This is a genomic window from Alkalicoccus daliensis (genome assembly GCF_900103955.1).
GTDB lineage: Bacteria > Bacillota > Bacilli > Bacillales > Salisediminibacteriaceae > Alkalicoccus > Alkalicoccus daliensis.
In genome coordinates this window covers 1-52,539 of the sequence record NZ_FNIL01000018.1, presented here as the reverse complement: position 1 = coordinate 52,539, position 52,539 = coordinate 1, and the positions used below count along the sequence as shown (strand labels likewise).

The 52,539-nt window shown below is 46.1% G+C and carries 42 protein-coding genes and 4 riboswitches; of the genes, 4 read left to right on the top strand and 38 right to left on the bottom strand.

Annotated features, from left to right (window positions below; translation table 11 throughout):
* Nucleotides 1–811: IS110 family RNA-guided transposase (locus BLP92_RS17090; protein ID WP_090841841.1), on the top strand; the 811-nt coding region annotated here is incomplete at its 5' end.
* 509 nt (nt 812–1,320) lie between these two features.
* On the opposite strand, the gene BLP92_RS17085 is transcribed toward BLP92_RS17090, so the two are convergent.
* The 9 genes from BLP92_RS17085 to BLP92_RS17040 all read right to left on the bottom strand — a co-directional run bounded on the left by BLP92_RS17085 (nt 1,321) and on the right by BLP92_RS17040 (nt 14,423).
* On the bottom strand, nt 1,321–2,721 hold the full coding sequence (locus BLP92_RS17085; RefSeq protein WP_342028402.1) for a sodium/glutamate symporter: 1,401 nt from the start codon (nt 2,719–2,721) through the stop codon (nt 1,321–1,323).
* 406 nt (nt 2,722–3,127) lie between these two features.
* Complete coding sequence (locus BLP92_RS17080) at nt 3,128–3,910, bottom strand: energy-coupling factor transporter transmembrane component T family protein (RefSeq protein ID WP_090844415.1); 783 nt, start codon at nt 3,908–3,910, stop codon at nt 3,128–3,130.
* On the bottom strand, nt 3,894–5,465 hold the full coding sequence (locus tag BLP92_RS17075) for an ABC transporter ATP-binding protein (RefSeq protein ID WP_090844411.1): 1,572 nt from the start codon (nt 5,463–5,465) through the stop codon (nt 3,894–3,896). The genes BLP92_RS17080 and BLP92_RS17075 overlap by 17 nt, the downstream gene beginning before the upstream one ends.
* Nucleotides 5,446–6,054, bottom strand: a complete 609-nt coding sequence (locus BLP92_RS17070; protein ID WP_090844408.1) for an ECF transporter S component — start codon at nt 6,052–6,054, stop codon at nt 5,446–5,448. The genes BLP92_RS17075 and BLP92_RS17070 overlap by 20 nt, the downstream gene beginning before the upstream one ends.
* Nucleotides 6,055–6,066: 12 nt before the next feature.
* Nucleotides 6,067–6,669, bottom strand: a complete 603-nt coding sequence (locus BLP92_RS17065) for a YkoF family thiamine/hydroxymethylpyrimidine-binding protein (protein WP_090844405.1) — start codon at nt 6,667–6,669, stop codon at nt 6,067–6,069.
* 228 nt (nt 6,670–6,897) lie between these two features.
* Nucleotides 6,898–7,000: riboswitch (TPP riboswitch) on the bottom strand.
* 859 nt (nt 7,001–7,859) lie between these two features.
* Nucleotides 7,860–8,717 carry an N-formylglutamate amidohydrolase gene (locus tag BLP92_RS17055; RefSeq protein WP_090844399.1) on the bottom strand — a complete coding sequence of 286 codons (858 nt, stop codon included), beginning with the start codon at nt 8,715–8,717 and terminating at the stop codon, nt 7,860–7,862.
* 2 nt (nt 8,718–8,719) lie between these two features.
* Complete coding sequence (locus BLP92_RS17050; protein ID WP_090844397.1) at nt 8,720–10,864, bottom strand: M20/M25/M40 family metallo-hydrolase; 2,145 nt, start codon at nt 10,862–10,864, stop codon at nt 8,720–8,722.
* 21 nt (nt 10,865–10,885) lie between these two features.
* A complete protein-coding gene (locus BLP92_RS17045) occupies nt 10,886–12,490 on the bottom strand; it encodes a gamma-glutamyltransferase family protein (RefSeq protein WP_090844394.1) in 1,605 nt (534 codons plus the stop codon).
* A gap of 220 nt (nt 12,491–12,710) precedes the next feature.
* Nucleotides 12,711–14,423, bottom strand: a complete 1,713-nt coding sequence (locus BLP92_RS17040) for a sigma-54-dependent Fis family transcriptional regulator (RefSeq protein ID WP_090844391.1) — start codon at nt 14,421–14,423, stop codon at nt 12,711–12,713.
* 214 nt (nt 14,424–14,637) lie between these two features.
* Between BLP92_RS17040 and fdhA the strand changes: the two genes are divergently transcribed.
* Nucleotides 14,638–15,852, top strand: coding sequence for a formaldehyde dehydrogenase, glutathione-independent (gene fdhA, locus BLP92_RS17035; RefSeq protein ID WP_090844388.1), 1,215 nt, complete (start codon nt 14,638–14,640; stop codon nt 15,850–15,852).
* An 81-nt stretch (nt 15,853–15,933) separates the two neighbouring features.
* On the opposite strand, the gene BLP92_RS17030 is transcribed toward fdhA, so the two are convergent.
* The 22 genes from BLP92_RS17030 to BLP92_RS16925 all read right to left on the bottom strand — a co-directional run bounded on the left by BLP92_RS17030 (nt 15,934) and on the right by BLP92_RS16925 (nt 40,490).
* Nucleotides 15,934–16,344 carry a hypothetical protein gene (locus tag BLP92_RS17030; RefSeq protein WP_090844384.1) on the bottom strand — a complete coding sequence of 137 codons (411 nt, stop codon included), beginning with the start codon at nt 16,342–16,344 and terminating at the stop codon, nt 15,934–15,936.
* Nucleotides 16,345–16,925: 581 nt separating this feature from the next.
* Entirely contained in the window at nt 16,926–18,212 is a 1,287-nt protein-coding gene (gene purD, locus BLP92_RS17025; protein WP_090844381.1) for a phosphoribosylamine--glycine ligase, read from the bottom strand.
* A 19-nt stretch (nt 18,213–18,231) separates the two neighbouring features.
* Complete coding sequence (gene purH / locus BLP92_RS17020; protein WP_090844378.1) at nt 18,232–19,767, bottom strand: bifunctional phosphoribosylaminoimidazolecarboxamide formyltransferase/IMP cyclohydrolase; 1,536 nt, start codon at nt 19,765–19,767, stop codon at nt 18,232–18,234.
* Nucleotides 19,768–19,772: 5 nt separating this feature from the next.
* Entirely contained in the window at nt 19,773–20,351 is a 579-nt protein-coding gene (gene purN / locus BLP92_RS17015) for a phosphoribosylglycinamide formyltransferase (protein WP_090844375.1), read from the bottom strand.
* The gene (gene purM, locus BLP92_RS17010) at nt 20,348–21,382 is read right to left on the bottom strand and encodes a phosphoribosylformylglycinamidine cyclo-ligase (RefSeq protein ID WP_090844370.1); all 1,035 of its coding nucleotides are present in this window, start codon (nt 21,380–21,382) and stop codon (nt 20,348–20,350) included. Before purM ends, purN begins: the two co-directional genes overlap by 4 nt.
* A gap of 1 nt (nt 21,383) precedes the next feature.
* Nucleotides 21,384–22,808 (bottom strand): amidophosphoribosyltransferase, encoded by a 1,425-nt coding sequence (gene purF / locus BLP92_RS17005; RefSeq protein ID WP_090844369.1) that lies wholly within the window; start codon nt 22,806–22,808, stop codon nt 21,384–21,386.
* The gene (purL, locus tag BLP92_RS17000; protein ID WP_090844368.1) at nt 22,784–25,012 is read right to left on the bottom strand and encodes a phosphoribosylformylglycinamidine synthase subunit PurL; all 2,229 of its coding nucleotides are present in this window, start codon (nt 25,010–25,012) and stop codon (nt 22,784–22,786) included. The genes purF and purL overlap by 25 nt, the downstream gene beginning before the upstream one ends.
* Complete coding sequence (gene purQ / locus BLP92_RS16995; protein WP_090844367.1) at nt 24,996–25,679, bottom strand: phosphoribosylformylglycinamidine synthase subunit PurQ; 684 nt, start codon at nt 25,677–25,679, stop codon at nt 24,996–24,998. The genes purL and purQ overlap by 17 nt, the downstream gene beginning before the upstream one ends.
* The gene (purS, locus tag BLP92_RS16990; protein WP_342028401.1) at nt 25,676–25,936 is read right to left on the bottom strand and encodes a phosphoribosylformylglycinamidine synthase subunit PurS; all 261 of its coding nucleotides are present in this window, start codon (nt 25,934–25,936) and stop codon (nt 25,676–25,678) included. The genes purQ and purS overlap by 4 nt, the downstream gene beginning before the upstream one ends.
* Nucleotides 25,936–26,649 carry a phosphoribosylaminoimidazolesuccinocarboxamide synthase gene (gene purC / locus BLP92_RS16985; RefSeq protein WP_280138109.1) on the bottom strand — a complete coding sequence of 238 codons (714 nt, stop codon included), beginning with the start codon at nt 26,647–26,649 and terminating at the stop codon, nt 25,936–25,938. Before purC ends, purS begins: the two co-directional genes overlap by 1 nt.
* Nucleotides 26,650–26,657: 8 nt before the next feature.
* Nucleotides 26,658–27,956: an adenylosuccinate lyase gene (gene purB / locus BLP92_RS16980; RefSeq protein WP_090844363.1), complete on the bottom strand. Its 1,299-nt coding sequence runs from the start codon at nt 27,954–27,956 to the stop codon at nt 26,658–26,660.
* A complete protein-coding gene (gene purK / locus BLP92_RS16975) occupies nt 27,953–29,113 on the bottom strand; it encodes a 5-(carboxyamino)imidazole ribonucleotide synthase (protein ID WP_090844359.1) in 1,161 nt (386 codons plus the stop codon). Before purK ends, purB begins: the two co-directional genes overlap by 4 nt.
* The gene (gene purE, locus BLP92_RS16970) at nt 29,110–29,595 is read right to left on the bottom strand and encodes a 5-(carboxyamino)imidazole ribonucleotide mutase (RefSeq protein ID WP_090844356.1); all 486 of its coding nucleotides are present in this window, start codon (nt 29,593–29,595) and stop codon (nt 29,110–29,112) included. The genes purK and purE overlap by 4 nt, the downstream gene beginning before the upstream one ends.
* A gap of 226 nt (nt 29,596–29,821) precedes the next feature.
* Nucleotides 29,822–29,922, bottom strand: a riboswitch (purine riboswitch).
* Nucleotides 29,923–30,075: 153 nt separating this feature from the next.
* Nucleotides 30,076–30,258 (bottom strand): NETI motif-containing protein, encoded by a 183-nt coding sequence (locus tag BLP92_RS16965; protein ID WP_090844353.1) that lies wholly within the window; start codon nt 30,256–30,258, stop codon nt 30,076–30,078.
* Between the two features lie 148 nt (nt 30,259–30,406).
* On the bottom strand, nt 30,407–30,790 hold the full coding sequence (locus BLP92_RS16960) for a hypothetical protein (protein WP_090844351.1): 384 nt from the start codon (nt 30,788–30,790) through the stop codon (nt 30,407–30,409).
* Between the two features lie 409 nt (nt 30,791–31,199).
* The gene (locus tag BLP92_RS16955; protein ID WP_090844347.1) at nt 31,200–32,513 is read right to left on the bottom strand and encodes an NCS2 family permease; all 1,314 of its coding nucleotides are present in this window, start codon (nt 32,511–32,513) and stop codon (nt 31,200–31,202) included.
* A gap of 138 nt (nt 32,514–32,651) precedes the next feature.
* A riboswitch (purine riboswitch) is annotated at nt 32,652–32,753 on the bottom strand.
* 90 nt (nt 32,754–32,843) lie between these two features.
* The gene (gene guaA, locus BLP92_RS16950) at nt 32,844–34,382 is read right to left on the bottom strand and encodes a glutamine-hydrolyzing GMP synthase (protein WP_090844344.1); all 1,539 of its coding nucleotides are present in this window, start codon (nt 34,380–34,382) and stop codon (nt 32,844–32,846) included.
* Between the two features lie 492 nt (nt 34,383–34,874).
* Nucleotides 34,875–34,976, bottom strand: a riboswitch (purine riboswitch).
* A gap of 33 nt (nt 34,977–35,009) precedes the next feature.
* Nucleotides 35,010–37,274: a transglutaminaseTgpA domain-containing protein gene (locus tag BLP92_RS16945; protein ID WP_090844342.1), complete on the bottom strand. Its 2,265-nt coding sequence runs from the start codon at nt 37,272–37,274 to the stop codon at nt 35,010–35,012.
* 17 nt (nt 37,275–37,291) lie between these two features.
* Nucleotides 37,292–38,509, bottom strand: coding sequence for a DUF58 domain-containing protein (locus BLP92_RS16940; protein ID WP_090844339.1), 1,218 nt, complete (start codon nt 38,507–38,509; stop codon nt 37,292–37,294).
* Nucleotides 38,506–39,480 (bottom strand): AAA family ATPase, encoded by a 975-nt coding sequence (locus BLP92_RS16935; RefSeq protein WP_175444339.1) that lies wholly within the window; start codon nt 39,478–39,480, stop codon nt 38,506–38,508. Before BLP92_RS16935 ends, BLP92_RS16940 begins: the two co-directional genes overlap by 4 nt.
* A gap of 223 nt (nt 39,481–39,703) precedes the next feature.
* Nucleotides 39,704–39,994: a hypothetical protein gene (locus BLP92_RS16930; RefSeq protein ID WP_090844333.1), complete on the bottom strand. Its 291-nt coding sequence runs from the start codon at nt 39,992–39,994 to the stop codon at nt 39,704–39,706.
* A gap of 67 nt (nt 39,995–40,061) precedes the next feature.
* On the bottom strand, nt 40,062–40,490 hold the full coding sequence (locus tag BLP92_RS16925) for an AhpC/TSA family protein (protein ID WP_090844331.1): 429 nt from the start codon (nt 40,488–40,490) through the stop codon (nt 40,062–40,064).
* Nucleotides 40,491–40,912: 422 nt separating this feature from the next.
* Between BLP92_RS16925 and BLP92_RS16915 the strand changes: the two genes are divergently transcribed.
* Nucleotides 40,913–42,169 carry a YeeE/YedE family protein gene (locus BLP92_RS16915; RefSeq protein ID WP_090844324.1) on the top strand — a complete coding sequence of 419 codons (1,257 nt, stop codon included), beginning with the start codon at nt 40,913–40,915 and terminating at the stop codon, nt 42,167–42,169.
* A 326-nt stretch (nt 42,170–42,495) separates the two neighbouring features.
* Here BLP92_RS16915 and BLP92_RS16910 read toward each other — a convergent pair whose 3' ends face one another.
* From BLP92_RS16910 to BLP92_RS16885, 6 genes are all read right to left on the bottom strand, one after another.
* Nucleotides 42,496–43,329: an anti-sigma factor gene (locus tag BLP92_RS16910; RefSeq protein WP_090844421.1), complete on the bottom strand. Its 834-nt coding sequence runs from the start codon at nt 43,327–43,329 to the stop codon at nt 42,496–42,498.
* Entirely contained in the window at nt 43,326–43,889 is a 564-nt protein-coding gene (locus BLP92_RS16905) for an RNA polymerase sigma factor (RefSeq protein ID WP_244516921.1), read from the bottom strand. The genes BLP92_RS16910 and BLP92_RS16905 overlap by 4 nt, the downstream gene beginning before the upstream one ends.
* 68 nt (nt 43,890–43,957) lie before the next feature.
* Nucleotides 43,958–45,433 (bottom strand): amidase family protein, encoded by a 1,476-nt coding sequence (locus BLP92_RS16900; protein WP_090844321.1) that lies wholly within the window; start codon nt 45,431–45,433, stop codon nt 43,958–43,960.
* 221 nt (nt 45,434–45,654) lie between these two features.
* On the bottom strand, nt 45,655–47,370 hold the full coding sequence (gene cydC / locus BLP92_RS16895; RefSeq protein ID WP_090844318.1) for a thiol reductant ABC exporter subunit CydC: 1,716 nt from the start codon (nt 47,368–47,370) through the stop codon (nt 45,655–45,657).
* Complete coding sequence (gene cydD, locus BLP92_RS16890; RefSeq protein ID WP_090844315.1) at nt 47,367–49,091, bottom strand: thiol reductant ABC exporter subunit CydD; 1,725 nt, start codon at nt 49,089–49,091, stop codon at nt 47,367–47,369. The genes cydC and cydD overlap by 4 nt, the downstream gene beginning before the upstream one ends.
* A gap of 195 nt (nt 49,092–49,286) precedes the next feature.
* On the bottom strand, nt 49,287–49,898 hold the full coding sequence (locus BLP92_RS16885) for a YpjP family protein (protein WP_090844312.1): 612 nt from the start codon (nt 49,896–49,898) through the stop codon (nt 49,287–49,289).
* 681 nt (nt 49,899–50,579) lie between these two features.
* On the opposite strand from BLP92_RS16885, the gene BLP92_RS16880 reads away from it, so the two are divergent.
* Complete coding sequence (locus tag BLP92_RS16880) at nt 50,580–51,746, top strand: TraB/GumN family protein (protein WP_090844309.1); 1,167 nt, start codon at nt 50,580–50,582, stop codon at nt 51,744–51,746.
* A 473-nt stretch (nt 51,747–52,219) separates the two neighbouring features.
* Here BLP92_RS16880 and BLP92_RS16870 read toward each other — a convergent pair.
* Nucleotides 52,220–52,539, bottom strand: a 320-nt coding sequence (locus BLP92_RS16870; RefSeq protein ID WP_139148965.1) for an IS3 family transposase, incomplete at its 5' end; no start/stop codon positions are given.

Sequence of the window (52,539 nt, the reverse complement as noted above, 5' to 3'; positions counted from 1 at the left end):
CGCACAACTGTATCGTGCCGGAGAGTTAACCTCGATTTACGTGCCGACGGAAGCAGATGAAGCACTGCGCGATCTGGTGCGCTGCCGAGAAGATGCAAAAGAAGATGAACTTCGGACCCGTCAAAGGTTGAGCAAGTTTCTCCTGCGCCACGAGCTTCGACCGCCGCAAGGCGTGAAGCGCCAAACGAAAAAATACAGAGAGTGGTTAGATACACTGAAGTTCTCTCAGGATACCCTGCGGGTTGTTTTCCGGGAATATTACCATCAGCTCAAAGAAATGGAACTACGCGTGCAACGGCTGGAAGACGAAATCTATACTCAGTCGATTCAAGGGGTTCACGCCCCCATGATTCAGGCACTTCAATGCCTCAAAGGGGTGGCACTCATTACAGCCATCGGAATTGTCGCAGAAATTGGATCCTTTCATCGGTTCCGCACCCCCGGACAATTGATGGCATACGCCGGTCTCGTCCCCTCCGAATACTCGAGCGGAGAACGACGGAATCAGGGAGGCATTACGAAAACCGGGAATCGGCATATACGTCATTTGTTGGTGGAGGCAGGGTGGAGTTACCGCTATTCCCCTGCGGTCAAAGGAGATTTGAAAAAACGACAAGTTGGCAGTTCTCCCGCAGTGCAGTTAATCTCCTGGAAAGCGCAAAATCGGCTTCATAAAAAATTTTACCGTTTGCTCGCCAGAGGAAAAGAAAGTCACAAAGCCGTTACTGCCGTCGCCCGGGAACTCCTTGGTTTCATCTGGGCGATCTCTCGAGAAATCGACCCGTTGCCACCCGCCAGCGAACAAATGTAATCCTTTTCTTCCCGGAAATACACCCGATAGATGAGCCCAGGGCTCGAAGGCAAAGAGGAAAGACCGGTAAGGAACATCCACGTGCTTCCTCTGTGCTAGTCCGGTTTCACCGGATGAACGCACGTCCTGAGTTAGTGGTAACGTCCTTAATCCGGAAAGAGACCATGTGAGAACCCACGGATATCAGAGTGCGAACCGTCGCCACTATTTTTGCCTTCGTGCCGTGTGCTTACCTTTACGGGCACGCCGAAAGAAAAGAGGAGGAATTCAAGCGATCCGAAAGAACACGAGAACTTGAAAAAGAAGCCGAAAGGCTTTGGTTCTTTAGGTCGGTCAAAATGTAATACCAATGGCAAAGGGAGTTCTTCTCTTGACAGTTTCGTTCATATCAGGAAGCTGGAGATCTCCTCCACGGCAAGCCTGCCGAGTTGCAGCGAAGTCTTCTATTATTATCAACACTGAACATTAACAGAGCTAATAAACTAAAACATCATCCTGCCTGCTGCTATTTATTTTTTTCCAAAGTAAAATAACCCGAGAAGCAGCCAGCCTGTCATAATAACTGCTGCAGTAATTAAAGAAGGAACCGGTCCGAAGGCAATGATAATTGGTACAGAAGCTGCAGTAACGAGCCCGCCGCCAACGAAAATATCAAGCAACAGCTGCTTGTAGCTGAACCCTGCCTTTGCAGGCGACTCATTTTCCGGATCCGCCAGTTTGATGAGCAGGAGACCCGCAGCGCTCATGCCCATCGCCTGCCCGAGATCCCCGATTCCTCTTTCAAACCAGTAATCTGGCATAATTCTCGGCGCAATAAAAATAAACGCAACGATGTTCCACAAAATTGCTCCGGCAGCCATAATGAGGAATGGCAGCAGATGGTTTCCGATAACCGTCAGAGACAATGTAGCGATCGCAGCCGTTATCAGCATATCGAGCGCCAGCCCCTGAATGCGGTTGATCATTCCCCGGTCGATCACATCATGTTTCACAAAGTTTGTTAAAAACAGCTGGACGATGACGGCTCCTATCATTGCCAGCGGAAATAACGGAAGGTGTGTCAGGATTTCTATCTCGTCAATCCAGAACATTTCTTCAATAATAATTAATCCTTCCAGCATTAAGTAACCTAACGTGACTGCCACACCGATATAACCCAAATGGACGGTGAGTGTTTCAATAAATTCAGAGTGTGTTGTCTGGTTTCCTGCAGGTTCTTCCTGCTGGTCCTCTTTTGCAATTAATCCTTTTTTCTCATCTTCGGAAACATCGGAAGGATCCTTAATTATTTCTGTTTTTCCTTTTCTTGCGGCCCAGTTCAGCAGCCCCATGCCTAGGAAAACACCTGTCAGGACGCCGATGGTGGCGAGGCCGATAGCAAGGTCTCTTCCTTCTTCAAAACCTACTGCTTCAAACGTACCTGAAAGACCTGCCGCTGTTCCGTGTCCTCCAACAAAACTGATTTCCAGAAGAGCACCTGCAGCGGGATTCATTCCGAATACTGGCGTTAATACAAGTAAGGCAAGACTGATACCTACGACATACATTCCCCAGGAAATAAAATGCGCAAAGGTAATCTGCGGTCCTGCTATTTCCCACATTTTCTTAATGGAAGGAAAGGTCATTCCCAGAAATAAAGAAGCAAAAATTACGTTGATCAACAGTCCGGGAAGCTCGCTCCATATGTCAATCATTACCTGCGGAAAGGCCCCGCCTTCATCGAAAAAATGAATACCGAACTGTCCTAAAATTTCCGGTCCCAGTATTAATCCTATTAATCCAGCAATCATTGAACTCGGGATAAAGAAATTTTGAAAGAATGGCGTGAATACTCTCATCCACTTTCCGATTAAAAGCAATATTCCTAAGATTATTAAACTAAATCCAACTACCTCCGGAGTCACATCCATCTTATCCCCTCCACTGCAAAAATTCGGTATGTTAATTCTTTTATACACGTAAAAACTATGTAATTCTCAAGAATAAAAGAGTGACGTTTTCCTGTATGTTTATTTTTGGCAGACATTATATTTCTCATAGCCTTAACCAGTTGCCTGTAAACTTTAAAAAGGAAATAATTACAATTTCCGAACAAAGATTGCCCTATAAGAGCAGTTTTTAAAGGGTTACCCCTCGTCTTCTATTCCTGGTTTTGTGAAAGTTCAGCGTTTCTATAAGGAAGCTGCGCCTGCAGTTCTTTTTCTTTGCCTGCCGGGTTGCAGCGGAAGTCTTCATTATAACAACACACAATAACTGAACCGAATTTCAAAAAGCGATCTGAAATGTTCAGATCGCTTTAACGTTGAAATTATTTTATTACCCCACCCGGATCCCGAAAATATTCAAATATCCCAGAAAATAAGAAGAGACAAATGTAAGCACCAGTGCTCCATTGATTACACTGAAAAACATCCAGTCTTTTTTATTAATTTTCATGTAATGATAGTGTGTTCGATTATGCGACCCAGTAAATCCTTTTGACTCCATTGCATTTGCTACACGCTCTGCTTTTCGAATCGCATTTGCCATGAGCGGAATTGCATAGCGCCGCATCTGTTCCAGCCTGTCTTTTATTCCTCTTGCCCGTCCTACTCCGCGGATTCTGTGTGCCTGCTTTAATATGTGAAATTCGTGGCGGAATGCAGGCAGAAACCGGTAGCCGGCTAAAATTCCATAGGTAAGTTTCGGCGGCATTTTAAGCTGCTGCATTAAACTCAGCATAAATTTGGTAGAATCCGTTGTGAGAATAAACAGCAGAGAAAGTGTAATGAAGCAGAGCGAACGAAGAGCAAGGCTGATTCCTGTCATCACAGCGCCTGTCGTGACATCAAACCGCCATATGGAAAATAAATGCTCCCCTCCTGCAAAGGATTCACTTGTATAAAGCATAGTCATCCAGGCGAAACCGAGCGCTACGATAATAAATGGTGTAAAGAATAGCAGCCATTTTTTCAGCGGAATGCCACTGAATAAAAAAGTAAACAGCATCATAAAAATCAGGAAAACGAGTGGTGTATAAATATCGAAACTGAAGCTCAGCAGAACACCCGGAATCAATACGGTAATTCCTTTTAACGAGGGATTAATTGACGATACCATAGGCTCGCTCCTTCCGCATGCTGTAAGGAAGCCGCAGCCGTGCCTTCTGCAGCAGGGATTTCCTGGACCACAGTTCTTCCGGAGAACCGTCAAATGCAGTCTTCCCTTCCAGAAGAAGAAGTACTCTTTCACAGTATTCATCTACCAGTTCCATATCATGTGTCACAAAGATAATCGTTGTCCCCTGCTCCCGCAGCTCCGTAATCAGCCGCATGAGTTCTTTTGTAGTTTTCGCATCCTGCCCGAATGTCGGTTCATCAAAAAAGAGAATGTCCGGTGTGTCATCAAGCATCGTGGCTACGCTTAATCTTCGCTTCTGCCCGCCGCTGATAGCAAACGGGTTTGCATCAGCGAACTGTTCCAGCTGGAAAGCCGTAAGAAGCTCCTGCACCTTTGCGTCAATCTCCTTTTCTCCATTCAGCTTCATCCCAAAGGCCACTTCGTCATATAAAGTATCTGTGATAAACTGATGTTCCGGATTTTGAAATACATACCCGCTGATTCTGCGCAGTTCTCTTTCTGTCCAATCCTGCAGCGGTATTCCATCCAGTTTAACGTTCCCACTCTCTGGTGTGAGCAGCCGGGCAAGCAGCTGCAGCAGCGTGGATTTTCCAGCTCCATTTTCTCCGACGATCGCAATAAACTCTCCCCGGTGAAAAGTAACATTAATATTTTGGAGAATACTTTTATTTTTTCTGGAGAAGGAAACATTTTGAAGCGTAATTAGTTTTTCGCCATGCATCTGTGGAGGATTTTTATGGACGTTTCTATCTTCCTGATAAGACAGCGGAATGTGGATTCCTTCTTTTATCAGGAGCGGCCTCCCTGCGCCATAAATGTTGTCTGGGGAATCATCCGCGAGCAGCGTTCCTTCTTTCCCAATTACGAGAACTCTCTCAACGATATCCATCCAGTCGTCCGGCTGATGCTCTATTACGAGCACCGCGCAGTTCCGTTTCTGCCGGACCTGCTGAATCAATCTTGTAAATTCAAAACTCGACATCGGATCGAGATTTGCGGTTGCTTCATCCAGTATCAGCAGATCAGGTTCCATCAGCAGAACAGAAGCGAGCGCAATCTTCTGCTTCTGCCCTCCCGACAGCTCGTGAATGAGCGCATGCTTCTGGTCAAGCATGCCTGTTTCTTTCAGCACACTGTGAATGGCTTCCTGCATCCTTTCCCGGGGGGCCTGTTGATTCTCTAATACGAATGCCAGCTCGTCTTCTACTTTCATCATGCAGAACTGGCTTTCGGGATCTTGAAACACAACTCCTACAGATTGACTCAGCTTCCCCTGGGGAAAGTCTGCAATATTTTGAGAACGGCAGCTGATATTTCCTTTCGTTTCTCCCTCCACAGTATCCGGGTACAAACCATTTAAACAAAGTGCCAGCGTACTTTTGCCGGATCCGCTCGCTCCTGCGACCAGACAGCATTCTCCTGAAAAAAGAGAGAAATTCAGCTGGTTTAAAATCGGACTTTCTTCTTCAAAAGCAAAAGAAAAATCAGAGACTTCCATCAGCAGCTGTTTAGAATTAAGAGGCTTTGCGTTCACGTGGCTTCTGACGCTCCTTTCCTAAAGCATATCCCCGCAGGACACCAGTTTTCGCAAGCTGGTCGCCAATCCATTTCCCGAGAACTCCTGCAAGCAGCGCACCGCTGACAATACGAACAAGGAGTGTAGCGATAATTAATCCCGGCGCAAGTGCAGCGAGACCGGAATTAAACCAGCCCCAGGCGTAGCTGAATACCGCAGCAGACATACCTGCTGCAACCAGTACGGGGAGCGTGTAGTTTTTCCATTTTGTAGCCGCAAATACCGCCTCTGCTCCGAGACCCTGGATCGCTGCAGAGATAATCAGCATTGGACCCGCCGGGCTTCCTACCAGCACCTGCACAGTACCTGCGATCAGCTCCGACCAGAAGGCAGCACCCCTCTTTCGTATGATGTAGGCTGCAATGATAGAAACGATAAACCAGATACCGAAGATAAACTCATAGGCAAACGGCGCAAGTCCAAAGGGAATCAGAAAGTTCCGCAGGGTCTGTCCAAAAAGGAAAAAGCCAAGATAAATAAAAGCAAATACAACACCTAAAATGGACATCAGCACAATTTCTTTTAACTTCCATTCTTTAAATAGCATTCTTGTTTCCTCCTAGTTATCTTTTGTGGACGGACTGTTGGCTGAAATTGTCGCCGTCATTGTGACATGCGCGCGTTCTTTTGTTTTGGAAGCATCCACGAACATTTCTTCCAGACTTGCAAAAATTTCATTTGCAGTGCCGTCAAGGCGGGAAGCATAATGTACGCCTTTAGTAAAAGTGCCGTGCTTCTCTGCTGTTTTCACCTGATCTGCAATCACCTGCATATAATCAGGATTATCCATCGGATAAAGTGCAAAATGGGTGGCTGCTTCTACGGACTCCTGCCGGGAGGCTTCTTCATTCAGCCGGATATCATCTTCTGACATATACGTGTCTCCCTCACTGTCACCGGGGCATCCCACAGAAAAAGTGCCGTTAAATACAACATGGGTCCCTGTTTTAGCCGCCTGAATAAATACAGCTTTTGCTACGTCAAATACGTGTTCACTTCTTCCCCGTACACAGGTGGTGATGTCATCTGTCTGCACCCACACCTTGGAAGTATCCACTTCCTTCAGCGCACCTTTAATAATTTCCACAAAATTGTCTGCCATCGGATATACCGCGAAGCGTACCCCGACGATATTGCTCGTTCCACAACTAAGACCATTCATGCATGATTCCTCCTGTTAAAAAATTTTTCAATTCGATCGTGAAGCCTGCTATGCTTTATCGGTTTTCAAAAAGCCTTTGTTACGCAAAAAAGCAGCCGATTCCCTGAAAAGGGATGGCTGCTTTATAACTGAGTACTTGAATACAGGTAGAGGAACAATGGAATATACCACTGCTTCCCGCTCATAAAAATTGCATCTTCCAAAATAAGAAGATGCAGGATTCATAAAAATGAACTACCTGCACTTCCCCACGCTAGTATTATCTAGTTCGGGTTCAAAGGGTTAACGGATCGCATCCGTCTCTCAGCTTGCAGCACCCCTAGTGCATTGTTACGTATCGAATTGTTATCTTCATTTTAAACATAGTCTGTCCGGAAAGTAAAGAGGAGAAGTGGATGATGCTGGAAAATTAGTTTTAATTCCCAGTGAAGCTTGCGTTTTGTGCGCATCACTCTGCACTTATTGAGTTTTGTGAGCAAGATCGGTGTGCCTCAAATAAGAGTTACAAGGGTTTAAATGAAGAAGGTCACATGCTTTTCGGGTTTGTTTTTGGTTTATGATTCATTATAAGGAAATTTCATTATAGTATAGCCGGCTCGGATGTCAGCATAGCGCACTTTCATGTTAGTATAGCGGGTTCGGAGTAAAGTATAAGCGATTCGGAGTAAAATAGCGGGGCTGACAGTATAATAAGCGGGCACGGACATCAATGAGCTGCTTCATTTTAGCTTCTCCAGCGGGAGAGCGGGTTGAAATGATGAAGGTCACATGCTTTTCGGGTTTGTTTTTGGTTGATGATTCATTATAAGGAAATTTCATTATAGTATAGCCGGTTCGGATGTCAGCATAGGGCACTTTCATGTTAGTATAGCGGGTTCGGAGTAAAGCATAAGCGATTTGGAGTAAAATAGCGGGGCTGACAGTATAATAAGCGGGCACGAACATCAATGAGCTGCTTCATTTTAGCTTCTCCAGCGGGAGAGCGGGTTGAAATGATGAAGGTCACATGCTTTTCGGGTTTGTTTTGATATCCGGAAATCCCAGCTGGCGCAGAGCACCTGATCAGTGAACGATAAACCCTGCTTGCTGCCGATTTCCAACCATAAAAAAAGCAGTCAGGTATGTTGACACCTGGCTGCTTTTCTCTACTAAATATTATAATTGCAGGATGCTGTTTGAATAAATGATCATCATGAAATAGTTTTCGCTTCTTCTGAAAGAATTTCTTCCTCAGAAAAAACAATTTCTTCCTGGGCCGCCAGGGAAAACACCTCGTAGAGTTTATCCCGGATATCCTTCATCCGCGCAAGTTCCTGCGGCGTGGGATCTATTGCAATTGCTTCCGGTACGTAAAGGCGGCGGTTAATCTCCAGCTGTACCCAGGGGATGTCTGTTCTCAAACCGTGGGAGCGGGTAATATAGCCTCCCTGAAACGGCTGATTGACAGCGACGAGCGGTACTTTTTCATCTGCTTCCTCTGCAAAGACATTTTCCAGAAGCACCTTCAGCTTCTGCATAAATTCCGGCGGAGCAGTAATCGTTTCTCCTCCCTGTTCACCATTGGGAAGTCCTCTGTTGCTGATACAAAATAACGGCCGTGTTTCCCATTCATCGCTTCCTTTTACTGGGCCGACATCCAGCATAGTGTGGCAGTCAACCGCAAACTTAACGGCAGGATTGTTGGATTTCTCCATCAGCTGTTCATGATAAGGTTCATAATAGGTGCGGATAATATCATTTGCTTCGAGCTCCGTTAACTCTTCCGACCAGACCGGCAGCCCTTCGACGGTGCGCGTTTTTACGACGCCGTCCGGGTTATCCGGCGGTCTGTCCATCGGGTCACGGTTCAAATCAACGACAAGCCTGGAAATATCCATTACCTGGTATTCCACAGCAAGACCTTGAAAATTAAATAAATGCTTCGTCCATGTATCGCCATCGAGCACGACGTCCAAATCCGTGATCAAGCATCTGGGTCGAAGTTTTGCCGGAATTTCTGTTCCTCCGTGCGGAACAGAAATTAATACCGGCAGCTTTGTTTGTTTCATACTCATTCCCCCTGTAATTGTAATGCAAGCAGCACTGATCTCTGCACAAGTTCACTTCGATGCAGCGCTTCATTCGGTGTAAACAGCTTTTTGCTGGCCGGGGCAAATCCGCAGATAACCGGCTTTTCCGCTGGAATAACGCCGGCTGCTGTCGCAAGCAGGCTTGATTCTTTGCCGAAAGGCAGCTGATATTCTTTCGCCCATCGTTCCAGACTTTGAAGCGTCGGATGGTCTTTTTTGCGGAGCAGAGGCGGGCGCTCTGTCAGCAGTTCAATATACGTCTTCATGCCCGGCTTGGAAGCTTTAAACAATGACCGCAGCTGCTCTTCAGTTTTTTCTGCTACTTTTTCATCAATATACGTCATCGCAATTGTGGCACTCACACGGTGCGGCGTCAGTACGCTGTATCTTTCCGAACGCAGATCCTGCACTGCTACTGCGATTTTTTTCTGGCGGCTGTTCAGTTCGTTCAGCTTGCCTGTTTTTTCAAGAAACCAGCTGAGCACATCGACCGGCTCTGCACGTTTTCCAATCCGCTCCGGGTCTCCTTCGACGATCAGATGAAACTGCTTCGAACCCCGCCGCTGATCGACAATTTTTCCTTCCACAAATCCGGGCTGCATCACGATCACTTCTTTCGCTTCAGCTGCAGCTTTCTCGAGCATTCCTGCACTGTATCTCATGCCTCTGCCTTCATCTGCATAAAAGAAAATCCCGACCTTCGCTTTCGATAGCTGCTTTTCCTCCTTCAACGCCTGCAGGGCAGCAAGCGTAATTGTAATTCCCCCGCGGCTGGATGCGACGCCTTCTCCGTATATCCATTCCTGTTCTTTTCGGAACGGGAGAGGAAATCCGGTTCGCGCTCCCGGCACATCTATTGGTATGACGAGAAGCGTTCCGTCCTTCATCCCGGCTTTTGATTCCCACGTCCAGGCAGATCTGCCGTTTGTAAAAGATTCCACCGGCTGCATTGACAGCTTTGTCAGTCTTTCAGCAAGCTTTTTGCGCAGGCTGCTCAGCCCGACTGCATCTTCTGTGCGGCTGGATAAGTTCGTCCAGCTCTTTAAATCAGCTTCCAGCTTACCCCGGTTCGTCGTCAGCCGCTGAAACAGTTTGTTTGCAGCAGTATTCTGCTGGTGAGATTCTTTATCGAAGAAATCTGCTCCGAAATAGCGTTCGCAGGTAACGTCAATAATTTTATTCATAAGGGCCGGATAATCATATCCCACCTTTTCTGCTGCAAAAACGAAGGAGCCGTCTTTACCGAGACTTGCCATGGAGTTTACTTCGAGAATATAAGGGTTCCCTTCCTCATCAATACGAAAATCTACACGAGCGCTGTCGTAGCAGTTCAGTGCTTCGAACGTTTTTACTGCCAATTCCTTTACCCGTGCTGTTTCTTCTTCTGTAAGAGGTGCCGGGCAGACTTTTTCTACCGTTCTGCCGCTTTCATTTTTCTTATCTTCATAAGTGAAAATCTGCGGTCCCTTGCCGAATACAAGCTCCACCGGCGGAAGTGCTTCTGTCGGCCCGTTTCCAAGAAGCCCTACGTTTACTTCCCGTCCACTGATATATTCCTCTACAAGCGTCGGAGCATTATACGTATCGTAGATAACCTGGATTCCTTCCCGGAGCTCTTCGTCGTTATTTACAATTCTTAATCCAAACGAGACAGCTTCGTCCTTTGGTTTTACGATCAGCGGATATTTTAAATCTTCCTGCAGCGGGCTGTCCGGCTTATCAAGCACTGCAAATTTGGGTGTAGGCAGCCCCTGCTGCAGCAGAATAATCTTTGTAACCACTTTATCGAGTGCAAGGGCATGAGTTTCCGGGCCGGAGCCGACGTAAGGGATGCCGAGCATTTCCAGCATTCCCGGCACGTGCATGTATCTGCCGCGCCCCTGGATGCCATAGCTTAAATTAAAAACCAGGCCCGGCCGTTCTCCGGAGATAACAGAAGGCATAAAGTCTTCAAGGTTCTGGATTAAATTTTTATCCCCTTCAAATGTCTTTACTTCGTGCCCGCCTTTTTTCAAGCCGTCTTTAATGCGTTTAATTGTTTCCAGACCGTACTTTTCCCGATTTTGTGTTCCAAAAAGATTAATGACAGCTTGACTTTCCCGGTTATAAACTACTGCTATTTTCACTCTTCCACACCCTTCCAATGATTATTCTGGTCCCTGCGCTGTTCCGTCTCTTCTGGGATCGGCGACTCCCTGAAACTGTTCGAGCCACCTTACCGGCATCTGCACTCCCTGCACACAGCCGAGATAGAAACTGTAAGGATCTCTCTTCGTAATTTTAAAGCTTGCTAATCGGAGTGCCTGGTTCACTTCCATTGAAAAGCGCTCTTTTTCAATCATCAGCTCTCCGGCATCCGATGCGTGAAACCTTGGTGCTGCAATTGCTGCTTCCAGGCTTTCTCCCTGATCTACCAGGCGTGTAATAACCTGTGCGAGCGTCGTGGATATTCTTGCACTGCCCGGGCTTCCAAGCAGATACTGCGGCCTGCCTTTTTTCAGCAGCAGTACCGGCGCCACGCTGCTCCAGGGTCTTCCGCCCGGGAGAAGATAGTATGGATGGGTAACATCTTTATATTCAAATGCTGACATATAATTGTTATAAAAAAATCCGAGTCCTGCAGCCATTTTTTTACTGCCGAATACGAGCTCGATAGACTGCGTCACTCCTACGGCGTTGCCATCCTTATCGACAACGGAAAGGTGTGTTGTTTCTCCGGAAGTCGGAGGAGGTACAAACGTATCTTTCAGCGCCAGATGGTAGATTTCTTTTATTCGTTTTATAATTTCATCCGCATAATTTTTATCTACAAGTTCCTGCGTGAGAGATTGAAAATAATGGTCCGGATGGACAGGCATCCGCTGCCGGTAGTTCAGTGCAAAACGGAAGGCGAGTGCGAGAATTACAGCCCCGAGCGGCTGATCCGGGTCCAGTTCTTCTGCTTCAAATCCTTCCAGTGTATTTAAAATCTGCACAAGCACGCGGCCGGCTCCAGGTGGAGGATAGGTCACAATATCATATTCCCGGTAGCTGCTTTCCAGCACACCCCGCTCCACCGGCATCGGAATTTGGTGCAGATCCACTTCCGTAATCAAGCCGTTGCGCTTTTTCATATCTTCTATAATTCTTTGACCGATGCCGCCTGTGTAAAAATCGCGCCAGCCTTTCTCTGCCATCTCTTCCAAGGTGTCTGCAAGCTCCGACTGTTGCAGCAGAGCCCCTTCCGCCAGCGGTTTTCTGCCGGAAAAATAATTTTTAAATATGAGCGGGTCTTTTCTCAGCTGTTCTGCTTCTTTTACAATCATGCGATGCAGGAGCCTGGAAACGGTGATTCCTTCTCTTGCGGTCTGAATGGCAGGTGCCAGCACTTCAGCTAAGGAAAGCTTTCCATAGGTTTCCTGCATATATCCGATTGCTGCCGGGGTGGAAGGCACCGTACTGGAGCGAAGTCCAAGTTTGATCGGTTTGACTGGATTTTTCTCTGGGGACAGTACGTACGGTGCACGGGAAGAGCCATCCAGCGTAAAACTTCTTCCTTCCTCCTGCAGGTGAATCAGCGCCATCGATTGTCCGCCGATGCCGGAAGCCTGCGGTTCAGAGACGCCCAGGCAGAAAGCTGCTGCAGCTGCTGCATCCACCGCGTTTCCTCCTTTATTTAACATTTCCACCCCTGCACGAGTTGCGTAGGAGGATGCAGTAGATACCATGCCTCCATTCGAAGAGGCGGTAGAAACCGGTCTTGCATCTGCCATAGGGACCACTCCTGACTGCTTTCCTGAAAAATGCTTATATAAATCCCGAAATTACCGGAAATAAAGCACCTTTAATTTCAATATTTTTACATTTTTATTTTAAAAAAGAATTCACTTTCAAGTAAGAATGATAGTTGTGTTCATTATATGCATTTATCTCTTATTATTCAATGTTTTCACACCGGGATCCATTGTTATTTGCGCCCGTCGAACATCCCCTTTAAATTCTTATATTGTATTTTTTCATCTTCGCATATATAGTATTTCTGCCGAGGCCCAGACGTTCTGCAGCCTGGGAGACATTTCCCTGCAGCTGATGGAGGGCATTTCGGATTGCTTCTTCTTCCAGTGCTTCTATCGTCCGGATGTTGAAACCTGTTTTTTCTGCGGCTCCTTGTTCAAACTGCACTGCCTCCCCAGGGATCCTTTGTGTTTCCGATATAAAATAAGCCTGCATTAATACACTTTGCAGTTCTCTGACATTGCCCGGCCAGGCATACGTCAGAAGCTTTGCTTTTGCTTCTGGTGAAAGCTCAGCACTTCCTTCCACCAGTTTTTCCAGCATAACATCTGCAAGCTCCAGCAGATCGGCCCTTTCTCTCAGCGGAGGCATCGTAATTGAAATACCTTTAAGCCTGAAATATAAATCCTCCCGGAATCTGCCCTGATTTACTTCCTGTCTTAAATCTTTATTTGTCGCAGAGATAATTCTTACATCTAAGGGGATTACTTTTACTCCACCGATTCTTACCACCATTTTTTCCTGCAGCACCCGGAGGAGCGCTCCCTGGGCTTTTAAAGATAAATCAGCTACCTCATCTAGAAATACCGTGCCGCCTTCAGCCGCCTCAAATTTCCCGGCTTTTCCCTGTTGATGTGCCCCGGTAAATGACCCTTTTTCATAGCCGAACAGCTCACTTTCCATAAGGTTTTCCGGCAGGGCGTTGCAGTTGAGGGCGATAAAAGGCTGCTCCCTTCTTTCACTTGCAGCATGCACTGCCTGTGCAAGAAGCTCTTTTCCAGTGCCGCTTTCTCCGCCGATCATTAGTGGATATTCAAATGCTGCTGCCCTTGCCCCCAGCTTTTTTATCTGCTTCAGCTTTAAGCAGGACCCTTTTAAGTCATTAAAAGTATATAATTGCTGCCTTGAAGTCTTTTGTTTTAACAGAAGGAGTGTACGTGTTCCGGTCTGCACAGGATAAAAATACCGGTCTCCTCCCCAGTCGGCTCTCCAGTTTTTTCCTATCATTTCTTTTCCGAACATTTTTTTGGCATGGGCATTTGCCCGGATAATCTGGTTTTCCTGCGCAAGTGTAATCAGCGGCTGGGCAGTGAGATCCGCAAGAATTTCCAACTCTTTTTCCAGCAGAGTTTCCTCTTCTTCGGCTTTATCGAGCTTCATATTGCTTTGTACACTTGCTGCAATAGTGCTTGTTAAACTCAGGAGGAGCGGATGATAATTTTCCCGTTTCGTACTGATGTTCACCGCACCGCAAAAAGTGCCATCCGGTGCATATACAGGACTCGCAGCACAGGCAAGAAAATGATGTTTCTGATAATAATGATGTTCTCCGTGAATGACGACAGGCTGTTTTTCCTGCAGTACAATTCCCATCGCATTCGTGCCCATATTTTTCTCGGACCAGTTTGTTCCTACATCCAGACATTCATCTGCTTCCCTGCTTCCTATTCCTCCAGCTCGGCTTAATACGTAGCCATCTGCGTCTATCACTACAGCAACAAAATGATCTTTATTTATCAGGGTATGCAAGTGGGAAAAAATCGGCTGGACATGACGCACCAGGTCTTTATTTTTTTCCAGCAGCTTCTTCAGCTGCTGCTTTGTAAGAGGCTGAAATCTAATCGGGCCGGTTGGCTCCAGCCCGGATTCCTGACAACGTTTACGGGATTCTTCAATTAAGCTTTGTTCCACGTTTTAACCCCCTTTTCAAGGTGTACAGCAATCTTACTAAATTATCAGAATTATTTGTACTATTTTAAGACACAATCGTTCGAATTAGAGACATTTTTATTATAGCACAATTATGTAAGCGCTTTAATTATGATGATTTTATTTTTGGCACCATTTTTGCATTAATAATTAGTTGTACGGATTTTTTCAGATTAAATAAAGGAGGATGTTATGTATGGGTGGAAACAGAGGAGTTGCTTACATTGAGCCAGGGAAAGTAGAAGTGCAGGATACGGCATTTCCGGATCTTGTGTTAAAGGATGGTCCCGGGGTCAATCCCCTGAATGTAGGACGTCGCTGTGATCACGGTGTTATTTTAAAGGTAGTGACAACGAACATCTGCGGAAGCGACCAGCACATGGTACGGGGAAGAACTACCGCGCCTGCCGGACTGATCCTGGGGCATGAAATCACCGGTGAGGTTATCGAGTGCGGCCGCGATGTGGAATTTATGAAAAAGGGAGATCTCGTTTCCGTACCTTTTAATATTGCCTGCGGACGCTGCCGCGCTTGTAAAGAGCAGGATACCCATATATGCCTGAATGTAAATCCTGATCGTCCCGGATCAGCATACGGTTATGTGGATATGGGAGGCTGGGTAGGCGGACAGTCCGAGTATGTCATGGTTCCTTATGCAGATTTTCAATTATTGAAGTTTCCGGATAAAGATAAAGCAATGGAAAAGATCCGCGACCTGACGATGCTTTCCGATATTTTTCCTACCGGCTTCCACGGTGCCTACAGTGCAGGTGTCAGTCCTGGTAAATCTGTTTACATTGCAGGGGCAGGTCCTGTAGGTCTTGCTGCAGCACACTCTGCCCAGCTGCTCGGTGCTTCTGTGGTCATTGTCGGCGACCTGATCCAGGAACGTCTTGACCAGGCAAAAAGCTTTGGATGCGAAACCATCAACCTGCGCGATCATGATGACATCGGGGAACAGATTGAACAGATTCTCGGCACACCGGAAGTAGACTGTGCGGTCGATGCTGTAGGCTTTGAAGCTTCCGCACATGGCTCTGGCGGCGGGGAAGCACCGGCAACGGTATTAAATTCCATCATGCAGCTGACCCGGGCAGGTGGAAAGCTGGGTATTCCTGGCTTATACGTAACAGGCGATCCAGGCGGAATTGACGAAGATGCACGGGAAGGAACGCTGAAGATCAGGCTTGGGCTCGGCTGGGCAAAAGCACATACTTTTGTTACCGGACAGACGCCCGTCATGAAGTACCACCGGGAATTGATGAATTCAATTCTAAGCGGACGCGCCCAGATTGCAAAAGCAGTAAACGCCACAGTTATTTCGCTGGATCAGGCACCGCAGGGCTACCAGGAATTTGACGGCGGCGCTTCGAAAAAGTTCGTCATTGATCCACACGGAATGCTGAAATAATGAAATGATATAAAAAAGATGAGCGAGTCCGCCCGCAGCGGATCTGCTCATCTTTTCTATGTTTCCTTGGCTATACAGGCTTTACGTGAGGTTCAACGACGTCAGTAAAATTACCATTCCTACTACGGCAGAAATAAAGTACGTCAGCATCGCTAACGATACAAGTGCCCGCAGCGGCTCGCCTGATTTTGTCCATTCAAATAAGATTTGAATAAGCACCATTGCTGCGATTCCAACGCCGATAATCAACGTTTCCCATTCTACTGAAAGAAACGGATTCCCGCCTGTCCAATCTATGAGACGGTTACTGAAATAAATTAACAGTGCAGCAAATAAAATTCCTCTTGCTGCGCTGAAGTAGGCGCCTCCTTCACGCTCAAACTTTCCTGCAGATTTTAATGTTACGCCAAAAAGCTTGTTCAAACCTCTTCTTAATAGAAAGCCGGTTACGAGTAATAGTGCGGTCACTGCAATAATGATTAGTACATCCATTGGACTGCCCCCTTTTTCGTCTAATCTCTCTTACAGTAGCTATATCCACTTTGCGGGAAAAATATGCATTTTTCGGTTCCAGGACGGGCAGAAATTTTGCCGGTACATTATTGATGAAATTTAGTTTTTCAATTAAAGGTGCAGTTTTCTGTTATTTACAGCGATTATCTATGCAGTATCGGCGATTATCTGATTTTAGTGGATGGTTTTCTGTCACTAACTCCTTTTTCTGGTGCTAACATTAACTTATCTGATTTTAAGACAGCGATATCCCGCGGAATCCGTCGTTACGAGGACCGAATCTGTTTTTAGTAAACTGCCCTGTTTTCTTTCTTTTCTCTGCTTACGTCCGAATGCTGCTGTTTACTCTCAAATGAAACCACTTTACTTCTACGAAATGGCATTTTACTTACACGTAAGCGGCACTAACTCTCAAATGAATCACGCTTACGAATTTTAGAACGCTCTTTTTTCACGTTATTCATCGTTTCAACCCACGCAACTCTTATTAAGCTAAAAATTCTCTTATCCGAAATAGAACATAAAAAAACGCTCCTCCCTCTACAGGAGAAGCGCTTATATTATTTGTGTTCCGTTTTTTTCAATACTCTGTGGCCGATGTCACTGCGGTAAAACAGCCCGTCCCAGCTTTTCTGGTTCAGCACTTGATACGTCATATCAAAAGCTTCTTCCAGTGTTGGTGCCTGAGTAGACAACAGAAAGACACGGCCTCCGTTTGTTTTCCAGCCGACCTGCTCGCTGTTCACTTTGGATCCAGCGTGAAAGAACTGCTGGGTTTCCTCTGACCTTGTCATTGGAAGAGTGAAAGGCACCCCTTTTTCATAACTGCCGGGATAACCTTCTGACGCGAGCACTACGCCTGCGCAGGCATTCTCACTCCAGTCGAGCGTCACTTCTTTTCCATCAAGCACGTCAAGCAGTACGCCGACAAGATCACTTTTCAGCCTTGGCAGAATGACCTGTGCTTCCGGATCGCCGAATCTTGTATTGAATTCAATAACTTTCGGTCCCTCTTCTGTGATCATGAGGCCTGCATACAAGATGCCGGTAAATGGATTGCCCTCTTTGACCATCGCTTCTGCCATCGGACGGAGAATTTCCTCTTCTGCTTTTTTCTCCCACTCTCCATCGAGGTGCGGCACTGGTGAATAGGCACCCATTCCCCCGGTATTCGGACCTTTATCGCCATCGAAAGCACGCTTATGATCCTGTGCTGTAACCATCGGCACGACCGTAGTTCCATGTACAAATGCCATAAAAGAAAGCTCTTCTCCTACCAGGCATTCTTCTATCACTACGGAGCTTCCTGCTTCCCCGAAAGCTTTTTCTTCCATCATCTGCTCAACTGCTTCCAGCGCTTCCGCTTCTGTTTCTGCTACGGTTACGCCTTTGCCGGCAGCCAGGCCGTCGGCTTTAATAACGATCGGAGCTCCCTGCTGCTTTACATAGGCAATTGCTTTTTCTTTATCTGTAAAGCTTTCAAAAGCTGCCGTAGGAATCTGATATTTCTTCATAATGTCTTTAGCAAACTGCTTGCTTCCTTCCAGCTGCGCTGCCGCTTTGGAAGGGCCGAATACGCGGATCCCCGCTTCGTTCAGCTTATCAGATAACCCTGCAACAAGGGGAGCTTCCGGTCCGATGATTGCCAGCTCCACCTCTTCTTCTTTCGCCAGCTGGACAAGACCTTCATGGTCATCCATCGCTACATCTTCCACGCGGCACTCCAGAATCTGTGCAATTGCATCGTTTCCGGGTGCTACAATAATTTCATCCACCATATCGGAGTCGGCAAGTTTCCAGGCAAGTGCATGCTCGCGTCCGCCGCCGCCTACTAATAATATATTCACAAATGGTCCCTCCTCTAAATTAATGCTTAAAGTGTCTCACACCAGTAAAGACCATCGCAATTCCATGCTCGTTTGCCATATCGATAGATTCCTGATCCCGTTTCGATCCTCCAGGCTGAATGATCGCCCGGATGCCTGCTTTTGCAGCTGCTTCCACCGTATCACTCATTGGGAAAAATGCATCTGAAGCCATGACAGAGCCTTCCGCTGCTTCCCCTGCCTGTTCAATTGCAATTTTTGCAGCGCCGATCCGGTTCATCTGGCCTGCACCGATGCCAATCGTACGGTCTTCCTTCGCCAGGACGATCGCATTTGATTTCACATGCTTTACTACTTTCCAGGCCATTTGAATCTGTTCAAGCTCACGGTCTGATGGTTTGCGGTCTGTTGGAATCGTCACTTCAACATCCTCATAGCTGAGTGTATCAGTTTCCTGGATCAATGCGCCACCGGAAACTGTTGTTACCCGGCTTTCCCCGGCATAATGTGCTTCCAGATCAATCGTCATTAACCGGAGATTTTTCTTTTCTTTTAAAATTTTCAGCGCTTCTTCTGTAAAGGAAGGTGCGAGAATAATTTCCAGGAAAATTTCTTTCATCATTGCAGCAGCTTCCGCATCTACTTCGCGGTTACAGGCGACAATACCGCCGAAGATAGACATTGGATCTGCTTCATAAGCTTTCTGATAGGCCTGGGCAATGTCTCCCCCGATGCCGACACCGCACGGATTCATATGCTTAATTGCAGCGACGGCAGGTTCGTTAAAATCCCGGATAACCGCAATTGCTGCGTCTGCGTCATTGATATTATTGTAGGAGAGCTCTTTTCCGTGCAGCTGCTTTGCTTTTGCAATCGTTGCCGGGCTGCTGATGGGACGCTCATAGAAAGAAGCCATCTGGTGCGGATTCTCACCGTAGCGAAGCGTCTGTTTCAGGTTATACGTTTTCGTCAGCTTTTCAGGTGCATCTTCCCCGACATGCTTTGTCATATATTCTGCAATCAGCGCATCATAAGCTGCAGTATGGCGGAAAGCTTTTGCTGCAAGCTTTTGTTTCTTGCGGTCAGTAACTTCCCCGAACTCCTGCAGCTCTTCGATAACACCATCATAGTCGGCAGTGTCAACGACAATTGTTACGTCCTGATGATTTTTTGCCGCGGAACGGATCATGGAAGGTCCCCCGATATCAATGTTTTCCACTGCATCCTGGAAGGTGGAATCCGGATTTTCAATGGTTTGCTGGAAAGGATAAAGATTTACGATCACGAAGTCTATCAAGCTGATTTTTTCAGAGGATAAAGCACTCATATGCTCTTCATTATTGCGTACTGCCAGCAGTCCTCCATGAATTGCCGGATGAAGTGTTTTCACACGCCCGTCCATCATTTCCGGAAATCCGGTCACTTCTTCAATTCCAATTACCTGCAGGCCTTCTTCTTCCAGCTGACGCTTTGTACCGCCGGTAGATATTATTTCCACACCCTGCGCGATCAGACTTTTTACGAAAGGGACGATCCCTGCTTTATCAGATACACTTACTAATGCTCTTTTGGCCATTGATGTCACACTCCTTGAGTTGTTGTAATCCACTGCTTAATGGCAGCCGGGTATAACTGGTGCTCTACGTTCCGGATTTTCTTTTCAATCTCTTCCTGTGTGTCTGCTTCATCTATCCGCACCGGCTCCTGCGCGAGGATTGGTCCGGTATCCATGCCGGCATCCACCAGATGGACGGTCACTCCTGTTACTTTTACTTTCGCATCAAATGCCTGTCCAATTGCATCCAGCCCTGGAAATGCCGGCAGCAAAGAAGGATGAATATTCATCATTCTTCCTTCGAATTCCTGCAGGAGCGTTGGGCCGATAAGACGCATATACCCGGCAAGTACAATCAGGTCCACCTGCTTTTCCTTCAGTTTTTCTACAAGTTCCTGTTCAAAAGCCTGTTTGGATTCATAGGATTTCGGCGAAAAAGAAAAGAGCGGAATTTGTGCTTTCTCCGCTCTCTTTTCTACATATGCTCCCGGTTTGTCACAGACAGCGAGAACGATCTGCGCGTCCAGCTCCTTTTTTCCGCAGGCGTCCGCTACCGCCTGAAAGTTGCTGCCGTTTCCTGAAGCAAAGACTGCGATGTTTGTCATACAGTAAGCTCCCCCTTGAACTGCAGGTTTCCTGTATTCGTTACTTCTCCAAGTAAAAATGGTGTTTCCCCGTTTTCTTTAAGTACGGACATTACTTTTTCCTGATTTTCCAGGCTTACGGAAAGCACCATGCCGACACCGGTATTAAACGTTTCCAGCATATCTTCCTGTGTTAAGTCTCCTGCCTGCTGCAGCCAGGAGAAAACCGGAAGTTGCGGCAGCTTTGTGAGATCTATTTCTGCACCTGCCCCTTCAGAAAGCATTCTTGGTACATTTTCCACGAGCCCGCCGCCGGTAATATGTGCCGCTGCCCGTACGAGCGAGGTTCCGAGCAGTCCTTTTAGTGCCTGCACATAAATTCTTGTCGGTGTAAGCAGTGCTTCTGCCACTGTCTGCGCTGCATTAAATGGTGCTTTATCTTCCCAGGTCAGGCCCTTGTCAGAAGCAATTTTACGAACGAGTGAAAACCCGTTGCTGTGAATGCCGCTGGACGGAAGGCCGATCAGTACATCGCCTGCTTCTGCCTGCTGCCAGATGGCTGTTTTCTCTGCCGCTCCCACTACAAAACCGGCTACATCGTATTCCTCTTCTTCATAGAGCCCGGGCATCTCGGCAGTTTCTCCGCCGATCAGGGCGCAGTCTGCTTCGCGGCAGCCCGCTGCCACTCCTGCGACAATTTGTTCTACGAGGGCAGGGTCATTTTTTCCAAGGGCAAGGTAGTCAAGAAAGAATAGAGGAGACGCTCCCTGTGCGACAATATCGTTCACACACATAGCGACTGCGTCTATCCCGATCGTATCGTGGATTCCTGTCTGCTGCGCAATAAGAAGTTTTGTTCCTACCCCGTCCGTACCGGAAACAAGCACCGGCTCTTTCAGGTTCAGCTGACTCATATCAAACAACCCGCCAAATCCGCCGAGACCGCCGATTACTTCCGGCCGCATCGTGGACTGCACGTGCTTTTTCATTCGTTTTACGCCTTCATAGCCGGCTTCTATATTTACGCCGGCTTTTTCGTAAGCTCCAGCCACGTTATTTGCCCCCCAGCACTTTGTCGTACGGATGATCTGCTTCCGGGAAGATATCTGTCGGGTATTCTCCTGTAAAGCAGGCCAGACACTGTCCACAGTTTGTCATTTCTTTGGAACGGCCGATTCCTTCTTTTAAGCCGTCTACGCTCAGGTAGGAAAGAGAGTCTGCGCCCATCTCTTCCCGAATTTCTTCGGTCGTTTTCTTAGAGGCAATCAGCTCTCCTGTCGTAGACGTATCAATACCGTAATAGCAGGGATTAATAATTGGCGGCGAGCTGATTCTTACGTGTACTTCAAGCGCGCCTGCTTCTTTCAGCAGTTTTACAATTCTACGTGCGGTAGTTCCCCGGACGATGGAATCATCAATCATGACCACACGTTTTCCTTCCACCACGCCGCGGACTGCAGAAAGCTTCATTTTCACTCCCTGTTCCCTGAGTGCCTGGGAAGGCTGGATAAACGTTCGTCCGACGTAACGGTTTTTAATTAATCCGAGCTCGTAAGGAATATTGCTTGCCTCTGCGTAACCAATCGCCGCTGAAATACTGGAGTCAGGCACGCCTGTAACGACGTCCGCTTCCACCGGTGCTTCAAGTGCAAGCTGGCGGCCGAGATTTTTTCGCGCCATATGAATATTCACTCCGCCCATATCACTGTCGGGACGGGAGAAATATACGTATTCCATGGAACAGATTGTTGGCTGTGTCGAGTAGGCAAAGCGGTCGATATGCATGCCTTCATCGTTAATCGTAATCAGTTCCCCCGGCTGTACGTCCCTTACAAATTCTGCACCTACAATATCAAATGCACATGTTTCTGAAGAAACTACATAGGCATCACCAATTTTTCCAATCGAAAGCGGACGAAGACCATTCGGATCCTGCGCCACGATCAGCGCGTCTTCTACAAGAATTGCCAGTGCATAGGCACCTTTAATCATGGTCAGCGCATTTTTTATGGAATCCTGCAGATTCGGATAGCCGCTTCGTTTAATTAAATGAGCAATTACCTCTGTATCAGAAGTCGTCTGGAAAATACTTCCCTGATGCTCCAGCTGATGCTTTAAAGCTGAAGCATTTACAATGTTTCCATTGTGTGCAAGGGAGAGACTTGTCGTCTGGGAATTAAACAGGAGCGGCTGGCAGTTTACAAAGTCACTGTCTCCGGCTGTTGTGTAACGTACGTGACCGATAGAACCTGTTCCTGTTAACCGATCCAGGCGGTCCTCATCAAATACATCGTTGACGAGCCCCATCCCTTTGTGGATTTTTAACTTTTCCCGGTCGGATACTACAATTCCTGCACCCTCCTGTCCCCGGTGCTGCAGGCTGTGCAGTCCATAATACGTGATGTGGGAAGCATCTACATGTCCCCATACTCCAAAAACGCCGCACTCTTCATTTAACCCTTTGATTTCACCGCGCATGCGATCGCTCCTCTCCAAAGCTCTTCTAATGATGCAACAGATTCTGTGATCAAGTTCGCTCCGGATTTTTCGTTAATACGGAGGGTCGGCTGTTCTGTAACTTTTCCAATCAGCACTGCTTCCGTTATAATTTCTTCAAACATTTCCTGTTTCTCTGCAGGGACAGTAATAATATAATTCGCATTTCCTTCACTGAAGCTTGCAGCAAGCGTATCCTCGGAAGGAAGCGTAACTTCTGCTCCAAGCCCTGTACCGAATAATTTTTCCGTAAGAGACGCTGCAAATCCGCCTTCACTTACATCGTGCACGGAAGCTGTCGTTTCTTTATGAATGGCGTCAAGAATTTCTGTGTGACGTTTCTTTTCAAGTTTCAGGTCTACGACAGGGGCTTTTCCGAAAATTCTGCCCTCCTGCAGCTTCTGCAGCTCTGTTCCGGCAAAGGCAGGTGTTACTTCCCCAAGGAAATACACAAGGTCACCTGCCTGTTTTACAGCCTGCGTGGTAATATGGTTCGTGTCATGAATCAATCCCACCATACCGATAACAGGTGTCGGATAAATTGCGCCTTTGGAAGTTTCATTGTAAAGTGACACATTCCCGCCTACAACAGGTGTTCCAAGCTCGCGGCATGCTTCACTTAAACCGTCCGTGGACCGCTCCAGCTGCCAGAAGATTTCCGGTTTATCCGGACTGCCGTAGTTCAGGCAGTCGGTAAGACCGAGCGGCTCTGCTCCTGAGGCAACGATGTTCCGTGCTGCTTCGGCTACTGCCAGTTTTCCGCCTTCATAAGGATCCAGGTAAATAAACCGGGAGTTGCAGTCCGTTGTCATTGCCAGTGCTTTTTTCGTACCGCGGATGCGGACTACCGCAGCGTCTGAACCAGGTGCCACTACCGTACTTGTGCGCACCATATGATCATACTGCTCATAGACCCACTCTTTACTTGCAATTGTCGGCTGCTGCAGCAAAGTTTTTAACGTTTCGCTGTAGTTTTCCACTTTCGGACGGTATTCCTGCGCCTGAAATTCTTTGAAATAAGCAGGCTCTTTTGATGGTTTGTGATATACCGGTGCTTCTTCGGCCAGGGCATCCACAGGTACATCTGCAACTGTCTCTCCATTATGAAGCAATGTGAGCCGGTGGTCGTCGGTTACTTCCCCTACGATTGCGGCTTTCAGGCCCCAATGTTCAAAAATGTCGATGAATTCCTGCTCGCTTCCTTTTTCCACTACGAGAAGCATACGCTCCTGGGATTCGGAAAGCATCATTTCATAAGGAGTCATTCCTTTTTCCCGCTGCGGCACGTGGTCCAGGTTCATCGTAATTCCTGAACCGGCTTTGCTTGCCATTTCTGCAGAGGAAGAAGTTAATCCCGCTGCTCCCATATCCTGGATGCCGACAAGTTTCGGATGCTTTATTGCAACCAGGCAAGCTTCTATGAGCAGCTTTTCCATAAATGGATCTCCCACCTGCACTGCAGGACGTTTTGCCTCGGAATCCTCGCTCAATTCTTCCGACGCAAACGTCGCTCCGTGGATACCGTCACGGCCGGTGCTTGCTCCCACGTATAATACCGGGTTGCCAATTCCTTTTGCCTGTCCTTTTTGAATATCTTTATGGTCAATTAAGCCGACACACATGGCATTCACAAGTGGATTGCCCTCATAGCAGTCATCAAACTGAATTTCTCCGCCGACGGTCGGGATGCCGATACAGTTTCCATAGCCTGCAATTCCAGCCACAACCCCTTCAAAAATATACTTTACGCGCGGGTTTCTCAGTTCCCCAAAACGTAAAGAGTTCATTAATGCAATCGGGCGTGCACCCATGGAAAATACGTCGCGGATAATGCCCCCGACTCCTGTTGCAGCTCCTTCATACGGCTCCACGGCAGAAGGGTGGTTATGACTTTCAATTTTAAATACCACTGCCTGCTCATCATCAATATCAATGATGCCGGCACCTTCTCCCGGACCCTGCAGCACACGCTCTCCTTCTACAGGGAACTTCTTTAACAGGACTTTGGAATTTTTATAGCTGCAGTGCTCCGACCACATTACGGAAAACAAACCAAGTTCTGTATAGTTCGGCAGTCTGCCAAGTTCTTTAAGCACAAGGTCAAATTCCTCGTCAGTCATACCCATTTCTGTATACAGCTTCTGTTCCTGAATCATCTCTGGCGACGGCTCACGTAGTAATTGCATGCTTATCTTTCCACTCCTTCACGATCGATTCAAACAATTTTTTTCCATCCTCTGATCCCAGCAGTGTTTCCATCGCACGTTCGGGGTGCGGCATCATGCCGAGCACATTTCCAGCTTCATTGGTAATCCCTGCGATATCAGCAACAGAGCCATTTTGATTCTGCTTATACGTAAAAGCAATCTGATTGTTTTCTTTTAATGCTGCGAGTGTTTTCTCATCACAATAGTAGTTGCCTTCACCGTGCGCCACGGGAATAATTACTTCCTGTCCCGGTGCATAGCTTCGTGTAAACATTGTTTCTGTATTTTCCACCTGCAGTGCGGCATTTTTGCATATAAAATGAAGGTTTTCGTTTCTGCGCATCGCTCCGGGAAGAAGTCCGCTTTCCAAAAGCACCTGAAATCCGTTGCATACCCCAAGCACCGGCTTTCCTTCTGCCGCAGCTTTCTTTACAGCTTCCATGATTGGGGAGAAGTGTGCAATCGCTCCGGCACGGAGATAGTCTCCATAGGAAAAACCTCCCGGCAGCAGTACGCCGTCATACTCGTCGAGATTGGTGTCATTGTGCCAGACATAGGAAACCTCTTCACCGATTCCATCCTGAATGGCATGGAACATATCCAGGTCACAGTTGGACCCGGGAAACATGATCACTGCAAACTTCATAAGGAGATAACCTCCTCGATTTCAAAGGTATAATCTTCAATTACCGGGTTTGCCAGAAGCTTTTCACACATTTCTGTTACCTGCGCTTCTACTTCTTCCTTTTCTGCTGTTAAACGCACCTGCATCATCTTGCTGATAGATACTGACTCTACTCCTTCATAGCCAAGCTTATGAAGCGATTCTGTAACTGCAGCTCCCTGCGGATCCAGTACACCATTTTTCCAAGTTACATAAATTGTGACTTCAAATGTCATCATCATCGTCCTCCTAGACGTTGTAGTATAGTCTCGTATCCATCCTGCAGGCTTCCCTGCTGGAAACGGAATAAATCTTTATCAAAGGAATCGCCAGTTTCTTTATCCCATAAACGGCAGGTATCCGGAGAAATCTCATCTGCAAGCAGAATCTCGCCGTTTTTCCGTCCGAACTCCAGCTTAAAATCAACGATATCAATGCCGGCATCTTCAAACACCTGCTGCAGCTCCTGATTGACCTGCAGTGCCATTTCTGTCATCCTGCTCAGCTCTTCCGGTGATGCGAGCTCCAGTGCAGCGATGTGGGCGTTATTCAGCAGCGGATCTCCCAGTTCATCGTCTTTATAATAAAATTCAACGATCGGATGCTTCATTTTTGTGCCGCGTGCAAATCCGGTACGCTTTACCAGGCTGCCGGCTGCAATATTTCGCACTACTACTTCCAAAGGTACAATTTCCACATGACGTACGAGCTGCTCTGTGGAAGAAAGTCTTTTTACGAAATGGCTTTCCACCCCGGCTTCCCGCAGGCGCGTAAAAATAAGGGAGCTGATCTCATTATTTAAACGGCCTTTTCCTTCCAGTACTTCTTTTTTCTCGCCGTTAAAAGCAGTTGCATCATCCTTGTAGGCAATTCTTAGTATATCCGGATCTTCTGTCGTAAAAATCCGCTTTGCTTTCCCTTCGTATAAGCAGGTTGATTCCATGCAGCGCACCCCTTTTTCTATTCGTTTAAACCAAGACGGTCAAAAATCATATCTACATGCTTCAGATGGTGACGGTAGTCAAAGCAGTCATCGAGTTCTGCGGAGGAAAGCTTATCTGTAATTGCGTTGTCCGCTTCTACTAATTCGCGGAACTGTTTCGCTTCCTCCCAAGCCTGCATAGCTTTCGGCTGAACTAAATCATACGCTTCTTCCCGCGCCATTCCTTTATCAATTAAAGAAAGCAGCACACGCTGGGAATAAATTAATCCGTAGGTCCGGCTCATGTTGCGTTTCATGTTCTCCGGAAAAACGGTCAGGTTCTTTACGATATTTCCAAAACGGTTCAGCATATAATTTAGTGCAATCGTCGCGTCCGGAAGCATAATTCTTTCCGCAGAGGAGTGGGAAATATCCCGCTCGTGCCAAAGAGCCACATTTTCATAAGCAGTGACTACATGTCCGCGTAAAATTCTTGCCAGCCCGGTCATATTTTCTGAGCCAATTGGATTTCGTTTATGCGGCATTGCGGAAGAGCCTTTCTGTCCTTTTGCGAAAAATTCCTCTACTTCCCGGGTTTCACTTTTCTGAAGACCGCGGATTTCCACTGCCATTTTTTCAATCGAAGAACCAATCAAAGAGAGCGTTGCAATGTAGTGCGCGTGCCGGTCACGCTGCAAAGTCTGCGTGGAAATAGGAGAAGCTTCCAGCCCAAGACCACGACATACATATGTTTCCACAGAAGGATCAATATTTGCGTATGTACCTACTGCGCCGGAAAGCTTTCCGACACGCACTGTTTCTTTCGCCTGAAGAAACCGTTCCAGATTCCGCTTCATTTCTTCATGCCACAGCGCAAGCTTCAATCCGAAGGTCGTGGGCTCAGCGTGCACGCCGTGCGTACGCCCCATCATTACAGTATGCTTATGCTCCTGTGCTTTTGTCTTTAATATGTCGATAAAGCGGCGGATATCTGCTTCAATAATATTGTTTGCCTGCAGCAGCATATAGGATAATGCCGTGTCTACTACGTCGGTGGAAGTTAAGCCATAGTGTACCCATTTCCGTTCCGGACCAAGGGTTTCCGACACTGCCCGGGTAAACGCGACAACATCATGCCGGGTTTCTTCTTCTATTTCCAGAATTCGTTTTACATCAAATGAAGCATTTTCCCGGATTTTCACTGTATCCTCTTTTGGGATATCACCCAGTTCCGCCCAAGCTTCACATGCAAGAATTTCTACTTCCAGCCACGCCTGATAACGGTTTTCATCTTTCCAGATGCTGCCCATTTCCGGGCGTGTATAACGTTCGATCATAATGATTGGCCTCCTGTAAGCTCTGTTTGTTTCCATATTGGTGATGCATCAATTGTTTTCAGCAGTTCTTCTATGTCATCTGTTAAAAAAGTTACATGGCCCATCTTGCGGCCCTGCTTCGCTTCCTCTTTTCCATATAAGTGTACATGTGCCGGCGGCAGCGAACTGTGCTGCGCTAAATAAGGTTCAACATGTTGTCCAAGCAGATTTACCATTACCGTCGGTTTTAACAATTTTGTAGAACCGAGCGGCCACCCGCAGATTGCTCTGATATGCTGCTCAAACTGTGATGTTTCGCAGGCATTGATCGTATAATGACCTGAATTGTGCGGACGCGGCGCAATTTCGTTTACATAGATATCATTGCCGAGTACGAACATTTCCACTGCCAGCGTGCCGACCAGTTCGATTGATTCTGCCAGCCTGCGGGCAAGCACTTCTGCTTTTTCTTCCGCTTCCTGCGAAATTCTTGCCGGTACAATTGTCTGGTGGAGCACGCCATTGCGGTGAACATTTTCCCCGATTGGAAAAACACTCATTTCCCCATTTGTACTGCGTGTCATAATCACGGATACTTCGAGATCAAAGTCCATTTTCTTTTCCAGCACAAGCGGTGCTGCTTCTTTCAAGAGCTGCCAGCTTTTATGAATGTCGTCTTGTTCTTTCAGCATATACTGGCCTTTTCCATCATAGCCGCCGCGTGTTGTTTTCAATACTGCAGGCAGGCCGATTTCCTCTGCTGCCTCTTTCAGCTGCGCAAAAGTGTAAACAGCCTGATAAGGTGCGACCGGAATGTCATAACTGGAGATCATTTCTTTTTCTTTCAGCCTGTCCTGACTTATCTGCAGAAGCTCACTGCCCTGGGGGAGATACATCGTCTTTTCCAGGTAAGCTGCCGTTTCCGCAGTAATGTTTTCAAATTCATAGGTGAGAACGTCACAGACATCGGCCAGTTTTTTCGCGCCGAGCTGATCATCATATGATGCGACTACTTCATGGTCCGCAATCATTCCGCACGGAGAATCTTCTTTCGGTTCCATTACGGCAATCCGGTACCCCATCTCCCGGGCAGAAACAGCCATCATCCTGCCGAGCTGGCCTCCGCCAAGAATCCCTATTACTGCCGGCGGAACGATAAATTTCCCCTGACCGCTCATAGTAAATCCCCCTGTTCTATAACTTCCTCCTGTTTTTTCCTGCGTCTTTCTTCCAGCCTTTCCTGAATTGCTTTATCATGCACAGAAAGCTGCTGGGCCGCTAGAAGGGCTGCATTTGCAGCTCCTGCTCTGCCGATCGCAACAGTCGCTACCGGTACGCCCGCAGGCATCTGCACGATCGAAAGAAGTGAGTCCATGCCGTTCAGCGCTTTTGACTGAACAGGAACGCCGATGACGGGAAGCGTTGTTTTCGCGGCTACCATTCCCGGCAGATGTGCTGCTCCTCCTGCGCCGGCAATGATTACTTCAACCCCTCTTCCCCGCGCCTCCTCAGCGTATTGAAACATTAAATCCGGAGTGCGGTGGGCAGATACTACTTTCGCTTCAAATGGAACTTCCAGCTCCTCCAGCGTTTCTGTCGTATGGCGCATTGTTTCCCAGTCTGAGGTAGATCCCATAATGACTCCAACTCTTGCTGACATGTTGTGCCTCCTTCAATTCATTAAAATACATTTTTTCTATTAAGTAATTTCCTTCAGTACAGACATTCACAGGTGCTTATTCCTTATTTACGCCACAAAAAATGCCTTACCGTCCGCCTGCTACGTTTGAGGGAACGATAAGACACACGACTTTGTCAGAATATCGCACATGCTCCTGCATGCACAGCGAGGCAGAAGATACAGCTTGCATCTTCGTCTCTCTTCTATTATGTATCTCGTCCCTCATAGTCTGCTGATTTGCGGTCGCAGGTAGATACTCTCAGGCCGTATTCCTGATATTATATGAGGTTTCGTATTAATCTATTGTTATCATATCAATTTTCGGGGAAGACCGTCAACTATTTTCGAACATTTAATAATGCATAAGATTCTATTGTTCGTCTTTTGGTAGTAACCCCCGGAATTTTCTCGCTTTTTTGGATAAAAGCACTGAAAATTTCCTTTTTTAGGATAGTACTGTTACTCTACCGGCTTCCCTTCAAAAACAATGCGCTGATAAGCTACTTCGACGCCTTTTTTTGTTTCTTTGAGCACCGGTTCTTCCATTCTCCGTACCGGGATATAGCCTTCCTGTTTCATGCGCGCCAGACAGGCATCAATTGTTTCTTTTTCATCCACATAAAATTTCTTCTTTCTGCCCATTCTTTTCCCTGCCTTTCCATTCTGCTGCGCTTTTATTTTATCATATTTCAGCTGGATGCTCAGAGAGTCATTGTGATGATTTTTCTCTCGGCAGTGTCAGGAAAATTTCAAATTTTGCTTCTTTCTCACCGTTCCTCTTTTCTATTGCCTAATTGCGAAATAAAAGTTTTGCTAAAAAGAAGTAATCGTATTGAACTACTTTTTGGAGAGGCTTACTCAAGGGCTTGTTCTCGACTAATTTTGTCGGTGTGTCCGGCGTGTACTGCGGGATGTAAGCGAAATCAGTTGGAGAATGTCCAAACATTTTTTCTGGACATTCTCTCAAAAGCACAAGGGGAGCCAGCCAGGGTTTTGCATCGATCCCGCGGGCTTTTCCGCGATGGATGTGGCTGCGCGGATCCATGCTCCTCTTATTTTGTTGTATCCGGCAGGCGTTGTGAAATAGCTGAAGAGGAGACCCACGCCAACCTTCCGCCGGTAAGCGCAGGAGAAACCCCTGCCATAAAGATAAATAATAATACGCTGAAAGCAATCATTTCCCTTCAGTTTTCTTTCTTTATTTTTGTCAACTACATATTTAGGTGAAGAACCTAATGATTTCAATTCGCTTGAGATTGTTATTGCAGCTTAGGTTTGATAAGAGCTTCTGTAACATCAAATTTTTACAGGGCTGCTAATGACAGATTCTTGTCTGCTGACGATGAATTCTTTGGAATTTCCCCTTTTTAAAATCAGATAACATTCATTTAATAGCAGAAAAAAGCACTATTGATAGAAAGCTTGCTGCTAAAATCAGATAACCGTCTATGCTGTACAGATAAATGCCACTATTAACAGAAAACAGCGCTTCAGCTGTGGTAAGGCTGTAACATCCTATGAAAATTCCCCTCATTAAACGAGGATCCAGAGTGCGTATCTGCGCTCTGGATCCTCTTCACAACCTATTCTCCTAAATATACAAAGTACAAAATAAAGACTACAAACAGCACGTACATAATCGGATGGACTTCTTTCGCTCTTCCCTTACACACCATCGTAATTGGATACATGATGAACCCAAGTGCGATACCAGTGGCGATACTGTAAGTAAGCGGCATAGCAATCATTGTAAAGAAAGCCGGAACGGCAATTTCGAACTTTTTCCAGTCAATATTTGCGATGGAGCCGGCCATAAGCACGCCGACAATGATAAGCGCAGGTGCAGTTACTGAATCAGTAATGACTGCAAGCAGCGGTGAGAACAGGAGAGCAATTAAGAATAATGCCCCTGTTACTAAAGAAGCAAATCCTGTCCTGGCACCTGCTGCAATACCGGAAGTCGACTCTATATAAGCAGTAGTAGTAGATGTACCAAGAATTGCCCCGATAGAAGTAGCAGAAGAATCAGCAAGCAGCGCACGCTGTGCACGCGGCAGCTTGTTTTCTTTTGTGAAACCTGCCTGGTTTGCTACCGCATAAAGTGTGCCGGCAGTATCAAAAAAGTCTACAAATAAGAATGTTAAAATAACGATAATCAGCTGCCAAGTAAAAATTTCACCAAGCGCCATTTCTCCAAAAGGAGCAAAAGCTGCTCCGAAAGTAGGCGCAAGACTTGGAACGGAACCGACGATTGCCTGCGGAGCAGCAATCACACCGGTCAAAACTCCGATTAATGCTGTCAGCACCAGTCCGTAAAAAATTCCTCCTCTTAATCCGAGGCTCATAAACACTACAGTGATCACAATACCGACAATTGCAAGCAGCGTCGCAGGATCACCCATGTTTCCAAGTTCGACCATCGTAGCTTCGGACATGGCAACGATACCTGCATTCTGCAGCCCGATAAACGCGATAAATAATCCAATACCTGCTCCCGCTGCAAATTTAAGCTCCTGCGGAATTGCATTAATAATTACTTCGCGAATTCCGATAAGCGTAATGATAATAAAGATAATACCTGAAATGAAAACACCCAACAGCGCAGTCTCCCATGGAATGCCAAGGCCGATCACTACAGAATAAGTGAAGAAAGCGTTCAATCCCATACCCGGCGCGAGCGCAATCGGATAGCGTGCAAGAAGCCCCATAATAATTGTACCGATAGCTGCAGCTAACGCTGTGGCAGTGTAAACAGCACCTTCGTCCATACCTGCACCGGAGAGAATAGACGGGTTCACAAATAATATGTATGCCATTGCCAGGAAGGTAGTTAACCCACCCATTATCTCTCTGTTATAATTTGTTTCCAGTTCATCGAATTGGAAGTAACGATTCATGCCTGATTTCCCCCACTGAATATATTTTGCCGATGTATGCTTCGCAATAAAAAGAGCCGCCCCTCTACCTGGGACGGCCCTGAATCATCTGACAATATAATGAAGGAATAATATACAGACTGTTCCACAGCACCTGCATAAAATAATTTCATTATTCGTAGTCAGACCATTTAAGGCAGTCTGGTAGAAACTCTTGGGCCATATTCCCAACATTATACGAACATTCGACATTATTTTTAACAAAGCTTAGTTTAGCAGGTGATATTCGGGATGTCAATGCTAAATCCGAATGATTAGTGCTTACTTTTTAAAATACTTTCGTGAATAACCTTACTCCCACTCAATCGTGGAAGGCGGCTTTGAAGTGATATCATACACTACGCGGTTAACATGCTTTACTTCGTTTACAATCCGGGTGGAAATGATTTCGAGTACATCATATGGGATACGTGCCCAGTCTGAAGTCATCCCGTCAATTGAAGTTACCGCACGCACCCCTACAGTGTAATCATAGGTACGCTCGTCACCCATTACACCGACACTTCTCATATCAGGAAGTGCAGTGAAGTACTGCCAGATTTCCCGGTCGAGGCCGGCTTTTTTAATTTCGTCACGCAGGATCTGATCGGATTCTCTGACAATCTCCAGCTTTTCTTCTGTAATCTCTCCCAGTACACGAATTCCAAGACCTGGTCCTGGGAAAGGCTGCCGCCAGACAATTTCATCCGGAAGGCCAAGTTCAGAACCAACCACTCTGACTTCATCTTTAAATAGCGTGTTCAGCGGCTCGATTAAATCAAACTTCATATCTTCCGGAAGGCCTCCGACGTTGTGATGGGATTTGATCGTCTGTGCCGTGGCAGTACCACTTTCAATAATATCTGTGTAAAGCGTACCCTGCGCCAGGAAATCGATGCCATCCAGCTTTGTTGCTTCTTCTTCAAATACATAAATAAATTCGTTGCCGATGATTTTGCGCTTCTGTTCCGGGTCACTGATGCCTGAAAGTTTTCCAAGAAAACGATCCTGTGCATCAATTTTCACAAGATTCATATCGAATCCTTCTCCGAACGTTTTCATTACACTGTCCGCTTCTCCCTTTCGAAGCAGGCCATGGTCGATAAACATACAAATCAGCTGGTCACCGATCGCTTTATGTACAAGTGCAGCCACAACAGAAGAATCTACTCCTCCACTTAACGCACATAATACTTTGCGGTCTCCGACACTTTCGCGGATCTTATCGACTTCCATATCAATAAAGCTTTCCATTGTCCAGTTTCCGTCACACTTGCAGATTTCATACATGAAATTGCGGAGCATGTCATTACCAAATTCAGTGTTTCTTACTTCCGGGTGAAACTGCACACCGTAAATTCCTTTGGAAGCATTACTCATCGCTGCTACCGGAGTTGATACATTTGTAGCGTCCACTTCAAAACCTTCCGGCGGCGCCTGTACCAGGTCCCCATGGCTCATCCAGACAGTCTGCTGCTGCGGAAGCTCTTTAAACAGCGGTGATTCGTTCTGCAGATCTATCGTAGCTTTTCCATACTCCCGGTGATTCGCAGCTTCAACTTTCCCTTTAAAATGATGTGTCATCAGCTGCATGCCGTAGCAAATACCCAGTACCGGGATTCCCAGATCAAATATTTCAGGATCACACTGTGGTGCTCCATCTGCATAGACACTTCCCGGTCCGCCGGAAAAAATAATTCCTTTCGGCTGCATCTCTTTCACTTCTGCCGCAGTAATTTCATTTGTAACCAGTTCACTAAATACCCCGAGGTCTCTGATCCGCCGTGCAATCAGCTGATTGTACTGACCTCCAAAATCCAACACAATAATTTTTTCGTTTATTTCCAGCATTATTTCCTGGCTCCTTTCCATCCTCACCCGTTACATAATTATTATTTACATTGTTCATTTACAAAAGGCTCTGTTAAAGTCTGATATTGATATAAAAAAAGTACGCCTGCGGCTCCTTTTTCTGCGCTTGCCGCGGAGAAATCCTTCAGCTATCCCTCCCTTTCGTCCGGGATGATCTTCACGCTTTCTTTTTCCGCAGGCGTCTTGAAAATCGCCTTGTCTTCGTTTTATTGATTGAAATCTTGTAATAGAAACACTCTCTTTCTTTTGTTTCACAAAGGAAAGAACGAAGCGGAAACCGGCGGACGCCTGTGGAAGAACGAGCTGGGAAGATCCCGCAGCGAATCGAGGAAGCTGAGAAGCTCGTCCACGGCAGGTCAGTTGCAGTGAAGTTTTCTATTACCAACATTGAGCATTAACAGAGCTTTACAAAAAAAAAGCCGGCTCCTGTCTTCGCATAAAAAAATACGAAGGCAGAATTCCAGCTTGCATCACTAAGAAAACTGCCTTCATAGTCAGACCATTTAAGGTGGTCCGGTAGAGACTCTTGAGCCCTATTCTCAAGGATATATGAGGCGCCGATCTTCAATTAACACTTCATCATTCTACCAAGACGGATTTTACAGGTCAAGCGTTCAAAGTCTTTACAATTTCTTCCCATTCTTTCTTTCCTTCTTTCCATGTTCCCTCTGCACTCCGTCCGCCATAGCAGATTCTTTCATACGTCATTGTCAGCTTCATCATCGCCTGGGAGCCGACAGCCAGGTCCACTCTCCGGGCATATTCCCGCAGCGTTTCTCCCTCCGCTCTCGGCAGCCCTTCGTTCTGAAGAATCCACAGCAGCCTGCTGTAGGCCCGGTGGAAAGTATCATCACGGCCGAACCAGCGGTAACGGTAAAGAAAGAATTTATTTTGAATAATATTTTGGTAATGATGCAGAATCATCACAAAAATCGTAAGTGGAATACTGATTAACACATTTTTTAAAGTGAAAAATCCTCCACTGTTATTATCATTCGCACCGGCCACAGGACCGCTGTCTTCTGCACCCTCATCAAGCAGATCATCCACTTCGGAATTCTCATGGTCCGGGAATTCCGGGTCGGGGGTATCCGCACTTTCGATATCATCCATGTCGAGCTCCGGTGATGCCATTTCAAATTCTGCATAGTTCGTGAATCCCTGCGTCGGTTCAAATGGGATCCAGCCGACTTCCGGAAAGTATACTTCCACCCAGGAGTGCGCATTGCTGTTTGCTACTTCATAGATAGAATTCCCGTTATCAAGTTCTTCCACTTCCTCCCCTGAGGTAAAGCCTTTTACCCAGCGGACCGGGATATCGACTGCCCGGAGCATGACTGCCATAGATGTAGAGAAATTATCACAGTAGCCTGTCTGGGTTTCAAACAGGAACTGATCTACATAATCTTCGCCCTCTTCAGGAATCGGTACGTCTGTTGTACTGTACTCAAAGTCATTTTGGGAAAAATACCGCTCGACAGCCACGACTTTATCGTAGCGGTTATCGTGCTCCTTTGTAATCTCTTCTGCAAGCTCCACCACTCTTTCCGGCAGTTCTTCCGGAAGCTGTAAGTACTGCTCCGTAATTCTTTCCGGATCTGCCGCTTCGGTATTTCTTAAAGATTCTATCGGAAATGCAGTATCTTCAAATGTAAGCTCATAGCTCTCAAAAAATACATCTTCTTCCTGTGCTTCTGCACGGAATCTGCCAGCTGCTTCATCTGCGTAAAACTGCATCTCTTCCTGTGCTGCAGCTTCTCCTCCAGCTGTTCCTTCTGCAGCCTCTATTCCCTGGAGCTGACCTGGATAAAAAAGCAGTTCAAAGTTCGCATCTTCCGCCATTTCAATGGAAACCTGTCCTTCTTCCAAACCGGCTTCTTCTTCAAACATTCTGTAATTTTCCAATTCCCCGGCAGCAGAATCAAAAGAAGTGAAATCTCCTTCTGAAACCCATCCCTGCCCGGTATACTGATCTTTTGATTCTCCCCGCCAGTAGGTTTCACGATCGATTTCTGCCTGAAAAACAACACCGTCGTCCTGAATAAACCCGCCGCCGAGTCTTTCGTCGTTTTCGCCGTAACCAATGCGGCGGATCGTACCGCTGCTGTTACTCCCGAAGCTTTCTCCCCCTACCATCGTCATCATCGCCGGAACAGGATCCGACCACTGAGGCTCCGGTTTCGGTGCAATAAATCCGGCAAGAACGGCAATGGAAACGACTGTAATTAAAGTGTACATCCATGCCGGAGAAATAAATGCTCCCTTTCTTCTTCCAATCGCTCTCTCTTCATCCTGCACCTTCAGCATATGCAGCAGTGTCAGCATAAAAAATCCAATCACGACAATGCGGACAATCGCCTGGGAAGCATCTACAAGCGTGAACGTATCAAGCACTGTAATATAAACGATTGTACATAAAAGAAAGAAAAACACTTTTCGTGTATAAAGTACCCAAAAGTAAAGCAGATAACAAATGATCGCCAGCAGCATAAATAAGAGAAATGTCCGGAATAAATCCGTTAATCCTGCAAAGTTACCGCTGAATATCAACGCTGTATTCACGGCTAATTCAGTCAGAAATGTCTGGAACGTAGCTATTCCGCCTTCCCAGGATAAAAAACTGCCTTCAAAAAATATAATATGCAGGCAGAATATACTCCCGATAAAAATAGCCGGACCTGTGATATAGGCAGGTATCCGCAAATATATAAGTGCTGCGCTGAAAAACGTAAACCAGACGAAAATTTCAATCTGGCCGGTTGAAGTGATGACAGGAATAGGACGCAGCCATTCCCATATTAATAAAAACGTCAATGCATATATAAAAAAGTGAGTGATGGAATTCACTGATTTTGATTGAAAACGATTCACTTAATCACCCTTATTCTTTAATTTTCTTTGGACCAGTGACCTTCCGACAAAACATAAGCATCTGCACCTGCTTCTCTCAGTTCTTTCAATCGTCTGAATTCCCAGGGATCTATTCCTTTTCCCTTGTCCATCAGTGCAAAGAAAATACGAACCCTTCTCCCAAGAAGCACCTTTAACCTTTTTAAGCTTTCGTCCGTTAATTCTACCGATATGATTACCAGCGTAACTCCCTGGGAAACATCATTCTCTGCCTGTTTTAAAGAAGCTGCGAACGATCCGGAGCGGGCAGGCCTCAATTGTGCTAAGTAAGCGATAATTTCTTTCTGCTGCTCAGCTGCAAGTCCTACAGGGAACTTTTTTTTCTCTGTCCCAAAAGACCAAAAACCAAGCTGCAGCTGTTCTTTATAGGCATACATTACAAGAGAAGTTACTAGTTCTATTCCTTTCTCATAGGCATCCGATACCGCAAAAGAAGAATCTGTTACTTTATTATTCAGGATAACGAGGAAATTCTGCCCCATATACTCTTCAAATTCCTTCGTCATTAATTTACTGGCCCGGGCTGTTGCTTTCCAGTCCAGACTTGTTAATTTATCTCCTGGTACATATTCTCTTGCTCCGGCAATCGAAGTCCGGTCCTCAATAAAGTCCTGCAGGGACATCGTAGTTTCTGTTTCATGCTTTTCAAATGCTTCCCACTGCTCAATGTCATGATATTTCGGGTAGACCAGGAGCTCGGACGGCATGGAAACAAATTTTTCTTTATTGACGAATCCAAATAAATCACTAGTGGAAAGTTTTACTCCGTAGGAATAGTATTTGCCTCTCTTTAATTCAGGCACAATATAGCTGTAGGAAAGTCTGCGTTTCATGGTGGGATAAAAAATCATTTTAGAGGCCTGAAAAGGAAGTTGTTTTGTAAGTGTATCTTCAGCAACGTCTTCTACTGCCAGATATAAAAAAGGGAAGAGCCATTTTCTTTCAATGATTATTTCTATTTTCAGCTCATTTCCTGCAGACATAGCTCCGTCTCCCGCTCTGCGTTCCACTTGAAAATTGCCGAGTGGTATCAGTGCATAGAGGATAAGCAGAAGAAACAGGCTCATTACCGTGTAAAATAAAAACCAGCTGACAAAGCCGCCCTGAAACATCGCATAACTGAATAATCCGCCTATCACTGCTATTGCAGCAAGTACCTTTAGAATTAGTTTCGTCCATTTCCAGAGGGCTTTCATTGCGCTTGTTCATTTCCTGCCGGTATGCGCACCTGTTCCAGCACTTCACGCAGCACTTTTTCTGTCGTGGTTTCCGAAAGTTTTGCGTCGGAATTAAGCATAATACGATGCTGCAGAGTGAAGGGCGCCAGGTACTTAATATCATCGGGGATCACATAGTCACGATTCTGGATAAATGCCAGCGCCTGCCCTGCTTTCATTAAGGAAATAGAAGCTCTCGGGCTTGCACCGAGGTACACAGCATGATGCTGGCGGGTAGCGCTCACGATTCTAATAATGTATTCCTTAATGCTTTCCTGTACATACACACTCTTGACCTTTTTCTGCATATGCAGTAATTCATCCAGCTCCAGGACGGGACGCAAAGTTTCAATTGGATGTTCATTTTCTACCCGGGAAAGGACTTCCAGCTCTTCAGATTTCGTCGGGTAGCCAATGCGGAATTTAAATAAAAACCGGTCCAACTGCGCTTCAGGAAGTGGATAAGTTCCGCCGTATTCTATAGGGTTCTGTGTCGCCATGACGAAAAATGGTTTCTCCAGTTCCCGTGTTTCTCCATCGGTCGTTACACTGCCTTCCTCCAAAGCTTCGAGAAGAGCAGCTTGCGTCTTTGGAGAAGTACGGTTAATTTCGTCTGCGAGCACAATGTTTGCCATGACCGGGCCGGGCCGGAATTGAAATTCCTGTACCTTCTGGTTATATATAGACACTCCGGTAACATCCGAAGGAAGCAGATCCGGAGTAAACTGTATACGCTTAAACTGCGCTCCGAGCGACTTGGCAATCGCGCGGACCATCATCGTTTTCCCTACTCCCGGAACATCTTCCAGCAGTACGTGGCCTCCGCTTAAAATGGCAATTAAGCTCAGCTCAATTTCCTTTCGCTTTCCTACTACTACTTTTTCTATATTATGAATTAGTGCTTCTATTTGAGGGTGCTCCGTAACGGAACGCTCTTGTCTTCTTTTCATAGTAAAGGAATCCTCCTTAAAAACTTGCTGCAGCTTTCATAAGCTGCCTCTTTTATTTTAGCATGATCTGAAGGAAATATCGCTTCTGAAGCTGAAAAGTATCAAGGTTTTTCCGGAATATTCCGAATGTGTGCCAGCGCTTTCTCACCTGAGCTCAGTTCGGTTCCTGATTCATTGTAAAAAGCCGCCAGCTGATTGCCGGCGGCTTTCATGGTGCGTGAAGCTAAAAGCCTTCTTTCATTTGGTGATGGGGCTTGTGATGGTGGCCTTTGGGAGTCCGCCTGTCATTCTGTGTGTCTTCCTGCTCTACCGGAATTCTCCCAATTTCATTTTCTGACTCTACTACAACTACATAATCTCCCTGTTTAAAAAAGCTTTGATAATCAGGGGCACCTTCATCTTCTCTATGAATCACTTCCACATCTTCACGAGCTACATTTTTTAATTCGAGCTCCCGGATTACTCCTTCTTTCTGCTCCAGGGACTGTAAAACTGCCACTACCTGCTTATCCATCTGTATCTCTCCTGTCGTGGTTGTGTCCTGGTAATTTCTACCCTCGTTTATCAATTGTAAAACTTTTCTAACTGTTGTCTTTGAGCTCCCGCAGTTTTTCTTCTACATCATCAATGGATGCATGATTTTCCGGTGAATCATCAATATGTGACCAGACCGGGATTCCTTGCTTATCAAAAATCCAAGTGCCTCCCTGAATGTACACATCCTGTGTACGCATAGAATCTGCTACAAAACTGCGCTGCTGTTTATCTTTCGGCAGGAAGTTTTTCACTCTTCCTGATACACCTGCAGCGGCGGCCGCAGTTAAAAGTTTTGCTTTCGGCATAGTGACATGTCCTAAACCACGGAAAGCCTTTCGCTTTGGGTCTCCATAAAATGAAAACGGAAATGGCCCGAATTTTTTCTTGAAATCAGCATTATACGCTCCATTGGATGGAGTGATCACGATTAATTCCACGTTCCTGCTTTCCCAAACATTCTGATTCCTGCGCAACTGCGCAAGGTGGTTCCTGCAGATCGGTCAGCCTAAATGCCTTACAAATACAATTACTTTTTCTCTTTCTCCCAGGAGTGAATCAAAGGTTACTTTTTCGCGTTTTTCAGTTTCCAGCTTATAAGATAATTCCATATATTCATTCCTCCTCTTTTCTTTTATCATACTCATTCTCCTGCCTCTTTTAAAGTTAACTGCTTTTTTATTTTCTGCCAGATATTCCGGCTTCCGATATTGATCTGTGGGAGTGCTGCAGCATGATGTATATCTCATTCACAGACTCTTTTCAAAGTTGCTTTCTTTAAAAACAGCCTCTACTGATTTAAGATGAATATAAAATCATCATTTTTGACAACCGGTCCATGCACCCGTAGAATAATTTCGTATTCCTGATTAGATAACTATGAATAGGAGGTATTATTATGGCTCAAACTTATGTGCATTCCGCGGGTGCACAGGAAGATGTAGAAAAGCGTCCTGATACAGGCTTAAAACCTCCACAGATGAAATTAATAATTGGAGGATTAACAGCTGCTGCTGTGCTGGCAGTGTATCTGCTCCTCACTCAGGAAGCAACGCATTCTGTACTGCTGCTCCTCGGCCTGCTGCTCGGTTATACATTATTCCATGCCCGATTCGGGTTCACGTCAGCATTCCGCAGATTTATGTCTGTTGGAAATGGCCAGGCCATCCGTTCCCATATGGTCATGCTCGCTGCAGCCGTTACTCTCTTCGCTCCTATCCTTGCCTTTGGTATTTCGTTCTTTGATGTGGAAGTAAGCGGATATGTTTTCCCTGTTGGTACCAGTCTGCTCGTCGGTGCTTTCTTATTCGGGATTGGGATGCAGCTTGGCGGTGGCTGCGCCTCCGGCACGCTGTTTGCTGTAGGAGCCGGCCGCACCGTCATGTTTATTACCCTGCTGTTTTTTATCATCGGCTCGGTTATAGGCGCAGCACATCTGCCTTTCTGGACGGATGAAATGCCAAACGGCCCTGCAGTTTCTCTCGCTGAAACTACCGGTTTTGGATTTGGAGGCGCCTGGCTTATCTCTATTGTACTATTCGGAATTATTGCCTGGATTACCCTCGTGGTGGAAAGAAAGAGAAAGCCTCCAAAAATGGCTCCTGTACCTTCCACCTCAGGATGGAAAAGGATGCTGCGCGGCTCCTGGCCGCTGTTTGCCGCAGCTATCGTGCTCGCTGTCCTGAATGCCCTGACGCTGATGACACGGGGCGAACCTTGGGGAGTTACTTTCGCTTTTGCTCTCTGGGGCTCTCATGCTGCAGATTTTCTCGGCTTTGATGTTGCCAGCTGGGGATTTTGGCAGGGAGATAACGCAGCAGCACTGGAAGCTTCTGTTTTTGCTGACACTACAACGGTGCTTAACCTTGGTGTAATTATTGGCGCATTTTTAGCATCAGCTGCAGGCGGCTTATTTAACTTTTCCAGTATTAACGGAAAGAATGTAGCAGCAGCTGTCATTGGCGGCCTGCTTATGGGCTATGGTGCCCGTTTAGCTTTTGGATGCAATATCGGTGCTTATTTCGGCGGCATTGCTTCCTTCAGCCTGCATGGATATATCTGGGGAGTGATGGCACTGCTCGGAACTTTTCTGGCACTGTATCTGCGCCCGCTGTTCGGCTTATCAGTACCAAAATCAAAAGATTCATTCTGCTAGTGTAAGAGCCCGCCCACGGCAGGTCCGGCTGAAACAGAGTTTCTACTGAGCAACAACACCGAACCATAATAGAGTCAATTACCAAAAAATGGAATTTAACCAATACGAAAAAACGCCTCTGCGCAGAAGTTTTTACACATGCTGCGAAAGAGGCGTTTTTTTTACTGCACGGCCGGTGTTGCTTCACGCGCTATTTCTTTAAGTTTGAACGGTACAGTAAATAGCTTACTCCTGCAATGAGAAGCAGTATAACAGTTATTAATATTCCGGCTAACATAATATCCATTTATCTGCTCCTTTCTCCGCTGAATTTTTCCTGATGGATTTTATTGAGAAGCAAGCAGGATTTCTCCCTGCGGCTGCAGACTGTTCGGCTGCGGTTCCAGACTTATCGCTATTTGGTCAATCTGCGTATCTTCCATATCATTTAAGTTATAGCTTACTGCTCCATTTCCGTTTTCATCAATTGTAAAACTTCCTGCAGGAATCGGCACTTCTCCCTCGATCACCCAGGCCTGAAATGCTTCGCTTCCCTGCAGTTCCGGCATGTCCGTAACCTGGATCAGCAGCTCCAGCTCCCCATTTTCACTGATAATTGTTGCAGAACCCTGTCCGGAAAACTCAGCTTCTCCAATGGACGCAAGATTAGAAGCAAGCAGTACATCGGAAACTCCGCCCTCTTCCTCTTCTTCCAGTACAGTTGCCAGGTTCTGTTCCGCAAGATCTCTTTCAAAAGCCAGCCTCTCCGCTTCTTCACTCAATCTTTCTGTTTCCGACGCCAGATCCTGCCTTTCGCTCCACAGAATCCCGTTCCCCACCAACGAGAGCAGCAGGACAGCCGCTGCCGTACCCATGACCCATGGAGAAGAAAATTTCGTGAAGCGGTTTTTCTTCACTTTTGATTCTGTATAATTCTTCTGCGGAAGTGCAGGTTCTTCCTCTTCTGCAAACACATTATCCAGTACTCTTTTTTTCATTCCTTCCGGAGGATCAGCCGGCGTACTTAAATACGGAAGGTCGCTGGACAGCGCTTCCCATTCTGCAAGCTCCTCCTGACAGGAAGCACATCCTGCTAAATGCGTTTCAAATGCTTCCTTTTCCATATCATCCATTTGTCCATTAAAGTAGTCCACTAGCTTATCACACTGCTTCTCTGTCATTGCCAATCCCCCCTTTCCATTGCAAGTTCACTTTTCAGGTGCTTTAATGCCAATCGTATTCGTCCTTTCACCGTACCTAAAGGAATATTTATTTTATCTGCAATCATTTTCTGGGAGTACCCTTTAAAATAAAACATTTCAATGACATGCTGCTGTTCCTGCTTCAGGGAAGTCATCGCTTCTTTTATTCTTTCTCTCTGCTGCTTCCATTCTACTATTTCTTCTACAGGAGCCTGTGTATCCTGGAGTTCCATTTCCTGATGGACTTCTTCCTCCTGCCGTCTGTTCTGCTTTCGCAGGTAATCAATGGAAGTGTTTCTTGTCATCGTAAGGATCCAGGAAGAAAATTTCCCTTTTTCTTCATCGTAAATACCGCCGCTGCCCCTCCATAATTTCATCATTACTTCCTGTACTACTTCTTCTGCACTTTCCGGGCTTCTTACCATCTTTAATGCAAAAGAAAACAGCAGCTTTTCATATTTATCATACAGCTGCTCCAGCGCTTCTTTATCTTTTTTTAAAATCTGTCCATACACCTCTGTATCTTCCATCTTTTCCATTTTACCCTCCTTTTCAGGATTGCTTCGTTACTTATATAACGTGCAGCAAGCCAATTTGGATCACTTAATTAAAAAATTTCTGGTAAACTTTTTTGCTTCCAAAGAGGAGATCTTTCTAATTTATCTGCAAGCTGCAGCAGTAAAATTTCTTCGCCTTTCCAGGCCATCGCCTGCACACCTACAGGCATACCGAGTTCGCTTTCTCCCACAGGAAGCGAGACAGCAGGCTGTCCTGTTAAATTCGCCAGCTGCGTAAAAGGAGTGTAAGCAAGACTTGGCAGAAACATCTCATATATAAGTTCCTGCCGGTTTTCCGTCTGCTTCATTCGTTCTCTCCACACCCTGTCTTCCTGCGCACTGTAAGTAAGTTCTCCGACACGCGGTGCGGAGTCTGCAGTAGCAGGAGTCAGATAAATATCATACTGCTGATGAAATTCACTCATTATGAAAGCAGCCTCATCCCAGGACTGCAGACTTTGTGCATATTCCGCACCGGATATATATTTTCCTGCTTCCTGCAGCATCCACGATTCCAGTTCAAATTCCTCTTGGCGGATTTTTCTTCCAAGCGCCTGGTGCAATCTGGAGCCCACTGCAGCCATTTCCCCGCTGTTCATTACATAGTATTTTCTCATCAGCTCTCTGCCATCTATCGCAGGTGCCGCTTCTTCCAGTTCGTGTCCTTCTTCTTTTAAAAACGCGACCGTCTGGAACAAAGCATTTTCTGCCGCTTTGCTGACTTTTGTCCCGACAGGACTTATGCTGCTGAATGCAATTCTCAGCTTTGGCAGGGGGCGGCTGATTTTTAAAAATGTATCATGGGGGATTACCGGATAAGGAAAGGCTGCTTCTCTTTGAAATACTTGTACTTCCTTTAACAGTAAAGCACTGTCCCTTACGGATCTGCTTACACAAAAGTCAATCGCAGCACCCTGCCACTGCCTTCCTGTTCCCGGTCCGACAGGGGTTCTTCCTCTTGTCGGTTTTAACCCGAATATGCCTGTAAACGAGGCAGGAATTCGGATCGATCCTCCTCCATCACTCGCTCCGGCAATAGGCACCATTCCAGCGGCGACTGCAGCTGCTGCCCCTCCGCTTGAACCGCCTGCACTGAATTCCAGATGATGAGGATTACGGGTCGGTCCATATCTTTTTGGTTCTGTAATGTTTTTCAGCCCAAATTCAGGTGTATTCGTCTGCCCGGCTATCATGAATCCCGACTGGCGGAAACGGCTGACCAGATGGGAGTCTTCTATTGAATGATGGTGCAGAAGAGATGATCCTGCCGTGAGCAGTTCTCCTTTTATTGCCTGGGAAATATCTTTCGTTAAAAAAGGGACACCACTGAATATGCTTTGTTTTTGATATTCCTTTAACACTATTTCCCGGTTCCTGGAGCGTACAACTGCATTTAAAGCAGGGTTCACTTTCGTTTTCCTTGCTTCAAAAGCTTTCATTACTTCTTCCGGACTGAATTCCTTTTGCTTTATTCCAGCCGCAAGCGCAGCTGCATCCATTTTTATGTAATCATTTTCCTGAAGCATTGTGTCCTCCCCATCTGTATTTCTTTCATCATAGCGAACTTTACTTTGTATAGCTATGGGAAAAGAGGATAAAAAAAGACAGCCTTTTTACCGGCTGTCTTAAAGGATAAACAAAAAAAGATAAAGAATAAATTGTTTATATAGTCCGCACTTGGAGAATAAATCTCCCCTCCGATAATGAAAACTTCCGCAGGTGCGGTACATGTCTGCCTGCAAAGCCTTTAACCGGCAGCGAAGAGCTCTGCTTCAATTTGTTTCATCTGGTAAAACACCCCGCGCTTCTCCATCAGCTCTGCAAATGTTCCTGTCTCTGCGATGCTGCCATGGTCCATGACAACAATCTGGTCCATATCTTCAAGTCCCTGCAGCTTATGGCTCACCAGAATTAAAGTTTTATTCTCTGCTTCTGTGAATATTTCATTCATTACTTTGGCTTCAGTTGCTGCATCTACAGATGAAGTAGGTTCATCAAGCAGCCAGAGCTCTGCCTCTCTCAACATAGAGCGCGCAAGTCCAAGGCGCTGTCTCTCACCGCCGGAAAGGTTTTTCCCTTTTTCTGTGAGCGTCGTATCGAGAGAAAGGTACGCGAGATTCATCCGCGCTAAAGCATTTTTCATCTGTGCATCATTTGCTTCATCATTGGATATGAGCAGATTTTCTCTTACAGTCCCAAAGAAGAAATGCTGATCCTGCAGAATGGCATTTGTTTTTTCCCATATCTTTTTATCTTCCAATTCTTCGGTCGATATGCCACTGATGGAGACCTTTCCATCTTCCGGCAGATAAATACCGAGGATAAGCTGAATCATTGTAGATTTGCCTGACCCGCTCCCTCCGACAACAGCTGTTTTCGTACCGGGAGCAATAGTAAGATTAATTTCTTTCAGCACACTGCGGGATTCTTCCGGGTACGTAAATGAAGCACCTTGAAAGGAAATCTCCGGAGTCCCCTGCGGAAGGGCACGCAGCTGCTTCTTTTCAGGAAGACGGGAAGATTCATCCTGCATTACTTCTTCCAACCGGGCTGCTGCCTGCCTGCTTTCTTCTGCATAGGAAGGATACGCTGCCATCGGCGTTGCATTTTCAAATACTGTCAGGCTTACCATCACAAGCATCGCAAGAAAGACTCCTTCCATCTGCCCTTCCGCTGTAAGATAAGCCCCTGCTGCAAGTACAATCCAGGAAATTGTAAAAGCGATTGACTGATTCCATGAGACACTGGCGAGCCTTCTGTGAGAGGCTCCTGCCTGCTCCTCAATATAGTGGCGGGAAGAAGCAAGAAGCGCATCTTCTTTTTCCTCTAACTTCTGATGAAGCTTTAAATCCTGGAACCCATATAAAAATTCTGTGATCTCAGTAGAAACTTCTCCTCTTGCTTTTCGGATCTCAGAAGAAATTTTTCTGTGCCGAACCTGAAACCAGGCAGGTATCAGCCAGCCGGTCACAAGCACACCTGCAATTAAAATGACTGCGACAGGAATAGAAAAATAAGCTGTGAAGGCTATCGTGGCAAGAAAAACTGTAATCATCACGATCGGAGGGTAGTACACGCGCAGAAAATAATTCTGCAGGCTTTCCACATCGCCAACGATACGTGAGAGAAGATCTCCGCTTTTAAATTTGTGAGAGATTCTTGGAGCCAGTGGTTCCAGCCGCTGAAAGAAGTGACTGCGGATATTACTAAGCATAGTAAAGGTTGCCCGGTGGGAATAATATCGCTCCCCATAACGGCTTAATGCCCGGGTAAAGCTGAACAGTTTCAGGAGGGCGATTGTGACAGTGAGCACTGCTAAAGGCGGTGCAACAGCAGCTCTGGAAATTAAATAGCCGCTGTTGGCAAATAAAGCTACCGCTCCCATTCCTGCGAGAAAACCAAACAGCACAGAAAGGAATATATCTCTTTTTTCCGTAAGTAAGAGCCGTGTTATTTCCTTCATATCCGCACCCCCTGCTGTACGTTTACCATATTCTGATACTCTGCTGACTGCGCGAGCAGTTCCTGGTGGCTTCCTGAGGCTGCCAGTTTTCCATCTTCCAGGAAAATAATCTGATCTGCCTGCTGAATTGTGTGAAGCCGGTGGGCAATCGTTACTACAGTAGCTCCCTGTGATAATTCTGCAATAGACTGCTGGAGAATCTGTTCTGTTTTCACATCAAGACCGGTTGTCGGTTCATCAAACAAAAGAATCGTCGGTTTTTTCATAAAAGCACGGGCAACCGCCACCCTTTGCTTCTCTCCTCCGGAGAGGCCTCGGCCGCCTTCCCCGATCTTTGTTTCCAGACCTTCCGGCAGCTGATCAACCACTTCCCGAAGACCAGATTTTTCCACTGCTTTTTGAAGCGCATCTTCCTCCCCCTGCTTTACTCCGAGCAGGATATTTTCCTTTAACGTGCCTGAGAAGAGAAACGGGTGCTGCGTCACATACGCAACTTCCTGAAACCAGGAAGATTCCCGGTGCTGTGAAAGGGGATTTCCATCCAGCTTTATTTCTCCTTCTGCAGGAAGAAGCCCGGAAATCAGCTGCATCATCGTAGTTTTCCCAGCTCCGCTCCTCCCAACCACAGCGGTGTGTGAGCCTGCCTCCATGTGCAGAGACACAGGTCCGAACTGAAAGCGTTCTTCATCGTAAGCGAAAGAGACACTGCGAAAAGTAAGTGCAGGAGACGGCGGTACAGCTTTTTCTCCCCACTCTGTCTGTTTTTCTTCTTTATCAAGCTCTGCATATATTTTATCCGCGGCTGCCATACTTCCACGGCCCGCATGAAATGCACTTCCCATTTCTTTCAAGGAAGCAAAAAATTCAGGTGCCAGAATCAGGACGAAAAATGCGATAAAGAAGGAAAGCTGATCGTACAACACGAGGCGCAGCCCGACTTCAAGAGCTACAAGCGAAATACTCAGCATCGAAATAAATTCAAGCATTAAAGAAGAAAGAAAGGCAATTTTTAATACCGTCATTGTGGCGTCTCTGTAATTTAAGCTGCTTTTTTCAACTTCCTCCACTTGCTTTTCTGCTTTCCCTAATAATTTCAGCGTGGAAAGCCCCTGTAGAATATCTAAAAATTTTCCGGAAAAAGCCTGCAGCTGACTCATTTGTTCTTCCGATTTTTTCTGTGTATTATTTCCGATCACAATCATCATAACGGGAATAAACGGAGCTGTAATTAACAGGATCAGTCCGGACACCCAGTTCATGTAAAAGATAGCGCCTAATAAAATAAGCGGAACGAGGGAGGACTGCATCATTACTACGTAATATTGGCTGAAATAGGCATCGAGTTCATCGACAGCATCGAGAAGCACACTTACCTTACCGCCCGACTGCCCCTCCTCAGAGGTCAGCACTGGATTGCGTGTATATTTATTAATTAATTGACTGCGGAATTTCTGCTTCATACGGGCTGCCATCCGCTCACCTGTGCGATTGTTCACATATTGCAGCAGCGCACGAAGTGCTAATGAAACAAGTACACCAAACAGCGGCCAGGCTACTTCCGCAACAGAGGCCCCCTGGAGGAATATTTGATCAACGACGGACACAATAAAATATGCCTGCGCTACAATAGTGAGACCGATTGCAGCAGAAATAAGCATCAACAGACGCCGCGTTGTTTTGTCCTGTTTAGATAATTCTTTCAGCCTTTGTTGAGCTGTCATGCAGACATAACTCCTTCCTGTTTTACCATTGTTTCATTATAAATCATTTTTGCGCACGGTACATCAAGGGTGCTCATTTGAAAAGTGAAGAATATGTGACAGTGAAAAGCGCTGGGAAGGATTGTCTTCCCAGCGCTGCAGGATATTGATTTTTTATAAGTGATTTTTTAAGGTTGCCGCTGTCAACGGTACCGTCTAATGTGCCATCCACTTCGGCGGGGTGTTTTTATCCCAATAAACGTCTCCGAGTGTATGATGTTCTTCAAAGCCATCTTCTTTTAAATGGTAATGAAAGTTAAAGAAGTATCCCTGCTTTGGCTTCATATCGCGTCTTACATGAAATCGGACAACATCTGTTTCTTCATCCTCATCATAAATATGAAATATTTTTTCCCCGTATCCTGTAGAAGGGTGCTCCGTAATCGTTAGCTTCGGCGGCGCCTGATCGTCAGACTGCTCATAAATAGAAGAAATAACTTCTTCCATCTGCGGCAGGATTTCCTGCAGCAGATTATCCTCCACGCGGTTTACGATTTTAGGACCGAGCTTCGAAAGCATCTGCTCGCGCGCCTGCATATTCATGTTATCTATATATTCATCTATGGACCAGAGGTCTTCTTCGTCTTCCAGATCAAGTGAACTGTCAGATACCTCATCAAAAGCAGAATCTGCAGAATTTTTCTCTCCGTTCGGAAGTTCTGTATCTTTATCTTTTCTGTCATCATCCCAGTCGAGCTGCGGTATGTAGGCACCAAGAGTGAGTACTGACATCATTATGATCGTCAATCTTCTCATCCAGAGTTTCATCAGTCCCCGTCCCTTCCCTTTTGTTTCTTTTTATCATTTTAGCATGAAATGCAGTGAAAAACACGGAGAATTGTCAAACTATTGTGATGCTTTTTTGAATATCTCTGCAGAAGTTTTTAAGACAGCAATCACTCGTAGTGGACTGGCTTTGCGGACCCCTGCTTATTTCCAAGGTAATGCTGAAAGATTTCTCCGCGGCAAGCGAAGAAAAAGGAGCCGAAGAGGTCCCTGCCTCCTGACAACACCAGTTTTAATAGAAACACTCATGCAAATTTTTGCCCTAGTCCGATAATTAATACTGCTGTGGAACGAAGGAGAGGAAGCACGAGCGCATTTCGAGAATCCAAGTGGCCTGGTCACGAAGTACGAGCGGAATCGATCCTGGTTTTTAAAGACAGCATGGCGGTCTCTGCCCTGCTGTCTGTGGATCGATGGAAGCCGTATCCTGTGAGAGAAATTAGTCGGGAACAAGCCCTTGGGCAGCCTCTCCGAAAGTGCAGCAGCAGTATTACTTCTTTTTAGCGGAACTTTTATTTTCAAGGCAGCTATTTAATAAAGATCAAAAATCTGCCGATGATAAGGAAGTGTCTGAGGGACGCTTTTACAAATCCATTGAAAAAATCATCTAATTAGTTCAATATATGATAGAGGCAAGTGAGAAGAAATGAGGGACAGATTCGTATGAGTGAGGAAAATATTACCCGTATTACGATAGATGATAAGGAAATTATTTTAATTGGAACAGCGCACGTTTCAAAATCCAGCGCAATTCAGGTAAAGGAAGTAATTGAAGCGGAACAGCCGGATTCTGTATGTGTAGAGCTTGATGAACAGCGGTATCAGTCGGTGATCGACAGTGACCGCTGGCGCAATATGGATATATTTAAGGTAATCCGCGAGAAAAAAGCAACGCTGCTATTCATGAACCTGGCTATATCCTCTTTTCAAAACAGGATGGCAAAGCAGTTCGGCATTAAGCCCGGACAGGAAATGATTCAGGGCGTTGAATCTGCGAAGGAAATTAATGCAGAACTTGTCCTTGCAGACCGTAATATTCAAACAACGTTCTCACGTATCTGGGGCAACCTGGGATTCTTGGGAAAAGGGAAATTAATCACTTCTGTATTTGGAAGTATTTTAGTGCAGGAGAATATTTCAGAAGAAGAGCTTGAACGGATGAAAAAACAGGATACCCTTAATGCAGCCATGAATGAATTTTCACAGGCATTTCCCCGTTTAAAAGAGCCCTTAATTGATGAACGTGATCAGTATCTGGCGCAGAAAATAAAGGATGCTCCAGGGAAGAAAATTGTAGCTGTTTTAGGTGCCGCGCACATTCCAGGCATTCTGGAAGAAATTAAACATGAACACGACCTTGATAAGTTAATGGAAACACCGAAAAAATCGATTGTTCCGAAAATGATCGGCTGGGCAATTCCTATCGCCATCATTGCGGTGATTGCTTATACTTTTATGAACAATCCTTCTGCCGGTATGGAGCAGACAATCAGCTGGCTGTTATGGAACGGTTCTTTCTCAGCACTGGGTGCTGCAATTGCTTTTGGCCATCCTTTAACAATCCTTACTGCTTTTGTTATCGCACCGATCAGTTCACTGAATCCGTTTATGGCTGCCGGATGGTTCGCCGGCTTTACCCAGGCTTACCTGCGCCGGCCGCATGTTGCTGATCTAGAAGCGCTATCGGATGATGTGCAGACATTTAAAGGTTTCTGGAGAAACAAAGTAACCCGTATTCTGCTTGTTGTTATTTTATCGAATATCGGAAGTACGATCGGTACCATGGTCGGCGGTGCAGATGTGCTGCGCGTCTTCTTTGAAAATTTATAAACGAAAGAGGCTGTTGAGAAAGTACTTTTTCAGTATAAGTATTCGCTAGTATACTTTTGTCTCCGAAGGGTCGCTTTTCGGAGGGAACTCTCTCAGCTAGCATGGCTTCACGCAGCCAAATCACTGGAAAGCAAAGAGCTTTTTCCAGTGATTTGAAGATCATTGGCTGGTTTCGCACATGCTTACTATATCTTCCCAGTAAGAACGCCTGGGAAGATATGAGAATCGTTCTTCATCCTCCAGGAGTCGACTTTTCTGCGACAGCAACTGAGAAAAAAGACGATTGGATTTTATACAGCGTTTCCAGTATAAGTGCAACTTTTTATAAAAATATATTCTCCATAGCGCCCGGCGGTGACGCCCGTGGGATTCAAGCGCAGTCTGAAGATCCTTTCTTCTGCCCCTGCGGGCAGGAGAAATAGCTGAAGGCCAGCCCCACGGCAAGGTAGTGACCCCTAAAAGTTAGAGTTTTCTTATGAAGCTGATTGGATGGTTTGATTCCGATATTGGATGGGGCTCAATCCGTCCAATTTTGCTTTTACACGTTCATGATTATAGTACTCCATGTAGCTCTCCAGTTTTCGTTTCAGTTCTTCATACGAAACCAGGTCTTCTCCGTGATACATCTCCTGTTTGAGAATCCCGAAAAAATTCTCCATCATGGCATTATCTGCGCAGGTTGCTTTTCTGGACATACTTTGAAAGATTCGATGTTTCTTTAAGGTTTTTACCCACTTTTTGTGTTGGTAGTGCCAGCCTTGATCCGAGTGGATCGTTGTCCGGTATCTGGCTT

What these genes read in the sequence shown, in the direction of transcription:
- BLP92_RS17085 (WP_342028402.1), bottom strand. Translation starts at nt 2,721, where the DNA reads ATGGATGTGACTCCGGAGGTAGTTGGATTTAGTTTAATAATCTTAGGA.
- BLP92_RS17080 (WP_090844415.1), bottom strand. Translation starts at nt 3,910, where the DNA reads ATGGTATCGTCAATTAATCCCTCGTTAAAAGGAATTACCGTATTGATT.
- BLP92_RS17070 (WP_090844408.1), bottom strand. Translation starts at nt 6,054, where the DNA reads ATGCTATTTAAAGAATGGAAGTTAAAAGAAATTGTGCTGATGTCCATT.
- BLP92_RS17065 (WP_090844405.1), bottom strand. Translation starts at nt 6,669, where the DNA reads ATGAATGGTCTTAGTTGTGGAACGAGCAATATCGTCGGGGTACGCTTC.
- BLP92_RS17055 (WP_090844399.1), bottom strand. Translation starts at nt 8,717, where the DNA reads ATGAAACAAACAAAGCTGCCGGTATTAATTTCTGTTCCGCACGGAGGA.
- BLP92_RS17045 (WP_090844394.1), bottom strand. Translation starts at nt 12,490, where the DNA reads ATGGCAGATGCAAGACCGGTTTCTACCGCCTCTTCGAATGGAGGCATG.
- fdhA (WP_090844388.1), top strand. Translation starts at nt 14,638, where the DNA reads ATGGGTGGAAACAGAGGAGTTGCTTACATTGAGCCAGGGAAAGTAGAA.
- BLP92_RS17030 (WP_090844384.1), bottom strand. Translation starts at nt 16,344, where the DNA reads ATGGATGTACTAATCATTATTGCAGTGACCGCACTATTACTCGTAACC.
- purH (WP_090844378.1), bottom strand. Translation starts at nt 19,767, where the DNA reads ATGGCCAAAAGAGCATTAGTAAGTGTATCTGATAAAGCAGGGATCGTC.
- purN (WP_090844375.1), bottom strand. Translation starts at nt 20,351, where the DNA reads ATGACAAACATCGCAGTCTTTGCTTCAGGAAACGGCAGCAACTTTCAG.
- purF (WP_090844369.1), bottom strand. Translation starts at nt 22,808, where the DNA reads ATGCGCGGTGAAATCAAAGGGTTAAATGAAGAGTGCGGCGTTTTTGGA.
- purL (WP_090844368.1), bottom strand. Translation starts at nt 25,012, where the DNA reads ATGCAATTACTACGTGAGCCGTCGCCAGAGATGATTCAGGAACAGAAG.
- purQ (WP_090844367.1), bottom strand. Translation starts at nt 25,679, where the DNA reads ATGAAGTTTGCAGTGATCATGTTTCCCGGGTCCAACTGTGACCTGGAT.
- purS (WP_342028401.1), bottom strand. Translation starts at nt 25,936, where the DNA reads ATGATGACATTTGAAGTCACAATTTATGTAACTTGGAAAAATGGTGTA.
- purB (WP_090844363.1), bottom strand. Translation starts at nt 27,956, where the DNA reads ATGATCGAACGTTATACACGCCCGGAAATGGGCAGCATCTGGAAAGAT.
- purK (WP_090844359.1), bottom strand. Translation starts at nt 29,113, where the DNA reads ATGAGCGGTCAGGGGAAATTTATCGTTCCGCCGGCAGTAATAGGGATT.
- purE (WP_090844356.1), bottom strand. Translation starts at nt 29,595, where the DNA reads ATGTCAGCAAGAGTTGGAGTCATTATGGGATCTACCTCAGACTGGGAA.
- BLP92_RS16965 (WP_090844353.1), bottom strand. Translation starts at nt 30,258, where the DNA reads ATGGGCAGAAAGAAGAAATTTTATGTGGATGAAAAAGAAACAATTGAT.
- BLP92_RS16955 (WP_090844347.1), bottom strand. Translation starts at nt 32,513, where the DNA reads ATGAATCGTTACTTCCAATTCGATGAACTGGAAACAAATTATAACAGA.
- guaA (WP_090844344.1), bottom strand. Translation starts at nt 34,382, where the DNA reads ATGCTGGAAATAAACGAAAAAATTATTGTGTTGGATTTTGGAGGTCAG.
- BLP92_RS16940 (WP_090844339.1), bottom strand. Translation starts at nt 38,509, where the DNA reads ATGAAAGCCCTCTGGAAATGGACGAAACTAATTCTAAAGGTACTTGCT.
- BLP92_RS16935 (WP_175444339.1), bottom strand. Translation starts at nt 39,480, where the DNA reads ATGAAAAGAAGACAAGAGCGTTCCGTTACGGAGCACCCTCAAATAGAA.
- BLP92_RS16930 (WP_090844333.1), bottom strand. Translation starts at nt 39,994, where the DNA reads ATGGATAAGCAGGTAGTGGCAGTTTTACAGTCCCTGGAGCAGAAAGAA.
- BLP92_RS16915 (WP_090844324.1), top strand. Translation starts at nt 40,913, where the DNA reads ATGGCTCAAACTTATGTGCATTCCGCGGGTGCACAGGAAGATGTAGAA.
- BLP92_RS16910 (WP_090844421.1), bottom strand. Translation starts at nt 43,329, where the DNA reads ATGACAGAGAAGCAGTGTGATAAGCTAGTGGACTACTTTAATGGACAA.
- BLP92_RS16905 (WP_244516921.1), bottom strand. Translation starts at nt 43,889, where the DNA reads ATGGAAAAGATGGAAGATACAGAGGTGTATGGACAGATTTTAAAAAAA.
- BLP92_RS16900 (WP_090844321.1), bottom strand. Translation starts at nt 45,433, where the DNA reads ATGCTTCAGGAAAATGATTACATAAAAATGGATGCAGCTGCGCTTGCG.
- cydC (WP_090844318.1), bottom strand. Translation starts at nt 47,370, where the DNA reads ATGAAGGAAATAACACGGCTCTTACTTACGGAAAAAAGAGATATATTC.
- cydD (WP_090844315.1), bottom strand. Translation starts at nt 49,091, where the DNA reads ATGACAGCTCAACAAAGGCTGAAAGAATTATCTAAACAGGACAAAACA.
- BLP92_RS16885 (WP_090844312.1), bottom strand. Translation starts at nt 49,898, where the DNA reads ATGAAACTCTGGATGAGAAGATTGACGATCATAATGATGTCAGTACTC.
- BLP92_RS16880 (WP_090844309.1), top strand. Translation starts at nt 50,580, where the DNA reads ATGAGTGAGGAAAATATTACCCGTATTACGATAGATGATAAGGAAATT.